44 protein-coding genes and 2 tRNA genes (2 of these 46 only partly in view) are annotated in these 57,671 nt (G+C 33.9%); 20 read left to right on the top strand and 26 right to left on the bottom strand.

What is annotated here, in order from left to right; all coding sequences use genetic code 11:
* Together Q9Q97_RS03210 and Q9Q97_RS03205 are read right to left on the bottom strand one after the other, a co-directional pair.
* A protein-coding gene (locus Q9Q97_RS03210) for a M1 family metallopeptidase (RefSeq protein WP_306154515.1) crosses the window boundary here: on the bottom strand, nt 1–1,534 show its 5' portion. The gene continues 347 nt to the left of window position 1, outside the view; 1,534 of the gene's 1,881 nt are visible here — the first part of the coding sequence; the start codon lies at nt 1,532–1,534; its stop codon lies beyond the left edge, outside the window.
* A gap of 64 nt (nt 1,535–1,598) precedes the next feature.
* Nucleotides 1,599–3,233, bottom strand: a complete 1,635-nt coding sequence (locus Q9Q97_RS03205) for a S8 family peptidase (protein WP_306154513.1) — start codon at nt 3,231–3,233, stop codon at nt 1,599–1,601.
* A 300-nt stretch (nt 3,234–3,533) separates the two neighbouring features.
* Between Q9Q97_RS03205 and Q9Q97_RS03200 the strand changes: the two genes are divergently transcribed.
* The 3 genes from Q9Q97_RS03200 to Q9Q97_RS03190 all read left to right on the top strand — a co-directional run bounded on the left by Q9Q97_RS03200 (nt 3,534) and on the right by Q9Q97_RS03190 (nt 15,103).
* The gene (locus tag Q9Q97_RS03200) at nt 3,534–8,066 is read left to right on the top strand and encodes a T9SS type A sorting domain-containing protein (protein WP_306154511.1); all 4,533 of its coding nucleotides are present in this window, start codon (nt 3,534–3,536) and stop codon (nt 8,064–8,066) included.
* 3 nt (nt 8,067–8,069) lie between these two features.
* The gene (locus tag Q9Q97_RS03195; RefSeq protein WP_306154509.1) at nt 8,070–8,771 is read left to right on the top strand and encodes a hypothetical protein; all 702 of its coding nucleotides are present in this window, start codon (nt 8,070–8,072) and stop codon (nt 8,769–8,771) included.
* Nucleotides 8,772–9,025: 254 nt separating this feature from the next.
* Nucleotides 9,026–15,103, top strand: coding sequence for a leucine-rich repeat domain-containing protein (locus Q9Q97_RS03190; RefSeq protein WP_306154507.1), 6,078 nt, complete (start codon nt 9,026–9,028; stop codon nt 15,101–15,103).
* 74 nt (nt 15,104–15,177) lie between these two features.
* On the opposite strand, the gene Q9Q97_RS03185 is transcribed toward Q9Q97_RS03190, so the two are convergent.
* Complete coding sequence (locus tag Q9Q97_RS03185) at nt 15,178–16,035, bottom strand: MBL fold metallo-hydrolase (RefSeq protein WP_306154505.1); 858 nt, start codon at nt 16,033–16,035, stop codon at nt 15,178–15,180.
* Nucleotides 16,036–16,113: 78 nt separating this feature from the next.
* On the bottom strand, nt 16,114–17,034 hold the full coding sequence (locus Q9Q97_RS03180) for a hypothetical protein (protein ID WP_306154503.1): 921 nt from the start codon (nt 17,032–17,034) through the stop codon (nt 16,114–16,116).
* A 340-nt stretch (nt 17,035–17,374) separates the two neighbouring features.
* Here Q9Q97_RS03180 and Q9Q97_RS03175 point away from each other — a divergent pair, with 340 nt between their 5' ends.
* The 6 genes from Q9Q97_RS03175 to sufD all read left to right on the top strand — a co-directional run bounded on the left by Q9Q97_RS03175 (nt 17,375) and on the right by sufD (nt 21,828).
* Complete coding sequence (locus tag Q9Q97_RS03175) at nt 17,375–17,704, top strand: iron-sulfur cluster assembly accessory protein (RefSeq protein ID WP_026727150.1); 330 nt, start codon at nt 17,375–17,377, stop codon at nt 17,702–17,704.
* 59 nt (nt 17,705–17,763) lie between these two features.
* Complete coding sequence (gene sufB, locus Q9Q97_RS03170) at nt 17,764–19,212, top strand: Fe-S cluster assembly protein SufB (protein WP_306154500.1); 1,449 nt, start codon at nt 17,764–17,766, stop codon at nt 19,210–19,212.
* 15 nt (nt 19,213–19,227) lie between these two features.
* A complete protein-coding gene (locus tag Q9Q97_RS03165; protein WP_306154498.1) occupies nt 19,228–19,425 on the top strand; it encodes a DUF2683 family protein in 198 nt (65 codons plus the stop codon).
* A complete protein-coding gene (locus tag Q9Q97_RS03160) occupies nt 19,416–19,688 on the top strand; it encodes a Txe/YoeB family addiction module toxin (RefSeq protein ID WP_306154496.1) in 273 nt (90 codons plus the stop codon). Before Q9Q97_RS03165 ends, Q9Q97_RS03160 begins: the two co-directional genes overlap by 10 nt.
* Nucleotides 19,689–19,699: 11 nt before the next feature.
* The gene (gene sufC, locus Q9Q97_RS03155) at nt 19,700–20,446 is read left to right on the top strand and encodes a Fe-S cluster assembly ATPase SufC (RefSeq protein WP_008466070.1); all 747 of its coding nucleotides are present in this window, start codon (nt 19,700–19,702) and stop codon (nt 20,444–20,446) included.
* Between the two features lie 65 nt (nt 20,447–20,511).
* Nucleotides 20,512–21,828 (top strand): Fe-S cluster assembly protein SufD, encoded by a 1,317-nt coding sequence (gene sufD / locus Q9Q97_RS03150; protein WP_306154493.1) that lies wholly within the window; start codon nt 20,512–20,514, stop codon nt 21,826–21,828.
* A gap of 43 nt (nt 21,829–21,871) precedes the next feature.
* Here sufD and Q9Q97_RS03145 read toward each other — a convergent pair whose 3' ends face one another.
* Together Q9Q97_RS03145 and Q9Q97_RS03140 are read right to left on the bottom strand one after the other, a co-directional pair.
* Nucleotides 21,872–22,615, bottom strand: a complete 744-nt coding sequence (locus Q9Q97_RS03145; RefSeq protein WP_306154491.1) for a hypothetical protein — start codon at nt 22,613–22,615, stop codon at nt 21,872–21,874.
* A 9-nt stretch (nt 22,616–22,624) separates the two neighbouring features.
* On the bottom strand, nt 22,625–23,974 hold the full coding sequence (locus Q9Q97_RS03140; RefSeq protein ID WP_306154489.1) for a serine hydrolase: 1,350 nt from the start codon (nt 23,972–23,974) through the stop codon (nt 22,625–22,627).
* A gap of 221 nt (nt 23,975–24,195) precedes the next feature.
* Between Q9Q97_RS03140 and Q9Q97_RS03135 the strand changes: the two genes are divergently transcribed.
* The 7 genes from Q9Q97_RS03135 to Q9Q97_RS03105 all read left to right on the top strand — a co-directional run bounded on the left by Q9Q97_RS03135 (nt 24,196) and on the right by Q9Q97_RS03105 (nt 28,871).
* On the top strand, nt 24,196–25,410 hold the full coding sequence (locus Q9Q97_RS03135) for an aminotransferase class V-fold PLP-dependent enzyme (protein WP_306154487.1): 1,215 nt from the start codon (nt 24,196–24,198) through the stop codon (nt 25,408–25,410).
* Nucleotides 25,411–25,421: 11 nt separating this feature from the next.
* Nucleotides 25,422–25,847 (top strand): hypothetical protein, encoded by a 426-nt coding sequence (locus tag Q9Q97_RS03130; protein ID WP_306154485.1) that lies wholly within the window; start codon nt 25,422–25,424, stop codon nt 25,845–25,847.
* A 2-nt stretch (nt 25,848–25,849) separates the two neighbouring features.
* Nucleotides 25,850–26,275, top strand: coding sequence for a SufE family protein (locus tag Q9Q97_RS03125; protein ID WP_306154483.1), 426 nt, complete (start codon nt 25,850–25,852; stop codon nt 26,273–26,275).
* A gap of 133 nt (nt 26,276–26,408) precedes the next feature.
* On the top strand, nt 26,409–26,819 hold the full coding sequence (locus Q9Q97_RS03120) for a GxxExxY protein (protein WP_306154481.1): 411 nt from the start codon (nt 26,409–26,411) through the stop codon (nt 26,817–26,819).
* Nucleotides 26,820–26,947: 128 nt separating this feature from the next.
* Nucleotides 26,948–27,271 carry an SUF system Fe-S cluster assembly protein gene (locus Q9Q97_RS03115; RefSeq protein ID WP_012023258.1) on the top strand — a complete coding sequence of 108 codons (324 nt, stop codon included), beginning with the start codon at nt 26,948–26,950 and terminating at the stop codon, nt 27,269–27,271.
* 80 nt (nt 27,272–27,351) lie between these two features.
* A complete protein-coding gene (locus Q9Q97_RS03110; RefSeq protein ID WP_306154477.1) occupies nt 27,352–27,861 on the top strand; it encodes a DUF2480 family protein in 510 nt (169 codons plus the stop codon).
* A 77-nt stretch (nt 27,862–27,938) separates the two neighbouring features.
* The gene (locus Q9Q97_RS03105; RefSeq protein ID WP_306154476.1) at nt 27,939–28,871 is read left to right on the top strand and encodes a DUF3078 domain-containing protein; all 933 of its coding nucleotides are present in this window, start codon (nt 27,939–27,941) and stop codon (nt 28,869–28,871) included.
* 280 nt (nt 28,872–29,151) lie between these two features.
* On the opposite strand, the gene hflX is transcribed toward Q9Q97_RS03105, so the two are convergent.
* The 7 genes from hflX to Q9Q97_RS03070 all read right to left on the bottom strand — a co-directional run bounded on the left by hflX (nt 29,152) and on the right by Q9Q97_RS03070 (nt 39,657).
* On the bottom strand, nt 29,152–30,381 hold the full coding sequence (gene hflX / locus Q9Q97_RS03100; RefSeq protein WP_306154475.1) for a GTPase HflX: 1,230 nt from the start codon (nt 30,379–30,381) through the stop codon (nt 29,152–29,154).
* A gap of 173 nt (nt 30,382–30,554) precedes the next feature.
* Nucleotides 30,555–31,412 (bottom strand): hypothetical protein, encoded by an 858-nt coding sequence (locus Q9Q97_RS03095; protein WP_306154473.1) that lies wholly within the window; start codon nt 31,410–31,412, stop codon nt 30,555–30,557.
* 138 nt (nt 31,413–31,550) lie between these two features.
* Nucleotides 31,551–32,888: a DUF5689 domain-containing protein gene (locus tag Q9Q97_RS03090; protein WP_306154471.1), complete on the bottom strand. Its 1,338-nt coding sequence runs from the start codon at nt 32,886–32,888 to the stop codon at nt 31,551–31,553.
* Between the two features lie 17 nt (nt 32,889–32,905).
* Nucleotides 32,906–35,725 (bottom strand): carboxypeptidase-like regulatory domain-containing protein, encoded by a 2,820-nt coding sequence (locus tag Q9Q97_RS03085; RefSeq protein ID WP_306154469.1) that lies wholly within the window; start codon nt 35,723–35,725, stop codon nt 32,906–32,908.
* A gap of 178 nt (nt 35,726–35,903) precedes the next feature.
* The gene (locus Q9Q97_RS03080) at nt 35,904–37,118 is read right to left on the bottom strand and encodes an MFS transporter (RefSeq protein ID WP_306154467.1); all 1,215 of its coding nucleotides are present in this window, start codon (nt 37,116–37,118) and stop codon (nt 35,904–35,906) included.
* A 348-nt stretch (nt 37,119–37,466) separates the two neighbouring features.
* The gene (locus Q9Q97_RS03075; protein ID WP_306154464.1) at nt 37,467–38,510 is read right to left on the bottom strand and encodes a Gfo/Idh/MocA family oxidoreductase; all 1,044 of its coding nucleotides are present in this window, start codon (nt 38,508–38,510) and stop codon (nt 37,467–37,469) included.
* Nucleotides 38,511–38,586: 76 nt separating this feature from the next.
* Entirely contained in the window at nt 38,587–39,657 is a 1,071-nt protein-coding gene (locus Q9Q97_RS03070; protein ID WP_306154462.1) for an NADH:flavin oxidoreductase/NADH oxidase, read from the bottom strand.
* Nucleotides 39,658–39,857: 200 nt separating this feature from the next.
* Between Q9Q97_RS03070 and rseP the strand changes: the two genes are divergently transcribed.
* From rseP to Q9Q97_RS03055, 3 genes are all read left to right on the top strand, one after another.
* Nucleotides 39,858–41,201: an RIP metalloprotease RseP gene (gene rseP, locus Q9Q97_RS03065; RefSeq protein ID WP_306154460.1), complete on the top strand. Its 1,344-nt coding sequence runs from the start codon at nt 39,858–39,860 to the stop codon at nt 41,199–41,201.
* 83 nt (nt 41,202–41,284) lie between these two features.
* Nucleotides 41,285–41,358, top strand: a tRNA-Asn gene (locus Q9Q97_RS03060).
* Between the two features lie 38 nt (nt 41,359–41,396).
* A tRNA-Asn gene (locus Q9Q97_RS03055) sits at nt 41,397–41,470 on the top strand.
* 707 nt (nt 41,471–42,177) lie between these two features.
* On the opposite strand, the gene Q9Q97_RS03050 is transcribed toward Q9Q97_RS03055, so the two are convergent.
* Nucleotides 42,178–42,861: a hypothetical protein gene (locus Q9Q97_RS03050; protein ID WP_306154458.1), complete on the bottom strand. Its 684-nt coding sequence runs from the start codon at nt 42,859–42,861 to the stop codon at nt 42,178–42,180.
* A gap of 117 nt (nt 42,862–42,978) precedes the next feature.
* A complete protein-coding gene (locus tag Q9Q97_RS03045) occupies nt 42,979–43,257 on the bottom strand; it encodes a hypothetical protein (protein ID WP_306154456.1) in 279 nt (92 codons plus the stop codon).
* A 176-nt stretch (nt 43,258–43,433) separates the two neighbouring features.
* On the opposite strand from Q9Q97_RS03045, the gene Q9Q97_RS03040 reads away from it, so the two are divergent.
* Nucleotides 43,434–43,829, top strand: a complete 396-nt coding sequence (locus Q9Q97_RS03040) for a helix-turn-helix domain-containing protein (protein WP_306154454.1) — start codon at nt 43,434–43,436, stop codon at nt 43,827–43,829.
* A 46-nt stretch (nt 43,830–43,875) separates the two neighbouring features.
* Here Q9Q97_RS03040 and Q9Q97_RS03035 read toward each other — a convergent pair whose 3' ends face one another.
* From Q9Q97_RS03035 to Q9Q97_RS02985, 11 genes are all read right to left on the bottom strand, one after another.
* Entirely contained in the window at nt 43,876–46,329 is a 2,454-nt protein-coding gene (locus tag Q9Q97_RS03035; RefSeq protein WP_306154452.1) for a S8 family peptidase, read from the bottom strand.
* 3 nt (nt 46,330–46,332) lie between these two features.
* Complete coding sequence (locus tag Q9Q97_RS03030) at nt 46,333–47,343, bottom strand: AAA family ATPase (RefSeq protein ID WP_306154450.1); 1,011 nt, start codon at nt 47,341–47,343, stop codon at nt 46,333–46,335.
* Between the two features lie 199 nt (nt 47,344–47,542).
* Nucleotides 47,543–48,739 carry an aminopeptidase C gene (locus Q9Q97_RS03025; RefSeq protein ID WP_306154448.1) on the bottom strand — a complete coding sequence of 399 codons (1,197 nt, stop codon included), beginning with the start codon at nt 48,737–48,739 and terminating at the stop codon, nt 47,543–47,545.
* 221 nt (nt 48,740–48,960) lie between these two features.
* The gene (locus Q9Q97_RS03020; protein WP_306154447.1) at nt 48,961–50,121 is read right to left on the bottom strand and encodes a BamA/TamA family outer membrane protein; all 1,161 of its coding nucleotides are present in this window, start codon (nt 50,119–50,121) and stop codon (nt 48,961–48,963) included.
* A gap of 66 nt (nt 50,122–50,187) precedes the next feature.
* Nucleotides 50,188–51,156 carry a transporter gene (locus Q9Q97_RS03015; RefSeq protein WP_306154445.1) on the bottom strand — a complete coding sequence of 323 codons (969 nt, stop codon included), beginning with the start codon at nt 51,154–51,156 and terminating at the stop codon, nt 50,188–50,190.
* Nucleotides 51,157–51,213: 57 nt separating this feature from the next.
* Entirely contained in the window at nt 51,214–52,389 is a 1,176-nt protein-coding gene (locus Q9Q97_RS03010) for an AraC family transcriptional regulator (protein WP_306154442.1), read from the bottom strand.
* A 114-nt stretch (nt 52,390–52,503) separates the two neighbouring features.
* A complete protein-coding gene (locus Q9Q97_RS03005; RefSeq protein WP_306154440.1) occupies nt 52,504–53,082 on the bottom strand; it encodes a DUF4136 domain-containing protein in 579 nt (192 codons plus the stop codon).
* A 290-nt stretch (nt 53,083–53,372) separates the two neighbouring features.
* The gene (locus tag Q9Q97_RS03000; RefSeq protein ID WP_306154438.1) at nt 53,373–54,773 is read right to left on the bottom strand and encodes a DUF2252 domain-containing protein; all 1,401 of its coding nucleotides are present in this window, start codon (nt 54,771–54,773) and stop codon (nt 53,373–53,375) included.
* Between the two features lie 17 nt (nt 54,774–54,790).
* The gene (locus Q9Q97_RS02995) at nt 54,791–56,263 is read right to left on the bottom strand and encodes a DUF1254 domain-containing protein (RefSeq protein WP_306154436.1); all 1,473 of its coding nucleotides are present in this window, start codon (nt 56,261–56,263) and stop codon (nt 54,791–54,793) included.
* 42 nt (nt 56,264–56,305) lie between these two features.
* The gene (locus Q9Q97_RS02990; protein WP_306154434.1) at nt 56,306–57,124 is read right to left on the bottom strand and encodes a hypothetical protein; all 819 of its coding nucleotides are present in this window, start codon (nt 57,122–57,124) and stop codon (nt 56,306–56,308) included.
* Nucleotides 57,125–57,232: 108 nt separating this feature from the next.
* Nucleotides 57,233–57,671 carry the 3' end of an HAD family phosphatase gene (locus tag Q9Q97_RS02985; protein ID WP_306154432.1) on the bottom strand. Its footprint extends 578 nt past the window's final position, so the window shows 439 of its 1,017 coding nt (coding positions 579–1,017); the start codon falls outside the window, past its right edge; it ends in the stop codon at nt 57,233–57,235.

Here is a 57,671-nt window from a genome sequence, read left to right as displayed (position 1 = left end):
TTTGCGTCCAATCAATTAAATACCAATCTAATTCAGCTCCAGAAACTCTTTCAGCACTTCTTTTAATATCGTTTGGAGTTGGATGCTTAAATTTAAAGTCGTTGAAATATCGGTGTAAAGTTGCATCAACGTTAGCTTTTCCGATTACATATTCTAACTGAGAAAGGAAAAGGCTTCCTTTTACATAAGAAGAAATACTGTACGGACGGTTTTCATCGTAACGATCTCCGTGCGTTGTTTGCGGCTGTTCTTTACCAGAATTTACTAAACTATAATACGCTTTGTAATTTCCAACAAAAGGATTCACTTCTTTTTTGTCTCCTTTTAATTCATTCAAAGCACTGTCTTCGATGTAAGTCGTGAAACCTTCGTCCATCCAAGGGTGTTTAGATTCGTTTGAAGCTAAAATGTGCTGGAACCAAGAGTGACCTAATTCGTGCGTTGCAGTTCCCAAGATTCCTTCCAAAGTTCCGTTTCCTAACATTAAAGTACACATTGCATACTCCATTCCGCCATCTCCACCTTGAATAAATGAATATTGTTTGTATGGATAGGCGCCAACTCTTTGGTTGTAATATTCCATTACTTTCACCATTAACGGCTCTAACTGTTTCCAGTTTGCAGTCGTTTTTTCGTTGTTTTTGTAGAAGAAATGCAAATCTACATCGTTTGGTCCTTTTACAATATCATGAGTATATTCTTTGTCTGCAGCCCAAGTAAAATCGTGAACGTTTGGCGCAATAAAATGCCATGTTAGCGTTTTTGCTTTTTTAGGATAAGTAACAGTTACACCCGCATCTTCGTAACCGTGTCCGATTGAATTTTTGTCTTGCAAATATCCTGAACCTCCAATTGTATAATCTTTATCGATTGTAATTTTTACATCGAAATTACCCCAAACACCGTGAAATTCTCTCGCGATATAAGGATCTGCGTGCCATCCTTCGAAATCAAATTCGGCTAATTTTGGATACCATTGTGACATAGAAAGCTCTACTCCTTCAGAATTGTTTCTTCCAGAACGACGAATCTGAACCGGAACTTGTCCGTCAAAATCTAATGTAAAAGTCGTTTTAGAATTTGGCAAGATTGGTTTAGCCAAAGTCACTTCTAAGATTGTCCCTGAAACTCTAGTTTGAGCCACAGCGCCATCTTGTTTGAAATTCGTAATTTTTAAATAACCAATTTCATTTGGTTTTAAAGTTTCAATACGGCTTTGTTTTACTTCTTTTCCGTCTGCTCCTTTTACTTTGTTAACCATTCTTCCATCTGGATCTTTAATAAAATGAAGGCGTGCATCCATTTCGCTTCCTGGCTGAAAGGCATTTGGAAACAAATGATAAAATACTTTTTTTAGAGTATCAGAAGAGTTGTTGGTATAAACCAGCTCTTGTTTTCCTTTGTACTGATAGTTTTTTACATCCATCGAAACTTCCATTTTATAGTCAGCGTGCTGCTGCCAATATGGGGCGCTTTGCGCGAAAGCCGAGTTAAAACCTAAGCTTAGGAAAGAAAGTAAAATAATTTTTCGCATGTTTATATGTAATAGAAAATGGAAGAGCGCGAACTCTTCCATTGGATTAATCGTTTAATGTTGTTTATTTTTTAGACATCTTTTCAGCCATTAATAAAGCATTGTAAGCATTTACCATCTTCGCTGTTTTTGATGATTCTACAGAAGAAACGGCAGCTGGTTTCTCTCCCGGATTTTCGCTTTTACCTAAAACAACTGTTGAAGGAAGTGCTACACCAGAATCCATCAAAATCTTTTTAACCTGTGCGGCTTTTAATTTTGGATAGTAAGAGCGAATCAAAGCCGCTACACCCGCAGCATTTGGAGATGCCATTGATGTTCCTTGTAAATATTTGTATTTGTTGTTTGGAACTGTTGCATAAATTTCTTCACCTGGAGCAAAAACGTCTACGTTTATTTTTCCGAAGTTTGAAAATGAAGCTACAACTGTTTCTCCATACGATTTATTAATCGCTCCAATGGTGATTAAATTATCTGCAAATTCTTTTACGTTGTCTTGAGAATCGTTTGGATAATTGATGTTTTTTGTTTCGTCAATATTGTAACCGTCGTTTCCAGCTGCGTGAACAATTAAAACGTCTTTTTTAGCTGCATATTTAATCGCATCATAAACCCAGTCTTTGTGTGGAGAAAAGCTTTTTCCAAAACTTCCGTTGATTACTTTTGCTCCATTGTCTACGGCATAACGAATTGCCAGAGCAATATCTTTATCATACTCGTCTCCATCTGGAACGGCTCTAACTGTCAAAATTTCAACATTTGTCGCTACTCCGTCTCCACCTAAATTATTCCCTCTAACTTGAGCAATAATTCCGGCAACGTGTGTTCCATGTAATGCTTTTTCTTTATCTGGACCAAATACTACGTTATTTCCATATTTAGTACCTTTAATATCGTCTGGATTATCTCCTACGATTTTTCTTCCGTCAAAATCTTTATTTAAGTTGTATTTTAACTGCTCTTCAACCTGATCGCTATACTCTTTTAATTCTTCTTCTGGATTAAAAGTTGGCCCAGCATTTGTAAAAATCTGAGTCATAACCGCCTTACTTCTTGCTACTTTTGGATCTGTAGAAGTAATTGTGCTTAAATCTTCGATTTTATAATCTGTCTTATTCAGCTCTTTTTTTATGGTGTTATGCACTTCCATTAAAAAATCTGCTTGCTGTTTATCTTGAAGCGCTTCTTCGTATTTCTCTGTAAATTGTGCTAGAGCAGCTTTGTATTCTGCAGAACCGTCATCGGCTTTTTTTACGATACGAGTCATTTCCAGATTTTCGTGAACAGCATCTCCAAGGAAATTCCATCCATGAACATCATCAACAAATCCGTTTTTGTCATCATCGATTCCGTTTCCTGGAATTTCTTTAGAATTTGTCCAAATCATTCCCTGAAGATCTTCGTGTTCGATATCTACACCAGAATCTACAATTCCTACGATTACTTTTACGCCTTTTTTACCTTGCAATAATTCAGCGTAAGCTTTATCAACACTCATTCCTGGAATTGAATCTTTTATTAGATCAAGATGACTCCATCTTTTTAATTCATTTTCGCTAAGGGGAGCTTTTTTTACAACTGCTGCAGGGGCTTTAATAAACTCTTTTGAAGTAGAAACCTGCGCCTGAACTGTAGCACTGCATCCTGCTAAAACAAGCAATGCAAAAGCAGATAATTTTAGGGGTTTTATATGACTCATGTATCTGTAATATTTAAGTAAAGTTAAAAGATGGGTCTAAATTATGCTTTTTTGTTACAAAAAACTAACTGTTAACACTGTGTTATGAAATTTTGACGCAAAATGCTTAAACTATAATATTTACAAACATTAAAATGCCAAATGAATGTTGTAAGATTAATAATCGCAAATATACTTTGAGTGAATTATTTCTTTTTAAACTGTAAAAAAATCAACAAATAATACAGTCGTTACGTCTTCCCGTAAGGTTTATCCATTTAATTGACTTACACTTGCGCGACCTAATTCTAAACTTTTTCTATGAAAGCAAAACTACTCTTATTGCTGTTACTGGCAAATTTTTCTATTTATGCCCAACAATACACTAAGATTCCCGATCCTAATTTCGAGAAATTCTTAATTAATGAAAAATACGATTCAGGAACTCCTGACGGACAGGTTTTAACCGCAAACATTTCTGCCATAAAAACATTAAATGTAAACGGATTAAACATTAGCGACTTAACTGGTATTCAAGACTTCAAAGCATTGACCCAGTTAATTTGTTCTTTTAACAATTTAACTTCTCTTGATGTTTCTCAAAATACATCACTTACAGTTCTAAATTGTTTTTCTAACAAAATAACAAGCTTAAATCTTTCGAAAAATACGTCTTTAGATAATTTAAATTGTGCTAGTAATTTACTAACTGCTTTAGATATATCGGCAATTACTTACATAAGAACTGTAAACTGCTATGATAACAAGCTTAAAGCTTTAAATCTTGCAAACAATATTAATCTAAATAGCCTTAACTGTTCTGCAAATGATTTTACAAATGGGCTAAATCTTTTTAAGAATCCTTATTTGACATTTTTAAACTGTAATTTCAGCAATTTAACTAGTTTAGATCTTTCAGAAAATAAATCTTTACAGTTATTAAATTGTCAAGGAAATAGTTTGAAGACATTGGATCTTTCAAACAATATTGCGCTTACATTTGTAGACTGCAGTTCGAATCAATTAAAAAGTTTAAATTTAAAAAATGGAAAAAACACCATTTTAACTACTACTTCTACTTTTAAAAACAATTCAAACTTAAGCTGTATTCAGGTTGATAATGAAGTTACTGCAACGGCAAACTGGGCAAATCTAAAAGATGCCGCGGCTGTTTATAACACCGATTGCAGTATAGAAGTTCCGAGCACATCTATTCCTGATATCAATTTTGAAAAGAAATTAATTGCTTTAGGTATAGATTCGGGTGTGCCAGATGGTAAAGTTCCTACTAGTAAAATTAATAAACTCACCAATTTAGATGTATCATCGAGTTCAATTACTGACTTAACTGGTCTTCAAGATTTTGTTTCGTTAACATATTTTGTAAATATGTACAACAATACGCCTACTGTAGATCTTTCTAAAAACGTTAATTTAACTTTTTTCCGTTGTGAAAGGAGCAATATTGAAAATTTAAATGTTTCTCAAAATACAAAATTAACTCAATTGCTTTTCGGAGATAATAAAATTAAAAGCGTAGATCTTTCTAAATTGACTGAGCTGAAAGAATTATATTGCTATTCTAATGCACTGACAAATATCGACTTGTCGAGTAATGTTAAATTACAAACATTATACATTTATGAGAATCAGTTAACCAAATTAGACCTTAGCAAAAATGCCGCTTTAACATATGTAAATGCTAGATCAAATAGATCATTAACAGAATTAAACTTAAAAAACGGGCAAAACACTCTAATCAAAAAAGGCAACCTTATTGCAACTGAAAACACTAGTCTATATTGCATTACGGTTGATGATGTCGATTATGCTAATACAAACTGGAGCACGGGAAAAGACAAATCTGTTGATTTTACTTTAACTTGTTCTGAACCAGAATATACTCTTATTCCTGATGTAGAATTTGAAAAAAAACTAATCTACAACGGATTAGACATGGTACAGGATGGTAAAGTGTTAACAAAAAAAATAGCTAACGCTGAGTATTTAAACATTGATGATGCTCCTATTACAGACCTCACAGGATTAGAAGTTTTTACTAACTTAAAAAGATTGTACTGCAGCAAAATAAATGTGAAAGATATCAATCTTAGTAAAAACACACAGTTAACCGAAGTAAACTGTTCTTCAAACAATTTGAGTTCAATAGATTTGTCTGCTCTTGTAAATTTAAAAATATTAACTCTTACTAATAATAATTTAACAGCACTTAATATCTCAAAAAATCAGGCTCTAGAGCGTATTTCTGTCGACAAAAATAAACTTACAACAATTGATTTTAGCGCCAATAAAGCTTTAAGCATAATTTCTTGTAACAGTAATTTAGCAACAAATATTAATGTTTCTGAAAACGATGCGTTAACTTATTTAGATTGTTCGGCAAATAAATTAAGCAGTATAAATGTATCTAAGAACCCTAAATTAATTAAGCTATATGTGAATACCAATAGCTTAACTGATATTGATTTAAGTCAAAATATTGCTTTAACAGATTTTGTGGGCTCTGCAAATCAACTTACTAGTCTTAATGTCACTAAAAACATTAATTTAACTAGTATTAATGTGTATTTAAATAAGATATCAAATCTGAATATCTCTAAAAATACGGCTTTAACATCTATAGATTGCGCTTATAATTCAATAAACACTCTTGATGTTTCTAATAACAAAGCTTTAACAAAATTACATGCTAATACCAATAAAATTACAGATTTAGATCTTTCTAAAAATACTGCTTTAGTTCATTTAAGCGCAGGAAGCAATAATTTAAAATCTGCTAATTTAAAAAACGGAAATAATACTCAAATGACATATTTAGATATAGATAATAATCCAAATCTAAGTTGTATTCAGGTTGATGATGTTGCTTATGCAAATGCAAACTGGAGTGCTAAAAAAAGTGCTGCTGCAAGTTTCAACACAGATTGCTCTTTTTATACTGCAATTCCCGACATTGCTTTTGAACAAAAATTAATAGACCTTGGCTTAGACACCGATGGAAAAAATGGAAAAGTACTTACTGCTAATATTTCTGGAGTAACATCTTTAGATCTTTCTGAGAGTCAAATTAACGACTTAACTGGAATACAAGGTTTTACTAGTTTGGAATCTCTTGATGCTGAAAAAAATAATTTAACTAAAATTGATCTTACAAAAAATCAAAATTTGGTTAGTCTAAATGTTGCTCAAAATCAATTAACAACTTTAAACTTAATTAGCAACGTTTTACTTCAAGCTATTTATTGCAACAACAACTTGCTCAAAACACTTGATTTTTCTAAAAATTCAAGTTTGACAGAAATTATTTGTTCTGACAACAAATTGATTTCATTAAATTTGAAAAATGGCAACAATGCATCTACAAGCGGACCAAATGTAAAAAACTTTACCAATAATCCGGATCTAACATGCATTCAGGTTGATAATGCAGATTATGCTAATACAAACTGGAAGAATTACAAGGATGCAACAGCAAACTACAGTTCAAATTGCGACTATTTTACTTCTATTCCTGATAGTAAATTTGAGGCTAAGCTGATTGCTTTAGGGATTGATAAGGACGGAGAAAATGGAAAAGTAGCAACTGCAAGTATTTTGTATGTAACTGAATTGGATGTGTCTTCGAGTTCAATTACAAATTTAACAGGTATTCAGGATTTCGTTTCTTTAAATACCTTGCTTGCACAATCAAATCAATTAACAACCTTAGACTTAAGCAAAAATACATCTCTTACTAGACTAAATGTAGATTTTAATGTTATAACATCTTTAAATGTGAGCAATAATCAATATTTAACTAATTTATCAGCTTACTACAATAAAATTTCTAGTATAGATATTTCTAAAAACACAGCTTTAACTACGCTAGATTTATCTTATAATGGAATAACAACATTAGATCTTTCAAATCATAAAGCTTTACGTAATCTTAAACTACTCAGCACTCAATTGACAAGTTTAAATCTTAAAAACGGCGTAAATTCTTTAATGAATGCTGCTAATTTATCATTTGCATCCAATCTAAAACTATATTGTATTCTTGTTGATGATGTAGATTATGCCAACGCAAACTGGTCAAATAAAAAAGATTCATTTGCAACTTATAATACCGAATGCACGGGAGAAATCAATTTACCAGCAAACAACTTTACTGTAGAAACCAAAGGAGAATCTTGTTTAGGAGAAAACAATGGTGAAATCAATATTGTTGGAAAAGCTTCATTTGCCTACAATGCGACGATTAACGACAAAGCTTACACTTTTACAAATAACAGCTTAAAAGTTGCCGCATTGACTCCAGGAGTTTATAAAATTAAGATTACAATTCCAGAAATGATTTTCGAACAAATTTTTAATGTAACTATTCAAAAAGGGGCAACTATTACAGGAAAATCTAATGTAAGCGCTAAAAATGTAGAAGTTGAAATTACGGAAGGAACTGCTCCATTTACAGTATTTGTTGATGGCACAGAACAATTCCAGACAACAGATGCTAATTTCACCGTTGCTTTGGATAAAGCTGGATTGGTTGAAGTAGCAACTGCAAAAGCTTGTGAAGGTGTGTATGCTAAAAAAGTTACTTCTTATGAATTAGGAACTACTCTTGCAGCTTACCCGAACCCCACTTCTGGTATTATCGAAATCGAAATTCCAAGCACTAAAACTGAAGTTGCAATTGAATTATACAATTTTGGAGGTCAATTAGTTTCTCAAGGAACTTATAACATTGAAAGCGGAAAAGCTATTTTAAATCTTGAAAAATTACCTTCAGGAATTTATGCTGCTAAAATCAATTTAGAAACTCCGGAATACATTAAAATCATAAAAAATTAAAAAATGAAGAATTCTATATACCTTTCAATAATCTGTTTAGTATTTGCGGCCTGTGGAAGCGGAGGCGGAGACGACCCAGTTACTCCTCCAGCAGCAAATACTGCGCCTACTGTACCTGTGTTAACAACTCCAGCAGACAATAAATTATGCTTGGATAACAATGTTTCTTTTCAGTGGAATGCTTCGACTGATGAACAAAAAGATGCTATTGTATATCAAATCCAAATCGCAAAAGATAACGGATTTGCTCAAATTATAAATACCCTTGACAATTCGTCTCTTTCTACAAGTGCTTTGGCATTAGAGAAAAACACTGCTTATTACTGGAGAGTAAAAGCAACAGACGCTAAAGGACTAGCTAGTGCTTATTCGTCTACTTTTAAGTTTTATACTGCCGGTACAGCTGTTGTGAATCATTTACCTTTTGCACCAGAGTTTATTGCTCCAACATCAAACGCAACAGTTGGCACTGCATCTGCAAATTTATCGTGGAATGCTTTTGATGTTGATACTGCTGACATTCTTACTTATGACGTTTATTTTGGAACGGCAAATCCGCCAACGGCAAAAGTAAGTGAGAATGCAAGTTCAAAATCATTTGAAGTTGCGCTTCAATCGACTACTCAATATTACTGGAGAATTGTTGTAAAAGACAATAAAGGTGGTGAAACCATAGGTCAGGTTTGGAAATTCAAGACCAACTAGACTTAAAAATTACAATTAGTTAAAACCCAAAAAATCCCATTTTCATTCAGTTGAAAATGGGATTTTTTTCTAGTAGATGGTTCTACAGTATGCATTACGTCTTTCCGTAAAGAAAAATCTTTTTAAAATTGTATAATTGCATTGACTAAATCCAAAACTGAACCTATGAAAATAAAATTACTTGTATCCTGTTTTTTGACACATTTTCAATTTAAATTCATCTCGCAATTAATTAACCCCAAATATTTAACTCTATGAGGAAAATTTTACTTTTAATTTTAATTCTTTCTTTTAATCAAATAGATGCCCAATGCTGGAAATCAGTAGCTTCTGGAACTGATTACAATGTTGCCATAACAACAGATGGTACTATTTGGTCTTGGGGAAGTAATGGAAGAGGACAATTAGGTATTGGCAGTTTTACAAGAACAAATGTACCTACCAAAATAGGAACAGACAACGATTGGAAAACAGCGTCGGCAGGACAATCTTTTACTGTTGCATTAAAAACAAATGGAACTTTATGGGGTTGGGGAGATAACTTTTACGGACAACTCTGTGACGGCACAAGAACAAACAGCAGTACACCTATTCAAATAGGAACTGCAACTGACTGGACAGCGATTTCTGTAGCAGATGGTTTTTGCATTGCTTTAAAAGCAGATGGTACTTTATGGGGTTGGGGAAACAATTATAAAGGACAGCTAGGTGATGGCACCACTACCGATAAAAATACTCCTACTCAAATAGGCACAGCTAATGACTGGCAAAAAATTGAAACAGGTTCTGGCTACAGTGTCGCTATTAAAAAAGACGGAACACTATGGGCATGGGGATCAAATTCATCTGGTAAATTAGGAGATAACACTACTACTGACGTCCTTCTTCCAAAGAAAATTGGAACATCAAACGATTGGAAAACCATTTCCGCTGGTGTAGCCCATACTATGGCTATAAAAACAGATGGAAGCTTATGGGGCTGGGGAGAAAGCGCGTATGGAAATTTAGGTAGTGGCTCCAGATCAGATTTCTATGTTCCAACAAGAATAGGAACTTCTACAGATTGGAAAACTATTAATTGTGGTGGAAATCATACTATTGCTATTAAAACCAATGGCTCTCTGTGGGGTTGGGGATTCAATTTAGACGGAGAATTAGGAAATGGTGCAAATACGAATATTATGGCTCCTGTGCAAATAGGATCGTCAAGCAATTATGAGTCTGTAACTGTTGGTTATTTCCATAGTGTCGTTCTAGATTCAAACAACTCTATTTGGACTACAGGTCAAAACGCTGAAGGACAATTAGGAGAAGGCACGTTTGCTAATAAAAATGTGTCAACACTTTTGGCTTGTCCAGGGACATTAGCAGTAACAACAAATTCAACCAATCTAACCTGTTTTGGGTATAATTCTGGGACTGCATCTATAATATCAGTTAACGGTGGAACAGCTCCATATACTTATTTATGGTCTAACGGAAAAACAACAGCGTCTATTACAGACTTAAAAGCTGGAATTTACACTTGCACAATAACAGATGCTACTTCATTATCAATCACAAAAAGTTTCGACATTTCGCAACCAATAGAGTCTCTTAATTTTACCGTTGTTGTTCAAAACGCCGACTGTAGCAATGTAAGCAATAATGGAAACATAACAATTAATGCTTCTGGAGGAACAAAACCTTATCAATATTCCATTTTAGAGCCTGGAATTTTTCAAGAATCAAATATTTTTAGCAATTTACCAGCAGGGAATTATAATATAATGGTAAGAGATGTCAATGGATGTACGGTTCAAATGATTGCAACCATTGACCCAAGCTATACGCCGCCACCAACGCCACTCCCAGCTGTTCAAACATTCAATAATACCGCAATTGTTGCCAATTTAAGAGTGGGCGGAAATAATCTTAAGTTTTTTAATGTTGATACGGGAGGAATTCCTTTAGATTTATCTGCTCCACTAAAAACAAGCAAATATTATGTTTCTCAAGCAGATTTTGGCTGTGAGAGTGCTAGAGCTGTAATTGATGTAACCGTTGAGACAACTATAGTTGGAGATCAAATACCAACAAATGGCTTAATTGCGTATTACCCTTTTAGCGGAAATGCAAATGACACCAGCGGAAATAGATTAAATGGATCTGTTACAGGTGCTGTTTTAACAACTGATAGATTTGGAAATAGCAATAGCGCCTATAGTTTTGATGGAGCCAGCAGTTATATTGATGCTACTATTGCCAATATTCCTCAAGATAATTCTGCAAGAACAATTTCTGGCTGGTTTAAAACAAATACTCCAAATCCAGGTGAAAATGGAGATGTATGTATTTTTAATTATGGCGCGTTATCAAGATTACAAAGATTTGGACTTACTGTTTACTCGAAAGGTTATCTTGAAACTTCAACCGGACCAAATGCCATCGGCGATGATTTTTATGTAAACAACTTTAATTATTTAAGTAATGACTGGTATTTTTTTACACTTACCTATAACGGAGCCAAATTATCATTATATGTAAATGGTGTATTTGTTTCAGAAAAAAATGCTGCCTTAAATACTACAAACAATCTTTTTAGAATAGGAAAACGAATTTCAGGAGATACAACTAATGAGTATTTTAAAGGAGAAATCGATGATATAGGCATCTGGAATCGTGTTTTGACTCCAGAAGAAATTTTAGCTTTGTATACCCCTGGTGAGCAACCTTCTTATACTTTAATTTCAGATCCGAATTTTGAGCAAAAATTGATTAACTTGAGATTGGATTCTGGTATAATTGATGGAAAAGTCCCGACGTCTAATATTAATACCGTAACATCCTTAGACGTTAGCAATAGTAATATTGCAGATTTAAGAGGAATACAAGACTTTGTATCTTTAACCAATTTAAATTGTAGCCAGAATAGTCTGAAAGCGTTAAACGTAAATAAAAATACCGCTTTGATTGTTTTAAATTGTAATAACAACCAGATAGCCGCTTTAGATGTAAGCAATAATACTGCTTTGACTGAATTAATTTGTTACTCAAATAAATTAACTTCTTTAGATGTTAAAATAAATACAGCTTTAACGAAATTAGATTCGGGTTCAAACCAATATACTACTTTAGATGTAAGCTCAAATACTGCTTTAACATTTTTAGGATGTAATACTAGTCAATTAACCAGTTTAGATGTAAGCAATAATACTGCTCTGACTCTTCTGGATTGCCGTGAAAACCAGATTAAAGCTTTAGATGTTTCTAACCTAACTGCTCTTAAAGAGCTATATTGTCAGTCTAATCAATTAAAAGATTTGGATGTAAGCAAAAACAAATCTTTAGAATTAATAAACTGTTCAAAAAATCAGTTAACAACTTTGGATATAAGTATGCATCCATCTGCAATTGGTTTGTATGCTAATTCCAATCAATTAACGAGTTTGAATTTGAAAAATGGAAACAATATTAACTTCCAATTACTATATCTAAATCTTAAAAACAATCCAAATCTAAGCTGTATTCAAGTTGATGATGCTACTTTTTCTAATGCAAACTGGTCTACTAAAAAAGATCCTATTGCAAACTTTAATACCGATTGTGTAACTTCAAATCTATACACTTACATTCCAGATGTGAATTTTGAAAACAAATTAATAGCATTAGGAATTGATTCTGGAGTAGCGGATGGAAAAGTGTTGACTTCTAAAATTTCATCACTTACTTCATTAGATGTTTCGGCAAGTTTAATTTCAGATTTAACAGGAATTCAAGATTTTACTTCGTTGAATAAATTGAATTGTGGAAACAACAAACTTTTGAGCCTTAATATTTCCAATAACAAACTTCTGAAAGAATTAAATTGCAGATATAATGATTTAACTACCTTAGATGTGTCAGCAAATACAGGTTTAACTTCATTAGATTGTATTTATAATCATATTACAACCCTGGATGTATCTAATATGGTGGAACTTCAATCATTGCTATGTACGGGTAATCAAATAACAAATTTAGATGTAACTAAGAATTTGCATTTATATTGGTTTGGATGTAATACTAATAAACTAGCAACTTTAGATGTTTCACAGAACAAAATTTTGCAATATTTAGATTGCGGATTCAATCAACTGACATCTCTTGATATTTCTAATAATACAGCTTTATTTTATTTAAATTGTTATCACAATAAGCTGACATCTATAGATGTTTCCATGCTTCCAGAACTAACGTCTTTAGCTTGTTCAGCGAATCAATTAAGTAACCTGAACATTTCTAAGAATGTTAAACTAAATTCTCTACTGTGTGAGGACACCAATATTTCAACTCTTGATATTTCTGCTAATACAGGGCTTAAGGAATTGTTTTGTGGAAATGGACAACTTACAACTTTAGATGTTTCCAAAAATAAGGCATTAACCCGTTTACACTGCCAGAATAACAAACTAACTTATTTAAATATTAAAAATGGGTCAAATACACTACTCACTGATGTGAGTTTTATACAAAATCCAAATTTAAATTGTATACAGGTCGATGATGTGGCTTATGCCAATGCAAACTGGTCTACTAAAAAAGATCCTATTGCAAACTTTAATATATACTGTGAAAAATATACTTTAATTCCCGATCTGAATTTTGAAAAATTTCTAATTACCAAAGGAATTGATTCAGGATCTCCCGATGGAAAAGTTCTTACCTCAAAAGTATCTTCTTTAACTGAATTGTTTATTACTCCACAATCTATTAGCAGTTTGTCTGGAATTCAAGATTTCATCTCTCTAGAAACCCTTCATTGCGATGATAATCAAGTTACTAGCATTGATGTTTCTAACAATATTAATTTAGAAAGTTTATCTCTGGGTAATAATAAGTTAACAGATTTAGATGTTTCTAAAAATACGGCTTTAAGAAGTCTCTATTTTTACGACAACCAAATAACCACTATAGATGTTTCTAAAAATACAGCTTTAGAATTTTTGTATTTTCCAGGAAGTAAGATAACCGATTTAAACATTTCAAAAAATACTGCTTTACGGAACTTAAACTGTAGTTCTAATTTATTAACTACCCTTGATCTTTCTCATAATACAGCTCTTGAAACTTTACTTTGTGATCATAATCAATTAACAGAATTAGATATCTCTAAGAATACTTTACTGAGTGGCTTACAGTGTAACAGTAATAAACTAACAGCTTTAAATACTTCGACAAATACTAATCTGGTCAGAATTGAATGTGATTCTAATAAAATTACACATTTAGATACTTCTAATAATCCTTTATTAAGTGGTTTGAATTGTAATTCTAATCTATTAACGACTCTTGATATTTCAAAAAACACTTCTTTAGATTATATAAAATGCGCTTACAATCAATTAATTAGTCTTAATTTAAAAAATGGAAACAATATCAATTTTGTCAATACAACTATGGTTGATAATCTAAAAAACAACCCGAATTTAACCTGTATTCAAGTTGATGATGTGGCTTATTCAAATAAAAACTGGATGAACGCTAAAGATTCCTGGGCAACTTACAATACTACCTGTACACCAGAATACGTAGCACTTCCAGACACTAATTTTGAGCAAAAGTTAATTGATCTAGGAATCGATACTGATGGTCTTAATGGAAAAATCACAATTGCAGATGCAAGTTCGATAACAAGCATAGACCTTTCAAATAGCAATATCAAAGATCTAACAGGAATTGAATACTTTACTTCATTGACAACCTTAAACATAAGTAATAACCAAATTACCTCTCTAGACGTAAGTAACAATTTACTTTTAGAAACACTTGATGCTTCTTCAAATCAGCTTACAACATTAGATTTATCTAAAAATACTAAGCTAACAATTGTATACGTAGTGAATAATCCTTTGGTTTATTTAAATCTTCGAAACGGCAATAATAGAAATTTTGTATTGTCTTCTCCAACAACAAGACAAGCTGCTGCAGGGGTTTACACTAGTTTCTTAGGGCTTACCTCTCTAAGCTGTATACAAGTTGATGATGAGAATTATTCAAATGCAAATTGGTCAAACATCAAAGAATCGACTACTTCTTATTCTAATACTTGTAAAAGTCTAGGTGTGGATGAATCTACTCTTAATCAAACTGTAGTTTATCCAAACCCAACGAAAGGAGTGGTAAACATCACTAATATTTCTTTAGACAAAGCAACAGTTTACAATTCGTTAGGACAATTAGTAAAATCTTTCATTTTAAATAATGCAAACACAGATAATACGATCGATTTGTCTGGCTTGCCTAAAGGAGTTTATTACGTTTATTTAATTAACGGAGATGCCGCTTCTGCTAAAAAAGTTATAGTAGAATAATCATCATTCAATAACCAAAAAATCCCATTTTCAACTGAATGAAAATGGGATTTTTTATATTTTGAGTATTATGATTAAAGAATCTCTTTGCAAGTAAAAACATCCTTCAATCGAACGCCTTTTTCGGTATGTTCGACCGTTATAATCTGATTGTGCGCATCGTGTTCTAGAAACAAATAATGATTCTGATCTGCTGCTACATTCAAAAATTTAGATTTCTCAGGCATAGTCAACAATGGCCTTGTATCGTAGCCCATAACATACGGAAGCGGAATATGTCCAGCTGTAGCCAGCAAATCGGCACAAAATACAATTGTTTTATCTTGATATTTGATGTACGGAATCATTTGTTTTTCCGTATGCCCGTCAACGTAATAAATATCAAAACCTAGTTCTTTTGAGAAACCAAAAACAGATTCAGGTCTTTCTATAAAATTTAGTTGTCCGCTTTCCTGCATTGGCAATATATTTTCTGCTAAGAAAGAAGCTTTTTCTCGTGCATTTGGTTTTGTTGCCCATTCCCAATGATTTTCATTTGTCCAGAATTTAGCATTTTTAAACGCGGGCTCGTAACCCGTTTTATCTGAATTCCACTGAACGCTTCCGCCGCAATGGTCAAAATGAAGATGCGTCATAAAAACATCTGTGATATCATCTCGGTTAAAACCATATTTCGCCAAAGATTTATCTAACGAATGCGAACCCCAAAGCGAATAATAGCCAAAGAATTTTTCTGATTGTTTATCGCCCATTCCCGTGTCAATCAAAATAAGACGATTTCCATCTTCAATTAATAAACAGCGTGCAGCAATATCGATTAAATTATTAGCATCGGCAGGATTGGTTTTGTTCCAAATCGTTTTCGGAACAACGCCAAACATAGCGCCTCCGTCTAACTTAAAATTTCCAGATTCTATTGGGTAAAGTTTCATGAGAATGATTTTCTAAAACAACAAAGCTAGAAAATTCAATCTCCTTTTGCTAAAAATTAAAGGTTAAAAACGTTCTGATTATTCTAATGTGACAGAAGTGCTGCCCATTATTTCCTGCTTATCAAAATAATTCACAAAGTAAGTTCCTTTCTTAAACTGATCTGCATTTAGAATTCCGTAAGCATTTAACGATTTTCCTTGAAAATCGGCGCTAACAATAAAACTATAAACCAGCGCTTTATCATTCCCAAATTCAATCAATCTATTGTCTCCTAAAACCGTGTTTTTCTGATCCAAAACCTGAACATAAAAAACTCGTCTTCCTGTTTTTGCAACCGCATTTCCGTTGACTGTAAAACTAATTTTAAGCTTTTTGGTATTCTTTGCCTTTGTAGTTTCAAATTCTGCTCCTGAGCTTTTTTCGCGAAGCGCAACAGCTTTAAAATTGCTCAAATAAAGCCTTGAAGCATCTTTTAAAGTCGATTCTAATTTCTTTTGTTTAGAAATCAAAGTATCATTTTCTGCCTTTTGCTGATACATGACCACGTTCTGACTTTCAATTTCTGTCAATAAATTTTTATTCTGCGATTTCAATTTTTTAATCTCCGTCACTTTACTTTCCAATGAAGATTTCAGACCAAAAAGCTGATTTCTATAAATTCGAATTTGATCTGCAGACGGATTTTGTGAAACTTTAATGATTTCCATTAAACTTTCTACATTTCTGCGCTCCAATTCTAATTCTTTAGACAAAGCTGTTTTTTCTAAAATAGCCTGATCATACGCTTCTTTCAATACATTCAAAGAATCTAAAATATCTTTTTGTTCGCTTGTTTCTCTACTTTCAGATGAAATTGTATTTACTATACTTTTATTTCCAGCTTCACTTTCAATCGCATCATTCTCATTACTAAAAACTAAAGCTACAGCACCTATTCCTAAAACAAAAATTAAAGCAAACAAGGGCTTAAACCACTTAATTTCATTTTGTTTATTCATAATTACTTATAATTTTTCTGCAAAAATATTGAATAAAAAACGACTATAATCAGTAGAAATACTTGTTTTTTAACATTTACGAACGATATTTGCAGCTTTAATTCTAAAAAAAGAAGTTTTTTTAATCGGAGCTGTTTCCAAGGTCTATTTAACAAAATAAGTAATATCTATTTTCTCATTTGTTATAATAATGTGAACCGCTATGGAAAAAGGTTTTTAAGTCGTATCTTTGCAGATAATTTCATTTCTGCATTGACATACAGCACTTTAAAATGTACTAATTTAATTACTTTTTAAAGATTAATTAAAGGAATGTTGAAAAGATAAATACTAAAAAACAATGATAAAAGTTTCTGATACAGCCAAAAAGAAAATCATCGACTTAATGACAGATGATGGTTTTGACGCTGCACACGACTATGTTAGAGTAGGTGTAAAAAGCGGCGGATGCTCTGGTTTGTCTTATGATTTAAAATTTGACAAAACTAAGGGTGATGATGACAAAATTTTCGTAGATAACGACATACAAATTGCAGTTGAAAAAAAATCATTTCTTTATTTAGCCGGAACAATTCTTGAATTTTCGGGCGGATTAAACGGAAAAGGGTTTGTTTTCAATAATCCAAATGCAAGCAGAACTTGTGGTTGCGGAGAGTCATTCTCACTATAATTAAAGCTAAAAAAATCGTAAAGTAGAAATTTAATTTTTACTTGATATTAAATAAAATAATGAGCAAATACACCGAAGACGATTTAAAAATCGAACTGGAAACTAAAGAATACGAATACGGATTTTATACCAATATAGAGTCTGAAACATTTCCTGTGGGCTTAAACGAAGATATCGTTAGAGCTATTTCTCTTAAAAAAGAAGAGCCAGAGTGGATGACCGACTGGCGTATTGAAGCTTTCCGCGCATGGAAGGAAATGATCGAACCAGAATGGGCAAATGTTCAATACGAAAAACCAGATTTTCAGGCTATTTCGTATTATTCTGCTCCAAAACAAGTAGATCCTAATAAAACTTTGGATGATGTTGATCCAGAATTATTAGAAATGTACAAAAAATTGGGAATCTCTGTAGACGAACAAAAAAAGATGAACAATATCGCAATGGATATTGTAGTCGACTCAGTTTCTGTAGCTACAACTTTCAAGAAAACTTTGGCAGAAAAAGGAATTATTTTCTGTCCGATTTCTGAGGCTATCAAAGAGCATCCAGAATTAGTTAAAAAATATTTAGGTACAGTTGTTCCTCAGAAAGATAACTTCTACGCTGCTTTAAACTCAGCTGTTTTCTCTGACGGAAGTTTCTGCTACATTCCAAAAGGCGTGAAATGCCCGATGGAGCTTTCAACATATTTCAGAATCAATCAAGCAGGAACTGGACAATTCGAAAGAACTTTGGTTATTGCTGATGAAGGAAGCTACGTTTCTTACCTTGAAGGATGTACAGCTCCAAGTCGTGACGAAAACCAATTACACGCTGCTGTAGTTGAATTAATCGCTTTGGATGATGCTGAAATTAAATATTCTACCGTTCAAAACTGGTTTCCAGGAAACAAAGAAGGAAAAGGTGGAGTTTTCAATTTTGTAACTAAAAGAGGTTTATGCGAAACAAACGCTAAAATTTCTTGGACACAAGTTGAAACAGGTTCTGCTGTAACTTGGAAATATCCTTCTTGCGTACTTAAAGGAGATAATTCAGTAGGAGAATTTTATTCAATTGCTGTTACTAATAACTTCCAACAAGCTGATACTGGAACAAAAATGATCCATTTAGGAAAAAACACTAAATCGACTATTATTTCTAAAGGTATTTCGGCTGGAAAATCACAAAACAGCTACCGTGGTTTAGTGCAAATTTCTCCAAGAGCAGAAAATGCAAGAAACTTTTCTCAATGTGATTCTCTTTTAATGGGTAATAACTGTGGAGCGCATACTTTCCCTTATATCGAAAGTAAAAATCCATCAGCTAAAATTGAGCACGAAGCAACAACAAGTAAAATTGGAGAAGATCAAGTTTTCTATTGCAACCAAAGAGGTATCCCGACTGAAAAAGCGATTGCCTTAATTGTAAACGGTTTCAGTAAAGATGTCTTGAACAAACTTCCAATGGAATTTGCAGTTGAAGCTCAGAAATTATTAGAGATTTCTCTTGAAGGTTCTGTAGGTTAATAAAAACAAAACATTATGGATATACTTTTAAAAAATGTAAATAAGAAAGATTTTCCGATTTTTAAATCACTCGCAAAATCTCTTGGTTTCGAAATTGTTGAAGAAGTAGAAAAACCATATAATCCCGAATTTGTAAAAGAAATTTTAGACGCTGAAAAGAGCATAAAAGACGGGAAAGGAATTAAAATAAAAACAGAAGATTTGTGGAAGTAATTTATTCTGAAAAAGCTCAAAAAGACAGAGAATATTGGAAAAAATCTGGAAATAAAGCGGTCATGAATAAGATTACAGCCTTGATTGAAGACATTTTACTTCATCCTTATGAAGGAATTGGAAAACCAGAACCTTTGAAATATCAGCTTTCAGGAAAATGGTCCAGAAGAATAAATCAAGAGCACAGATTAATTTACAGAGTTACCGAAGAAGAAACAATTGAAATATTAGATATCCTTTCGATGAAAGGACATTACGAATAAAATAAATACAAATGTTAAGTATAAAAAACCTTCACGCCGCGATTGGTGATAAAGAAATCCTTAAAGGAATCAATATTGAAGTTAAAGCGGGAGAAGTTCACGCTATCATGGGACCAAACGGTTCTGGAAAAAGTACACTTTCTGCTGTTATTGCAGGAAACGAAAACTACGAAGTTACAGACGGAGAGGTAATTCTTGACGGAGAAGATCTTGCTGATTTGGCTCCAGAAGAAAGAGCGCACAAAGGTGTTTTCCTTTCGTTTCAGTATCCAGTAGAAATTCCTGGAGTTAGCGTAACTAACTTTATGAAAACAGCGATTAACGAAACTCGTAAAGCAAACGGACAGGAAGAAATGCCAGCTAACGAAATGTTGAAAGTGATTCGTGAGAAATCTGAATTGTTAGAAATCGATCGTAAATTTTTATCTCGTTCTCTTAACGAAGGTTTTTCTGGAGGAGAGAAAAAGAGAAACGAGATTTTCCAAATGGCAATGTTAGAGCCAAAATTGGCTATTCTTGACGAAACCGATTCTGGTCTTGATATCGATGCTTTAAGAATTGTTGCAAATGGCGTAAACAAATTAAAAAGCGACAAAAACGCTATTATCGTTATTACGCACTACCAACGTTTGTTAGATTATATCGTTCCTGATTTCGTTCACGTATTATATAATGGAAGAATCGTAAAATCTGGTGGAAAAGAATTGGCTTACGAATTAGAAGAAAAAGGATACGACTGGATCAAAGCAGAGAACTAGTTTACAGTTATAGTTTACAGTTTGCAAAACTCATAACTTATAACTCATAACTCATAACTAAGAAAATGGATTTAAAAGAAAAATTAGTATCGTCTTTTATGGCTTTTGAAGAGCGTGTAGATGTGCATTCAGATTTGCATGACATACGTACAACGGCTATAAAAAACTTTGAAAATAAAGGTTTCCCAACCAAAAAAGAAGAAGCTTGGAAATATACATCGTTAAACGCCATCTTAAAAAATGACTTTACGGTTTTTCCTAAGCAGGAAAATGCAATCGAATTTAATCAGGTAAAAAAATACTTTTTACACGAAATTGACACTTATAAATTAGTTTTTATTGATGGTGTTTTCAGTTCGCATTTGTCTTCTACAACACATGACGGAATCGATGTTTGTTTAATGTCTTCAGCATTGACCAAACCAAAATATAAAATGGTTATTGATACCTACTTTAATCAAATTGCAAGCAAAGATGACAGTTTGACTTCATTGAATACTGCTTTTGCGATTGAAGGTGCTTTTATCAATATTCCAAAAAAGAAAGTCGCTGATAAACCAATTGAGATTATGTATTTTTCAACTGGAAATGAAGCTGCTTTAATGGTACAGCCTAGAAATTTGGTTATTGTGGGTGAAAATTCACATGTTCAAATTATTGAGCGCCACCAAAGTTTGAATGAAAATCCGGTTTTAACAAATTCTGTCACGGAAATTTTCGCTCAAAAACGTGCTATTGTTGATTATTACAAAATTCAAAACGATAACAGCGAAGCGAATTTAATCGACAATACTTACGTTTCTCAACAACAGGAAAGCCATGCTTCTGTTCATACTTTCTCATTTGGAGGAAATCTTACCCGTAACAACTTAAACTTCTACCATTTCGGAGAAAGATTAACAAGTACGCTTAACGGAATTTCGATCTTAAATGACAAACAACATGTTGACCATTATACATTGGTAAACCACGCACAGCCAAACTGTGAAAGTTTCCAAGATTACAAAGGAATATTCTCTGATCGTTCGACTGGAGTTTTCAACGGGAAAGTTTTGGTAGAAAAGGAAGCTCAAAAAACAAATGCTTTCCAAAAAAGCAACAACATTTTATTGAGCGACAAAGCAACGATCAACGCAAAACCACAGTTAGAGATTTTTGCCGACGACGTAAAATGTTCTCACGGATGTACTGTTGGACAGCTTGATGAAACAGCAATGTTCTATATGCAGTCTCGCGGAATCCCGAAAAAAGAAGCTAAAGCTTTATTGATGTACGCATTCTCAAATGCCGTTATCGAAAGCATCAAAATACCAGAATTAAAACAAAGAATTACTAAAATCATTGCCATGAAATTGGGCGTGAATTTAGGATTTGATTTGTAAAAAAGAAAAGCTTTCCTCAATTTGGAAAGCTTTTTTTTATCAATTAATTTACTACGTAATTTCTATTAAATATTTCTGCATATATATTTCTTGCTTTTTCCGTAATAACAAAATATTTAGAACCACTACTTCTAAAATAACCATTAACAATAAAGAATTCTCTTTTTTCTTCAGCAATATCTTCAGGAAATGGTGAAGCTCCATTGTAAAAAACCTTGTAGCACTTTACAAAATCTTCAATTAAATTTTTCTCAATCAACGCCTTATAATCGCCTGAAGCTGTTTCTTCTCCATTAAAATCAATAATATCTTGCTTTGTTTTTGAATTATTTAATTCATTCAATTGATTCTGTAATAACTGAATTTCTCCATTTTTTCTTTCCAACAGTTTTTCAAAATTCTCTTCTAATTCTCGTAAATCTGAACGAAGTTTTATCGACTGTTCCAAAGTCAAAAGTTTTTTTCCTTCGATATCATTTTTCTGATTAATTCTCCACGTCGTAAATTTCAAATCTAGCCAATATGCGCCATTTGTCAAAAATGGAATAACCGTCAATAAAATAACTGTTGAAATTAATGGAAAATAAATTAGATCCCATATATCATTATAGTTATTCATTATGAAATCTATCTTAGTACCTTTCAGCTTATCTTGATCAACAAAAAAAGTTAAATAGACTATTTTCCAATTCCAAATTAGCCAAGAAGTGATCAATGTTCCATAAAAAGGGCTAGAAACTCTTTCTTCAAAAATTGAATTAATTGACTTTTTAATTTCATCTATCATATCTTTTATTTATTTCTTCAAACTATCTATAACATCCTTCAAAAATCCATTAAAATCAAATCCTGGTTCTTCTTCTCTCACTCCCATTCTCACAATCACCATATCGAGAGACGGAATAATAGCCACCATTTGTCCTTGATAACCACTGCAATAAAACATGTCACGAGGAACATCTGGAAATTTTCCTCCAGCGTTTAACCAGAACTGAGCGCCATATTTTCCTTCAGAAGTATTGGTTGGAGTTGCAGTGTATTTTACCCAACTTTCGTCTAAGATTTGTTCGCCGTTCCAGTTTCCTTTATGAAGATATAATAATCCAAATTTTGACCAGTCACGCGGTGTTGCCCATCCGTAAGACGAACCAACAAAAGTTCCCGACATATCCTGCTCTACAATCATTGAGTTCATTCCGATTTTGTCGATTACGGCGCTGTACCAAAAATCAAGATATTCTTGCTGCGTTTTAAATTGTTGTCTTAAAATCAGCGATAATAAATTGGTAGTTCCAGAAGAATAATTCCAATGCGTGTTGGGTTTAAATTGTGCCGGTTTTTCTAATTGCACTTTCCCCATATCTTCCGCTTGAAAAAGCATTTTTGTAGCATCACAGATTGTGCTGTAATTTTCTTCCCATTCTAAACCAGAATTCATGTGAAGCAAATCATTCAACGTAATATTTTTACGTTCATCATTTTTCCATTCTTCGACTGGAGCTGGTTTATAAATATCAATTTTACCTTGTTTTGCCAAAACCCCAAAAGCAGAACTTGTGATACTTTTTGTCATAGACCAACCTAAAATTTTACTGTCTTTATTAAATCCAGTATCGTATTTTTCGGCAATCAGTTTGTCTTTATATAAAACTACAACGGCACGCGTTCTTTTAATTCTTCCTCCCGTTTTATCGAAAGCATTATCAACCGCTTTTTTTAATTTGGAATAATCAACATTCGAAAAAGCAGTATCTTTTGGTTCGTTATTTCCGTACGGAAAAGGAAGATTGTTTTCTAATTTGGTTCTTTTTGGAAGTAAATACGGTTTCGAAATATCAAAATTATCATTAATCAAAGTCGCTCCTAATCCTTCACGGTAAATTGCTTTTCGCTCTTTCAATCCATAAACAGACGAAATGGCAAATTTCCCTGCATCATCAATTGAGTTTTTTGCCAGATCAATCATATCGATATCATTGTCTGTTTTCTGAATCAGATCCAACGGACGATTATCTATAAAATGGCCAGAAGCAACACTTTTGGCCGAGAAACCAGAAATTAAATCCAGCTTCGGATAAGTTGTAAATCCGAAATACAAAAATGCAAGAACTACTGCAAGCAAAAGTACTTTGAGAAATTTTTTCATGATGATTAGTTTATTTTTAATGCAATATAAATAATTTATGTTCACGTTTTTAGAACTCAAATTATAATTCTGTTTCAGATAATTCAGAAAAGGGATTTGATTTTTACGGAATCTACATTTAGCTCTCCAATCGATGGCACCATAAAAGGAAATTATAGAATTCCTGTATAAACAAATTTAGTTTTAGTACTTTTGTAAATAGATTTTTTCTAAATAAGAATATGTTAGATATCCAAAAAATAAGAGCCGATTTTCCTATTCTTTCTCAAAAAGTTAATGGAAAACCTTTAGTATATTTCGACAACGGAGCTACTTCGCAAAAACCACAAGTTGTAATTGATGCGGAAGTAAAATATTATAACGAAATCAATGCCAACATTCACCGTGGCGTTCACACTTTGAGCCAGTTAGCGACTGACGCTTATGAGATTTCACGCGGAAAAGTGAAAGATCATATCAATGCAAAACATGCTCATGAAGTGCTTTTTACTTCGGGAACAACACACGGAATTAACTTAGTTGCAAACGGTTTTGCTTCTATTTTAAAACCAGGCGATGAAGTGGTGGTTTCTTCATTAGAACATCACAGTAACATTGTGCCTTGGCAAATGTTATGCGAAAAAACAGGTGCTGTTTTAAGAGTAATTCCAATTGATCAAAACGGAGAATTAATTATTTCAGAATTTGATGCTTTACTTTCTGAAAAAACAAAAATCGTAACCGTAAATCATATTTCAAATGCATTGGGTGTAATCAATCCAATAAAATATATTATTGATAAAGCGCACGCTGTTGGTTCTGCTGTTTTAATTGACGGTGCACAGGCTGTTCCGCATTTAAAACCAGACGTTCAGGAATTAGATTGTGATTTCTATGCTTTTTCGGGTCATAAAATGTGCGGTCCAACGGGAACTGGAATTTTATACGGAAAAGAAGATTGGTTAAACAAACTTCCTCCTTATCAGGGTGGTGGCGAAATGATCAAAGAAGTGACTTTCGAAAAAACAACTTATGCAGATCTTCCTCATAAGTTTGAAGCGGGAACGCCAAATATTGCTGGCGGAATTGTTTTAGGAACGGCAATTGATTATTTGAACGAAATTGGTTTTGATAAAATTCATGAATACGAAAATGAATTATTAGAACATGCTACAAAACGTCTTAACGAAATTGAAGGCATTAGAATTTACGGAAATACAAAAAATAAAGCTTCTGTAGTTTCGTTTAATATTGATGGAATTCACCCTTATGACGTTGGTTCTATTATAGATAAATTGGGAATTGCTGTTAGAACAGGGCATCATTGCGCTCAGCCAATCATGAACTTCTTCTGCATTCCGGGAACGATTCGTGCTTCGTTTTCTTTCTACAATACCAAAGAAGAAATTGATTTAATGGTTGATGCTGTGAAAAAAGCACAAACCATGTTATGCTAAAAAATAAACTTATGCGAATACTATCATTATTACTTTTAACTGTTTTTATCGCAGGCGGATGCTGCAGTCAAAAAAAAGCAGATATGGCATCAACTCAAATTGAATATTCTGCACTTTCAAGAGGTTATTACAAAGTGATAACCGTAGAAAACAAAACAGTTTCTGTTACAAAAGAGCGTAACGGTGAAGCTGTAAAAAGCAATATTGATGACGCAAAATGGAACGAAATTGTTTCTGCTTATTCAAAAGTTAATTTAGAAGGTCTTTCTTCTTTGAAAGCTCCAACTGACAAACGTACTTATGATGGTGCCGCAATTGGCAATTTAAAAATAATAAAAGACGGAAAAACATATGAAACTCAAGGTTTTGACAATGGTTTCCCTCCAAAAGAAATCGAAAAACTAGTAAATTTATTAGTTGATTTTTCTAAAGAATAATTATGACGATAAAAGAAATTCAAAACGAAATAATAGACGAATTTTCAATGTTCGACGATTGGATGCAGCGTTATGAATACATCATCGAACTGGGAAAAAGTCTTCCGTTAATTAAAGAAGAATACAAAACCGACGAGAATCTAATCAAAGGCTGTCAGTCTAAAGTTTGGTTGCAAGGTGAAGAAAAAGATGGAAACATAGTTTTTACTGCCGACAGTGATGCGATTTTGACAAAAGGAATTATTGCGATTTTAATTCGCGCTTTCTCCAACCAAAAAGCTAAGGATATTCTAGAAGCCGACACAGATTTTATTGACGAAATCGGTTTAAAAGAACATTTATCGGCAACAAGAGCAAACGGCTTGGTATCGATGATCAAAAACATCAAAATGTACGCTTTGGCTTTTGATGCAAAAAACAAAAATTGAAAAAATTAAACCATATAAGCCATATAAGTTCATTTAAAAGCATAACTTAAAAATTTCTTATATCACTTATATGTCCGCAACAAAAAAGTAAGTTTTATCTTTCTTTTTATTTGTAATATTGCTAAAAAAAGTAATGATTACAAAGAAATATTTGACTGATTTAATTTATCAAGTTAATGGAGCAGCAATTGAAGTTCATAAAAGAATTGGCGCAGGACTTTTAGAAAGTATTTATCATCAGTGCATGATAAAAGAATTAACTTTAAGAGGAATTAAATTTCAATCCGAACTGAAGATTCCTGTTGAATATAAAGGTTTGGAACTAGAATCAGATTTAAGAAGTGATTTGTTTATAGAAAACTGTTTGGTTGTAGAATTGAAAGCGGTGGACCAAATTATTCCAATACATATTGCAAAATTAATGTCTTATATGAAACTTTTAGAGTCTCCAATAGGATTAATGATAAATTTCAATATTACAAATATTTATCATGAAGGTCAAAAAACATATGTAAACGGACGATATCGCTTACTCGAAGATTAAAAAAATAAAAATTTAACCATATAAGTGCATATAAGAAAATTTAAGATTATCCTTAAATGATCTTTGGAAAACACAAAGTAATTTAAATGAACTTATATAACTTATATGGTAAAAAAACAAAAAATAAAATGGAACAAGAAATAGACACAAACGAATTAGGAGAATCAATCGTAAGAGTTTTAAAAGGTATTTACGATCCTGAGATTCCTGTAGATATTTACGAATTAGGATTAATTTACGATGTAATGGTAAACACCGATTACGAAGTAAAAATCTTAATGACATTAACTTCACCAAACTGCCCAGTTGCAGAAAGTCTTCCAAGAGAAGTTGAAGAAAAGGTAAAAACAATCGAAAACATCAAAGATGTAGATGTTGAAATTACTTTTGATCCGCCTTGGAGCAAAGATTTAATGAGCGAAGAAGCAAAATTAGAATTAGGAATGCTTTAATAAAAAGTGTTCAGTGTTCAGTTTTTTAGTATTCAGAAATACTGATTACTAAAAAACTGAACACTGCCTACTATAAAATCATGGAAGAAATCATCAACAAAGTTGCCAACAGCGCATTAGAAGTATTCGATTTGGAAGATTATTATCCAAAAGGATTTCGTGTGCAGATTGACATTTCGCAATGGCTTTTGGAAGGTTTTTTATTAAAAGAAAAAGACTTTAGAGAGCATCTTAAAAATCATGATTGGTCTCAATATCAGGATCAATATGTGGCCGTATATTGCAGTACAGATGCTATAATTCCGGCTTGGGCTTTAATCTTAGTAAGTGTTCATTTAGCGCCATTTGCTAAAAAAGTAGTAAACGGAAGTATTGAAGATCTTGACTCAAGCCTTTACGAAGAAATCTTAAGCAAAATCGATTATTCTGTTTACCAAAGCAAACCTGTTATTGTGAAAGGCTGTTCTAGAAAACCAGTTCCTATGAGAGCCTATATTTTAGCTACAACCTATTTGCAGCCTTTTGCTAGAAGTATTATGTACGGCGAAGCCTGTTCTGCCGTGCCTTTGTATAAAGAATCTAAGAAATAACCTGCAATAACTCATCGTATTCCTTAACTTTCCATTGGTTTTTAGTATATTTGGTTATACACTCTAAACTAAAAACCATGAGAAAGCTAACTTTATTACTTTTCATTTTAGTAAACTTCACATTTGTACAAGCCCAAAATTCAGAAAAAGAGTTAATTAAAAACACTGAAAAAGCAGTAAAAAAAATTAACGATACTATAGAAGGAGAAGGCTGGAAAACAAAAGGAATTGTCTCGCTTTTATTAAACCAGTCCAGCTTTAATAACTGGATTGCTGGAGGTGAAGACAGCTTTTCTGGAACATTGGGAATCAATTACGATTTCAATTACAAAAAAGATGACATCACTTGGGACAACAAACTTTTAGCCTCTTACGGTTTACTGCAAACCAAAAATGCTGATTTTGAAAAGAAGACAGATGACAGACTCGAATTCAATTCTATAGTTGGGAAAAGAGCTTTTGGAGAATGGTACTATTCTTATTTCCTAAATTTCAGAACCCAATTTACAACTGGTTATATTTACGGCCAAGATGAAAATGGTAAGGAAATTAGAACCGAAAACACCAAATTCATGTCGCCAGGTTACCTAACCACAGGTCCCGGTATTTATTGGACGAAAGATGACAATTTAAAACTCAACTTTGCTCCGTTAACCTCAAAATTCACTTTTGTAGATAATGCTTACACCTCTGGAATTGATTATGTAGATGGTGACTATTTTGGCGTAGATGCCAATAAAAGCATGCGTTATGAACTAGGTTTCTATGCTTCTGTATATTACAAACTTGCCATTATGACCAACGTTACTGCAGAAAATACACTAAACCTTTATTCAAACTATCTTGAAGATCCTCAAAATGTCGACATCGACTACTCTCTAAATATTGTCATGAAAGTAAATAAATTTCTATCGGCAAATTTATCGTTTCAAGCCATTTATGACGACAATGCCTTTCAAGGTTTCCAAACCAGAGAAGTATTTGGTTTAGGAATTAATTTCGGATTTTAATTTAAAAAAACTAAAAAATTTTAACGCAAAGGGCGCAAAGTTTTTTATAAAGGCTAGCTTAAAAATGCAAAGTTCACAAAGCTTTATCTAGATTTATCTTTGGAAGAAACAATAAAAATAAAAGGCTTTAGCCCAAACTTCAGTAGTTTGGCTAAAGCCTTTTCCTATTTAACTAAAAACCTCCAGATAAATCTAGAGGCAATTAATTATAATTACATAAATTCACAATATGTAAAATTGGAATTTGGAATTTTCTAATTTGGAAATTTGATCTAAAATCTTATTCTTCTTCCTTTTCCACAGCATCCTTATAATCTGGATACAAAAATTTATTGTAAGGAAAACGTGTTATATGAATCTGGCGAACCGCTTCATAAACTACTTCTCTAAACTCTTCAAAATTTTCTTTGTTTCTAGCCGAAATAAACAATGCATTATCTTCTCCAACATTACTCATCCAAGTTTGTTTCCATTCGTCAAGCGACCAATGTTTTCTGGTTCTTTCTGTAATTAAATCATCTTCATCAATGGTAAGATATTTATAAGCATCGATTTTATTAAAAACCATAATGGTGGGTTTATCGTTGCTCTTTATTTCCTGCAAAGTTTTGTTTACTGACTCAATATGATCTTCAAAATCGGGATGTGAAATATCTACCACATGCAAAAGCAAATCTGCTTCGCGAACCTCATCTAATGTACTTTTAAACGAATCAACCAATTGTGTCGGCAATTTTCTAATAAATCCAACCGTATCTGAAAGCAAAAAAGGAAGATTTTTAATTACTACTTTTCGAACTGTTGTATCTAAAGTTGCAAACAATTTGTTCTCTACAAAAACATCACTTTTTCCGATGGCATTCATCAAAGTCGATTTTCCAACATTCGTATATCCAACCAAAGCCACACGAACCATAGCGCCACGGTTGCTTCGTTGAATACTCATTTGCTTATCAATTATTTTGATTTTATCTTTCAGCAACGAAATTCTGTCACGTACAATACGTCTATCGGTCTCAATCTCTGTTTCTCCAGGTCCACGCATACCGATACCCCCTTTTTGACGCTCAAGGTGCGTCCATAAACCAGAAAGCCTTGGTAGTAAATATTGGCATTGTGCCAATTCTACCTGTGTTCTTGCATAAGAAGTTTCGGCTCTTTGTGCAAAAATGTCCAGAATCAAGTTGGTTCTATCTAGAATTTTGCAGTCAATAATTCTTGAAATGTTTTTTTGCTGTGATGGCGTTAATTCATCATCAAAAATTACAGTCGATATTTTGTTTTCTACTACAAACAGATTGATTTCGTCAATTTTCCCCGTTCCAACAAAAGTCTTCGGATTAGGGCGTTCCATTTTCTGCGAAAAGCGTTTAATAACTTCACCGCCAGCGGTAAAAGTTAGAAACTCCAATTCGTCTAAATATTCATTTAGCTTTTCTTCACTTTGATTCTGAGTAACAATACCAACGATTACTGTTCTCTCAAAATTTATAACTTCTTTTTCTAACATAGTCTTGAATAAGTTGCAAATTTAATCATTTGTCTGCTACAATCAATTATACAATTTTGTTTTTGCATTTATATCTAAATTCAATTGAAAATAAACTGCAAAAAAAATGGAACCTGTTGAGATATACCCAACAAAGCTCCACTTTTAAATTGAATGGTCTAAGTTTAAAACCTTTATTCGTAAATAAACGTTTTTTCCGTTTTTACAATTCCATTTTCTTCTATTTGAGAACAAGAAATTGGATAATTTAGTTTGTTGTATTTATACTTTCTGCTCACCGCAACCAATGCTGTTGATGATGGACTGAAATTCATTTCGTTATTATAAGAAATAGATTCAAACTCAAATTCCTCTTCGTGATAAGAAATCATAGGCACGATTACTTTGTAGTTATCACCAAAAAGGTTCTGAACGATTAATTGATCAACCGATTTTTTATCATCATAAGTATATGTTTTAGAGATTTTATCTCCAACCAAACCTTTATGTCTCGACACATTATCGTTAACATATACATATTCTAGTTTTCCAATAATGGCTTTGTTTCTATCACGTGAAGTACGTCTTACAATAATTCCGTTTTCAACAAGATATTCGATATCGTCTACTAGATTCTGATGATTAGTACTCTTTTTTGTAGTTACTTTTACCCTTGCACCTTCATATACAAACGAAACTGTTTTGGTAATATAATTTGGACCTTCCTGATATTTTTTTACAAATTTGGTAATATTGTTATCAGGATTGTAAGTATAGTTGATTACTTCTTTCCAGTCACTTCCAACTTTATCCTTTACGGTCATGTCTAGCAGCCCGTTTTTGTTGTAGTAGAAATGCTGTACAACGTCTGAAGTCGTTATTGTTTGGACTTTACCATCTTTAAAAACCATTGTTTTATTAACAATTTCACCATCTTTAGAATTTTGGTAATTTGTTTTTACAATGTTAATCTGCTTTAGTTTAACGATGTCTTGACTGTGCATCAAGAAAGGAGACACCATCAGTAAGATGGCAACAAAGTAGGTTCTCATATTTGTTTTTGTATTGATTTGGGATGACCAAAATACAAAAATCAATTAGATTTTAACAATTTGAAATACAAAAACTACAAACTTTTCAATAATACTTTAAAAATCAGCTCATTATTTTTCTTTTTAGAAATTAACATTTTACTTTTCTCCAAATATTTTAACATCATCCACCATAAAAGCGCCATTTAATGTTTTGTCTTTTCCAGATCCGATGTATTTAAATGCAATATGTATGTTTCCAGAATAAGCAGAAAGATCGATTCCGCCAGAACTGATAAACTCGCGAGAAGGCGTTGAAAGCGTTGGCACTTTTGCTTCCAATTTTGTCCATTTTGCCTTAGTGACACTTGCCCCGTCAAAATTGGTTGAAACATATACCTCCAAAGTATTTAAAGGCGAGTCTATTTTCAAATCATGCTGTGCACTTCTAAACGAAAGAACAGCATTTTTATATCCTGTGAGATTAATTTTAGGAGAAACAAGCCATGCAATATTCTCAGCTGCAGTTGTGCTTGTGGTGTTAAATTCTGCATATCCATTTCCAGAATACACCATGCTTTTCCACAATTTTGTCGCTTTCTCTACAATATTGCTCCAGCCCGGAAGCGAAAAATTCACATTGTTTTTAACCGATTGAAAATCTTCTGAAAAAAATGGCGTATTTCTTTTTCCGTTCATCACGATATCACTTTCATAGCGAACCATAAATTGATAATCTGAACCAAATTTGCTTAAAATCCCTCTCACTTTTCCGCTTCCTTCTGGCACAGAATGATCTGCAAATTTCGCATAAGAGCTAGTTCTAAAAATAACCTGATTTCCTGTTTTATCTCTCAAATACCAATTAGTCGAACCTCCAATATTATTCGATTCTTCAAAATAATGACGCCCCAATGCTGCTTCAGTAAACTCAACATCATTTAATTCAATCAAAGTATTGAGTTTAGAATCTGAAAGTGCTTCTTCTATAGAAAGTGATTTTACCAATTCATTTTCGTCGATATTTTTACACGAAGCGTTTAAAACATTTTTGTATTCGTTTTGAGAAATTCTTCCAATTGTTGGATCTCCGGCATTGCTCACATACAAACTCCCGATTCTCAAACCGCCATAGTATAAATCTGTAAATTGATTTTTAAGTTTTACAAACACTTTATTTCCTATACGATAATCGATATAAGTATTGGTTGCATCAATAGGAACACTAAAACCTATTGCAGGGTCTTTTTGGGTTGCTTTTGTCTGTAATGAGATTGTTTTAAAAAAATTCCCCCCTTCATCGCTAGAAACGACATAAGCTTCTATTACATCATCATACAAATACTGCTTCGCTGTCGTTCCCGAAAGTTCATAAACTTTTTCTACCGTTTTATTGACCTCTAGATTGGGCTGATTGCAAGCTAATTGCGGAACTTCCACTTCTTGACTGCAGCTGTATAATAATGATAATGCAAAAAATAAAATTAGTTTTTTCATAAGAATAAGTTTTCAGTTTATAAACCAACAGTAAGATTTAGAAAGTAGGTTCGGCCGTAACCATAATAATATCTTGACCCAAACGATGGTGTTCCGCTAGACATATCTTGATTTAGGGCTCTAAAATTGGCGTTTCTTGCTTGTTCAAAACCGCCCGTTTTATACATTAAATCCAAAGCATTATTGACACTGGCAAAAAGTCCGACGTATTTTTTATGAATGCGCCAAGATTTGCCTCCGCTAAAATTCAGCAATAGAATTGGCTTAAATTTTTCTTGTTTCAATAATTCATTTCCTCTTTCGGAAGTTGCTTCAGGAAAAGGAAAACCATTGGCAGGATTAATATAAAATTGAGAAGTTCTAGAAATCGGCGAAACATCAATATAGCTTTCGGCCAAATAATTGACATTAGCGCCAAGCCACCAAAACTTCGGGTCACGATATTCCAGTCCAAAAGAATAGGCTTGTTGCGGAGTGCCTGGCTGTTTATAATTCTTTAAAAAAGCTGGGCCGAAATCAAAGTTGGTTTGCGCGCCTTCTTTTGCTCTGTTGGCATCGTTTGTAATTGTCACATCAGGATTGCTGCTATAAATATAATTCCCAAATGCGGCAGATAAAGTAGTTTTTAATGTTGATGAAATCTGATATTCTAAACTCAATTCGGCTCCTGTATTTTTCTTATCCAATTTTGTCAAAGTCTGACTGACAAATGCGTTTGTTGGATCGTAACCAGAACCATTGTCAAAAATTCCTTCGGCATAGAAATAAGAAGTTTTTGAAGCATTTCTAATTGCCGAATAATAAGCTGTTAAACGTAATTTGAGTTTTGCCGAACGGTATACATAATTGGCCTCGGCACTAGTGATATTTTCGCTTTCGATTCCGTCAACTAGGTTATTATTTAAACGTGCATTCGAAAATGTATTTCTTAGTGAAGGCGCTCTAGTGAAATGTGCAGCATTAAAAAACAGCAATTGTTTTCCTGAAATTTTATAAGTGAAACCGCCTTTGAAACCAAAATTTTCAAAATTTACCTTTTCGCTTTTTCCTAATGAAGTAGTCGGATAAAGTCCGTTTTGATATAATCCTTCTCTTTGATAATCTGACATTGAATAAGATTGCGCCAAAAAGAATTCGGTTTTGTTGTAATTAAATTTAAACTGAGCAAAAACATCTAAAGTACTGGCCAATAAATTATAATTATATCCGTAAACATCTCCTTTCCCGACTTGTCGATTTGGATGCAGCAAATCGGACTGCGAAAGATTTCCTTTGTAAAATGGATCAATATCTTCGAAATATGCTCCGCCAAGAAGATCTAATAAATATTGAAAATTATGTGATTTTAATTTCTTAAAAGTAAATCCTCCATCAAAAGAAATATTAGGCGTAATCTGTGAATTTAGATTTGAATTTGCTGCAAAAGTACGATCATCTGTTCGATCTTCGTAAAGCACATAATGGCTTTGCGTAGGTATATAACCGTCTGTACCAAACTTCTGATTGGCAAAATACATTTCGCCCCAATTAATCTGCGGATTTGCTAAAAAAGCTATTTTGTTTTTTTCGGCATTTTCATAATCTGGAGTAAACGCGCCCGAAAATTCGCCTTGATCTTTCGCGTAAAGCGAACTAAAATAGCTTGGCATTTTTCTGTAATAAACAGGATCTGGACTGTCAGCATTTTGATAATCAATATTGCTGTTGCCTACTTTTCCAAACTGATACATTACAGCCGAATTCAGATTGTTTTTATCATCAATTTTATAATAATGATTGAGCATAAATAGTGGCTCTTCTACCTTTTTTACTCTAGCATTCCGTTTTTCTCCATTCTGAAATCCCCAATACGAATTGTATTTTTCGCCCATTAAATCAGTAACCTCAGTGGTATTGGCGGAATTTTTTCCGCGTGAATTTGGCGTATAAAATCCTGTAAAATTGATGGAATGTTTTTTGTTTAATTTCTTTTCTACACTAAGAAAAAAAGAATCGGCATCGAAATTTGTACCTTCAAAATAACCTTCATCTGTCCATCTCTTTCCAGCTGAAATGGCAAAAGCCCATCCATCAGCATTCATTCCAGAAGCATAAGTGCCAATTGCCCTCCATAAATAAGTGGTATTGCTTCCAGAAAAAGTTAGTGAAGCTCCTTTTCGATACAGAGAAGCACGGATATAAATCTGCTGCGTGCCCAGGATACCTCCAAAAGTATAATTGGAAGCCGCTGTTCCAACGGAAAATTCCTGATTTCGGAGCACATTATTTAAACCTCCCCAATTCCCCCATTGCGGTCTGCCGTCATAGATTTTATTCATTGGCATTCCGTTGAGCATTGTGACGGCGTTTTCACTATCTAAACCGCGAACACGAAATCGAGCCTGTCCCCAATTGAAAGCCGATGCCTGCATGAAAGCATCTTTGGAAGACTGTAAAAGTCCCGATGTCATTTCAGACGAACTGTTGTCATCTGAAAAATCATTATCTGACAGTGTAATCAATGCCGCTGGAACTTCATCTGAATAGGTATCTTCTAATTGTAAAATTCCGAGATTTATATCTTGTCCTGAATTGGAAAGCACTTTTAAAAGGAAATCTTTATATCCTTGATTTCTCAATAAAAGCAATTGTTCTTTTTTAGGAAATATATGAAGTTCAAATTTCCCTGTTTTTGACGTGAGCTGCATCACGGCGGTATTTTGTATCGTAACCACTACATTTTCTAGCGGATTTTGTGTTCGAGCATCGATAACAATTCCGGACACCGTTATTTCTTTTTGCGAAAAAGCAAAATTGAAAAACGATACAATAAAGAAGACTGCGTATTTTTTTACCATTAAAAATCCAATTTATTTTGAAATAATTCTTCAAAAGATAAAATTGGTTTTTGGAAAAAAAGAAAGCTTAGAATTCAGGCCTTTCTTGAATTCAAATGTAGCAAAAATATTTAAAACCTAAATAAATTCTTACAAATTTATTTAGGTTTTAGTAAATTCTAGTAAATTTTAATTAGGATTAGCTTCTAATTTTAGAAACCATAAAAGCAATCAAAACCCCAAAAATTCCGATAAAGGCAAAAGAAAACTGCAATCCGAAACTTTGTGCAATATGCCCAATTACTGGCGGTCCCATTAAGAAACCTAAGAAACTTACGCTCGAAACAATCGTTAAAGCTTCGCCCGCTGGCACGGTTGGATTTTTCCCTGCAATACTATAAACAGTAGGAACAATGGTTGCAACGCCCAAACCAACAAACATAAAGGCAATTGTGCACGGAATAATATAAGGAAGAAAAACTGCTGTAAAAAGTCCCGCCGAAATCATGACACCGCTAATCTGCATAACGCGTTCGCGCCCAAATTTATTGATTAAGCCGTCGCCCAAAAATCTGCCGCTGGCCATCATAATCATAAAAGAAGTGTAGCCTAAAACAACCAACGGCCCAGGCGCTTTTACAATGTCTTTAAAATAAACACCGCTCCAGTCAAACATAACACCTTCGCTTGCCATACTGCAAAATCCGATTACGCCAAGCCAAAGCAAAGCGGTATCTGGTTTTACAAATAGTTTTTTCCCTTCCTCTTTCGGTTTCTTTTTTTCTTTGGCTCTAACTAAAAATTTGAAATTAAAAGCCACCATTAATAAAACAATTCCGGCTACAATCATAAAATGATGCAGCGGACTTAATTTTAAAGCTAACATTCCTAAACCTACCAGCGCACCAGTAAATCCGGCAAAACTCCACATGCCATGAAAAGAGGACATGATTGTTTTTTTGAACAAAACTTCGGTATAAACGCCTTGTGTGTTTACTGCAATATTGGCCAGATTTCCGAAAACTCCAAACAGAAACAATCCTAATGATAATTGCAATGATGTTGTTGCCAAACCTAAATTGATTAAGCATAAAACATACATTATTAAAGAGAAAATTAGAATGCGATGGCTACCGAATTTGGTTACCATTTTTCCTGAAAATGGCATCACAATCAGCTGTCCGACAGGAAGCGCAAACAAAATGGATCCCAAGTCTCCTTCTGTTAAATGCAAAGTGGTTTTGATATCTGGAATACGGCTGGCCCATGTGGCAAAACTCAAACCCATTCCGAAATAAAACATTCCGACAGCAAAACGAATACGATTTAAATACGAAGCTTTAGCCTCTCTAAATACTTTCTTGATTTTTGCTTTGGTCTGAAAAAGCGCTAATGGGTTAAAATTTAACAGCATATTGAATTTGTATTGGAATGTGTTCAAAAATACTAAAAACGCTTGTTAAAGTGCATAAAGCCTAAGGTTATGCACAATATACAACGTTATTGTTTATAAATTCAAAGGTTTTCAGTTGAATTCGGTTTATTAAAATTACAATTTTTTAAGATGCTAAGCCTCTAAGCTACTAAGTTTCTAAGCAAATAAACAAATGAAAAAAGCTCCAGCGGAGCGACATATATTATAGATTATAAAAATATATCGCTCCGCTGGAGCTTTAATATGGTAATCTTATTCTCTGCTATAAATATTTCGCTTCTCCGAAGCTTACAAAATAAAAAAACTAACCTTTTTAGATGTGCATCTCTATGATATGCTTATTACTTTCTGTTGCGCATTACTTGCAATTGCGGCTTCTATAACCTGCATTACTTTTACGCCTTCATCTGCGGTAACGGGCTCTTTTTTATCGTTTACAATCGAATCATAAACGCCATCGAAGAAACTGAAATAATTGCCTTGAAGCGTTGGAATTTTTTCTCTCACAATTTTACCGTCAATTTCGGTATGCAAAAGTCCTTGAAGGTTTTCGTCTTCTGTTCCCCAAGATTCTCGGTTTGGCTTTTTACCCACTTTCAAATCGTCTTCCTGAACATCTCCACGCGGTTTTAAGAAAGAACCTTTTCTACCGTGAATCGTGTACGCTGGATGGGCTTCGCGCACAAAAAAACCAGCTTTTAGGCGTACTCTGAAATTAGAATAAAACAAAGATAAATCGATCCAATCGTCTACAACAGAATTTTCTCTGGTTACGCGAATGTCTCCAAAAACAGCTTTTGGACAGCCAAAAAGACTTATAGCCTGATCGATAATATGAGGACCTAAATCTTTTAAAACTCCTGCTCCATCATTTGCGGTTTCTTTATGCGCTTTCGGACTTAAAAGTGGATTATATCTGTCGAAATGAAATTCTGCTTCGACTAAATCTCCTAAAACGCCATCATCGATTACTTTTTTAATGGTTTTAAAATCGCTGTCCCATCTTCTATTTTGGAAAACGGCCAATTTCAAACCTTTTTCTTTTGCAATTATTGCCAATTCTTTTGCTTCTGCAGCCGTTGTTGTAAAAGCTTTTTCGACCACTGCATGTTTTCCTGCCAAAAGCACTTTTTTAGCATATTCGTAATGCGTTCCTACGGGCGTATTTACAATTATTAAATCGACATCATCGCTTAATAATTCATCTAGCGAAGCGTAACTTTTTACGTATGGATAATCTTCTTGGATTAATTTTTTGCTTCTTTCCCAAGAACCTAATAATTCAAATCCTTCGTGAAGATCTAAAAATGGAGCGTGGAAAACTTTTCCCGACATTCCGTATGATAATAATGCTGTTTTAATTTTCTGCATCTGAGTCTGTTTTTTCCGCCACGAATTCACGAATTATAATTTTAAAATAAATTCGTGAATCGTGGCTAATAAAATATTAAAGTTTAGCTCTTTCGTATTGTTTTGGCCATTGAATATCGTCTCCTAAATCTTTAGCAAAGTCCAAAGGCAAATTTGGGTTTCTCAGAGATTCTCTGGCGAATAAAATCAAATCGGCCTGATTCTTATTTAAGATTTCTTCTGCCTGACGCGCTTCTGTAATTAACCCGACTGCGCCTGTTGCAATGCTGGCTTCTTGCTTCACTTTTTCTGCAAAAGGAACCTGATAACCTGGTCCTAATGTGATTTTTTGATGAGAAACCAATCCGCCTGACGAAACATCGATTAAATCTACTCCTTTTTCTTTTAATATTTTAGAAAGCTGCACAGATTCTTCTGGATTCCAACCATTTTCTGCCCAATCGGTTGCCGAGATTCGAACCAATAACGGTAAATCTGATGGCCATTCTGATTGCACGGCTTCAACAATTTCTAAAGTAAAACGAATTCTATTTTCAAAACTTCCGCCATATTCATCCGTTCGTGCGTTTGTTAAAGGCGATAAAAATTGGTGCAGCAAATAACCATGAGCTGCATGAATTTCTAGCACTTGATAACCCGCTTCAACTACTCTTTTTGTAGCAGTTTTGAAATCTGAAATTACTTTCTGAATTCCGTTTTGATCTAAAGCTTCAGGCAAAAACGGTTCGTTATCATGATATGGAATCGCACTTGGCGCAACGGTTTGCCATCCGCCTTGAGCGAAATCTAACTTTTTGTTTCCCAACCAAGGAGCCGAAACACTCGCTTTTCGGCCAGCGTGTGCTAATTGAATTCCAGGAATGGAGTTTTGAGAAACAATAAATGCGTTGATTTGTTTAAGCTTCTCGATATGTTCGTCTTTCCAAATACCTAAATCGGAAGGCGAAATTCGAGCTTCTGGAGAAACTGCAGTAGCTTCCTGAATAATCAATCCAGCGCCTCCAGTGGCACGGCTGCCCAAATGAACCAGATGCCAATCGTTTGCAAATCCGTCTATTGCCGAATACTGGCACATTGGCGAAATAGCGATTCTATTTTTTAAAGTGATTTTTTTTATGGTGAGAGGAGAAAATAATTTCGTTGCCATATACTGTAACTTTTTATGAATTTTTACTACCAATTGAATAAGGCAGTGTTTGAAAAGTAAAGTTACGGCATCTTGCTAAAACGAGAAATCGAAATGTTTATTAATTAACAAACATTTAAAATCTTAAACACTATCTTGCGTACTTATATTAAATTAGAAAACGCTACTTTTGTGCGTTAAATACGAATTAAAAACAACAAATGGATATAGTTATCAAACTCTCTCAATTTCTATTGAGTTTATCTTTACTTATTATTCTTCATGAATTAGGGCATTTTATCCCTGCTAAATTGTTTAAAACTAGAGTCGAAAAATTTTATTTGTTTTTTGATGTTAAATATTCACTTTTCAAAAAGAAAATCGGAGAAACAGAATACGGTATCGGATGGTTGCCGCTTGGTGGTTATGTGAAAATTTCTGGAATGATTGACGAAAGTATGGACAAAGAGCAAATGGCTCTTCCACCTCAACCTTGGGAATTTCGTACTAAACCAGCTTGGCAGCGTTTAATTATTATGCTTGGCGGGGTTACCGTAAACTTTATCTTGGCTTTTATTATCTATATCGGAATGGCATTTGCATACGGAGATACCTACATCGCTAATTCTGACTTGAAAGATGGTGTTGCAATTGAAAATCCTGTAATGCTTAAAGCTGGTTTTAAAACGGGTGACAAAATCATTTCTATTGATGGTAAAGCTGTAGAGAATTTTGATAAAGACATGAATATAAATATCATCATGGCTAAAGACGTTTTGATTGAAAGAAATGGACAACAGCAAACACTAAAAATGCCGACTGATTTTATAGATCAGCTTTCTAAAACAGAAAAAGGAATGCTTGTCGATATCCGCCGACCTTTTGCTATTGGAAAAGTTACAGAAGAATCTGCTAACCAAAATTTAAAAGCAAAAGATTTAATCCTTTCTCTTAACGGGCAAAAAATTAAATATTTTGACGAAGCAAAAGCAATCTTAGCGGCTAATAAAGGAAAAGAGATTTCTGCAGTTGTTTTACGTGATTTAAAAGAAACACCTCTTAATGTAAAAGTTTCTCCAGAAGGTACTTTAGGCGTTTTTGCTGGAGGTTTAGATATGAAATCTTTAGAAAAACTAGGATATTATAAAATAAGTACAAAAGAATATGGTTTCTTCGAATCTATTCCGGTTGGTCTTCAAAAAGGAAAAGATCAATTAGTAGGTTACGGAAAACAATTGAAAATGATTTTTAATCCAGAAACAAAAGCGTACAAACAAGTAGGTGGTTTTGCTGCGATTTACAACATTTTTCCAAGTTCTTGGAGCTGGGAAGTATTCTGGTCAATCACGGCTTTATTGTCGATTATGCTTGGAGTTATGAATTTATTGCCAATTCCTGCTCTTGATGGCGGACATGTGATGTTTTTATTATACGAAATTGTAAGTGGCAAAAAACCGAGCGATAAATTCCTAGAGAATGCGCAAATGGTTGGTTTTGTTTTACTTATTTCACTACTACTGTTTGCTAACGGTAACGACATTTACAAAGCCATTGTAGGCAAGTAAAAAAAAGTCAAAAAAAGAGCGAAAATGTTTTTGAGAAACTAAAAATAGTTTTATATTTGCACTCGCTAAAAAGAGCAACAACTTCCTCCTTAGCTCAGTTGGTTAGAGCATCTGACTGTTAATCAGAGGGTCCTTGGTTCGAGCCCAAGAGGGGGAGCAACTTTTTTTAGCAAACATATTTACCTTTAAGGTGATTCCTCCTTAGCTCAGTTGGTTAGAGCATCTGACTGTTAATCAGAGGGTCCTTGGTTCGAGCCCAAGAGGGGGAGCTTAAAAAAAAGACGATCAAATTGATCGTCTTTTTTTGTTTAAATCCCAATTGCGAAAATTCCAAATTCCAATTTTTTTTAACGCAGAGGGCGCTGAGATTTACGCAAAGTTCGCTAAGAGTTTTTTATGCGAGACTTAATAGAAGCCGTTAGAGTTCGCAAAGCTTTTTGCAGACAAACTTAATGTTATATCTTTTTTTAACGCAAAGCACGCTAAGAGTTTTTATGCGAGACTTAATAGGAACCATTAAAGTTCGCAAAGCTTTGTCTAGATAAAGTTAAACTGTATCCCTTTTTAGACTCAAAATTTCCCAATTTTGTCATTTCGACGAAGGAGACCCGAGCGATAGCGAACAGGCGAAGCAAATCTTCGCAAGAAACTCGACAAAGATTGGCGATTCACTAAACGGAGCTACTCGCGAAGATTTCTCCTTCGTCGAAATGACAAACTATACCTATAAAATTCACAAAGCTTTATATAGACAAAGCTTTGCGAACTTAATCTTTAGATTTAACTCAAAAACAATCTCAGCGCTCTCTGCGTAAAATCTCAGCGTACTCTGCGTTAAAAAATCTTCTTGCAAACAAAAAAGCTCGCAAAGCTCTACACACAAAGCTTTGCGAACTTAATATTTAGATATCGCTTAAAAAATAACTTAGCGATCTTTGCGTAAAATCTCTGCGTACTCTGCGGTTAAAATAAAAACTTACTTCATACTCAAAGTCTCACTTTTGAACCTTTTCATTAAAGTATCGGCTTTTTCATTTTCATTTATTGATTTTAAGGACTGTGCGTATCTGTAATAGTAAATAACATCAAGATCTTTGGCTTCAGCAAATAACTTCTCGTAATAGCCAACTGCTGCGGTTAGATTCCCTTCAAAATAAAAGCGATCTGCCACTTTTTTCAGCATATCGACAGATTTGTATCCTTTATCAATTACTTTTTCGTAGGTATCTACCATATTAACCGTAACATATTTTGAAGTTGTAGGAGCCGGAGCCGTGATTTCGACCTTAACAGGGTCTACAGCAGCGTGCAAATTGGCTACGGTTGCTTTGGCTTCTATTGTATTTGGAGCTACTTTTGGTTTTCTTTTTACGTAATTCGGAATTACTGTTCTCGTATTATTAGGACCAAGATCGTAAGTATCGACCATGTCCAATTTGGTAACTTGGTAAGTAATTATTCTACCTCCAAAAAGCTTATTTATTCTCTCTTCTACATAATACGATTGTATAACATAATCGCTATTATTAGCAAGATTATCCGTCAATAGTGTCGTTTTTCCTATTGCTGGAGACGCAGAGGCATCATTTGTGCTCTGGGCAAAACAGCCGAGAGAAAATACGAACGCAAGTGTAACCATAACTGCTTCATACTTTTTCATGATTTTTGAATAAAATTAATGCTCCAATTAAAAAACTCACATTAAAGTTACTCATTTTCTACTAGTTAGCTTTATTCTCACTGCAACTTGCTTATAAAGACGATAAAGTACTTCTTTTTACGAATGCAGCATTTGACTGCAGGCTTTTTCGATTTCTTGGTCTGAAAATGGTTCTAAGGTTTTAGCCAGCATTTTACTAGTTCGAATACAGCTTAACATTTTAATTCGCAATGGGAGACTGTTTCCCGATTCTGTTTCGAGTAGGTATTCGAAAATTTCGGTTAAGTGTTCGGGATGGTTTCTAAATTCTCCGTCGAAACAAATGTCTGAGACGAATTTAGATAAAGATTCTAGGATTTTGTTTTGACTTTCGCTGTTTTCGTTTTCTTTTTTCATGGCGTTTATTTATGATTTTGGTTTCAAATAATTATTGTACGAAAAATTCTATTTTTGCTTTAGCGAAATAAACAATAGAATGCATTACAGCAAAATACATCGGATTGTATTGCACCAGCGAAAGATTGTATTTTACTATATTCCTAATTTTTACAGATTTTTAATATCTTTGAAGTATGAGCACAGCAACAAAACCAAAACATATAGGAAGAAACATAAGCCGTATTAGAGAGCTTAGAGGAATGAAACAAGAAGCACTTGCCATTGCCATTGGCGTGAGCCAGCAATCTGTTTCTAATATTGAAGGAAGCGAAACGGTAGATGAGGAAAGACTGGCGAAAATTGCTGAAGTTTTAGGAGTTTCTACTGAAGCGATTAAAAACTTTTCTGATGATGTTGTTTTAAATAATATTCAAAATAACTACGAAGGTGCTGTTATTAATGACGGACCAACTGTAAACCATAATTGTACTTTCAATCCTCTTGATAAAGTTGTAGAGCTTTATGAGCGTTTGGTTTTGGCTGAGAAAGAGAAAGTAGAGTATTTAGAGAGGTTGTTGAGGGGGAAGTGATTTCTGATTTTGAAATAAAAAAAGAAACTCAATCTCTTTTTTTATTTTAAATTTCCAATTCTATTTCATTTTCAACTCTCATTGCTTCATAAATTTCCAAATTAGAGTTTAGCACTTCTATCGAGACCACTAATGAATACGAAACTTCTTCATGTGATTTATCCCAACCCTTATGGCCTCTAACAGCAAAACTTATGTCATTTGGCAATTCATGTGATTTAATGATTGTCCAATCTTTTTGAACAGTACTATTATTTCTATTAATACCATCAACAACACCTCTGCTATCACTTTTTATTTTCCAATTCCATCCTGTCATACTATTTCTTAAATCCTTATCGTATACTGTTTCCGATTCCTCTATTTCTTTAAGCACATAATCTTTGAAATCCTCATAAAGTTCGCCAACTTTTGAACTTGCCCAATCAAGCCAAGTTGACAAATACGATTTCGTTTTTTGCCTTGTCCTTCTAACTTTTGCGGTATATGATAATGTAACTTCAATCAAAATATCGTACTCTTCTACATGTGATCTTAAAAATTCAGGAATAACTAATGAATAGATATGCCCTTCTTCTGCCCTTATCCTTTCCGAGTTATAAAAAGTTACTCTTTGATGAGTATTATTTGTAACTCTTTCAATAGAAGGTATCCCATAGCCAAAATGTTTAATACTTTGGGGAGTTGGGTTTTCAAAAAAAGAGTTTGGCAACCTCGCTCCTTGTACAATTAAAGCTCTTAATAAATTTACATCTTCATCAGGATACAATTTTAATAATTGAGCTGTAATGTACGCAACTTTTGGCGCGGCAAAAGAGGTTCCAACAACATCGCTCCCAATTGCCGACCCTCCACCCAAAGTGGAACGAATAAGTTCTGGTGAAAGAGATTCTTTATTAGAAACTAAATTTCCAGTTTTAGAGAGTACCAGTCCTCCACCATACTCAACAACATCTGGCTTAATCATTCCCCAAATACCGGTACCTACTCTTGAAAAAGCAGAAATCTCATCTTCTGCTCCCAAAGATTCAAAATCAGCATCTTCAAAGTGCATATGATTTACAGATCCTACAGTAATTGCAAAACTACTTTGAGCCGGATTTGCAATCCTACAATATGACTCATCTAAAAAGTTTGGATAATTCTTCCCTTGACTAATATAATGTCTAATATCGTCTTTTGTTAGATTTCCTGATGATATCAAAAAAATTACTTTTTTCTGATTTATTAGAGTATCTATGGTTGCTGCCCAAGAAGACATGTGTTTTAATCGAGAAGCCACACTTGAATTTATGGAAAGATTAAAAATTTTACAATCCTCATTATCTTCAACAATAATTTTCATAAGCTCTGCGGGTAGCTTATGAGTAAGCTTATTCTCACCATCTAAAACTCTTAAATTTCTAACAAAACAAGGTAGTTGATATGGTGACTCTATCGAAGTTATTCCATAGGGATATAAAATTGAACCTGCTACTCGTGTACCATGCCCACCATTTCTAACATGATCAGCCGTTGAATCATCGCCATCGATATAAGATTTTGAATTTCCATCAATTATAGCAGAGGAAATAAAACTATGTCCTTCCATTATACCACTGTCGATTACACCAACTTCTGGAGAAGTTGAATCTGGTGCAATAACTTCCAATTCAATTGTGCCTACTTCATCTATTTCACTATTTACACCAATTATTTCATCTGCCTCAGAAACTTCAAATACAAAAGGATAATTAAATACTAAATCTTTTAATCCTTTGCCTGTAATTTCAACTTCACAACAAAAACTGTCTTCAAGACTAATAATATCACTTGTTAATCTACCATAATGACCGATAAAAACTTCAAACTCATCTTGACGCTCAAAAAAGCGATTATCCCTTTCTACTAATTCTTCATTATATCTTTGAAGACTTCTTTCATAATACCTGCTATTTGGGTCTGGAGCTTTTCCAATTGGTTTATCAAAAGCAATACCAATCTCTACTTTGTATACCCTGTCCTCAATAATCTCACGCCATATAGATTTTAAATAGTCTGAAAGCACATGCTCTGGCTTCCATTGATTTCCATCAATTATTTCCCAAAAATCAGCAATCTTAGCACCGCCATGTTGCTCATTTAAGAATCTATTTATCTTCTCATTTAGCGAAGTAAAACTATCTAAAGAAGCACCAATAATGTATCCTTCCTCTTCTTGAGAAATTACCTCAATCCCGAATTGTCTTAATTCAAAGTCGTAAGTGACTAAATCAGGATTTATTTTTAAAAAAATTGGAATTATATCTGCATGTAAAGGAGCTAGATCAAGTTCTTCTCTTCTACCTATTTGGATTTCCCAATCAGATTTTATTTGAGATGTTCTACCAGATAAATAACCAGAATGATCTTGTCTATTATTCTTGTTTTGAATTGAAAGAGGATTGGGTTCACCTCCTCCATGTAAGCGAGGTTTTCCAATAACCTTATGAAGAAATTTTAGATGTGGGAATCTCTCCATATTTTATTTGTTAAAAGCCAAATTTTCTTCTAATGCCTTATCCAAATCATCGGCAGAAATTTCTTTGTGAGAATTTATAATTGATTTTTTTGCAGCGTCATTTGCGATTTTAACAACTAATGCGTAAGATAAACCATCCATTTTTTTTGCGTAATCCTTAAGCTTAATAATTTTACTTAAATTCAGAGCCGAAAATGTTATTTTCAATAGATCAATAATTTCATTTTCGTTTGGTTTAGGCAACTCAATAATCTCATCAAACCTTCTAAATAAGGCTTTGTCTAAACTACCTTCTAAATTTGTTGTTGCTATCAATATTCCTTGTCCATTATATTCTTCTAATAACCCTAAAACTATATTCACAATACGATGAATTTCACCCACATCATTAGATTTTGTATCTCTTTGTTTGCCTATAATATCAAATTCATCTAAAAGTAGTACACATGGATAATTTTCAAGACTTTCAAACAACTTATTTAAGTTAGAAGCTGATTCACCTAAGTAAGAAGATATTATTGTATCAAAACGAACTTTATAAAAAGGCAGTCCTAAATCCCATGCTATTCTTTCTGCGGTCATACTTTTACCACATCCAGAACTACCATAAAGAAGTATTTTTTGTCTGGGTTTTAAACCGTGATGCGCTAATCTTTCTTTCGCTACGTATTCTTTTTCAATTCTTAGTATTTTCTCTTCAACTACTGGAGCAAGCACCATGTTATGTCTTAAAAAGTCATTCTCTATATGTGTAGCCAAAGGCAATTTATACCTTCTATCACCTGGAATTGTAAAAACGCCCTCTCTATTTTTTGTTAGTTTTAAAGTTGGATTTTGTTGAGGCTCGCTAACTCGAGCTAAATTACCTTCTAATATTGTATCAAGCCTATCGGCTAATTTTGTATGTCCTTTTTTTCTTTCTTCATCAATAATGGTATAGGCTATTCTTACCAAAGGCTGTTCTTTACTTCCTTCGATAGACTTGAATAATCTTGTGAGCAACGTTTGATTCATTATTAATGTTTGTAAGTTTTATTAAAGATACAAAAATAGAAAATAGAGTGAATAATATTTACTTTAATCCAAATATTATTAAGACGTTAACAACTCTTCAATTAATTACTTGCAAGTCCATTTCCTACACAATTCAAAAAATAAAAAGCGCCACAATTCAACATTGCAGCGCTTTCCTATTTCAAAAAGTCTAATAATATTAAACCCCTAATTTCTTAGCAATTTCAGTAGGAATTCCTCCTTTGTTTACTAGAAGAGCAGTAGTTTTATATTTTACGAAATTCTTAGTTACAAACAAGAAACCTTTGTAGTCGTTTGTTTCTCCCCAAGAGTTTTTTACAATGTAATATTCTTTTCCAGTTTGATCTTTTGCAAGACCAATAATGTGCATTCCGTGGTCGTCTGTAGTTGTGTAGTTATCAAACGCTGCTTGACGCATTTCTGGAGTAATTTCTGGTTCTGCTTTTGGTCCGTTAAATAAGTCTGCTTTTTCTTCTGCAGTCATATCGTCGAATTTTTTAGTCGCTACATACGCCACACCGTTTTTCCAGCTGAAGGTTTTCTCACTCACGTCTGTTGCCCACGCTACTGTGTATCCTTTTTTCAACGCATTGTCGATAACATCTGTCATGTCATTAATTTTTACGTTGTAAACCTGATCTAGTGACCAGTTGTCTGGCACCATCATCGTTGTTTTTTGGTAGTAAGGCACATTGTTGTAAGAAGACATTTCTACATACTCGTCTGGGTTAATTCCAACCATTTCTTTTGCAAAAGATTGTGGTGTATAGTTTTTCCCTTTGTATGTAAAGTTTTCTGGTGCTTTTCCTAAATAAGAATCGATCATTGCTGCGTAAGCTTTTTTCCAAGTTGGAGTCAATTCTCCGTTCGGATTCTTCACAACAGCCGTCAAAAATCCTTCGATTAAAGCGCCCATTTCAGCAAATTTATTTTTGTCTGTTCCATAGTTCAAACCAGTATAAACTTCTCTCGGCACAGTTCCGTATTTTTTGTACATATTGATTACATCGTGCAAAGCCCCTCCGTCTCCAAGCGTAATCGCGCCGTGCATACGAACGTAGTTTTCTCCTTTGTCAACATACACATTTCTTGCAGAATAAATTTGAGATAGCTCTACCGGCTGTTTTCCTAAACGAATCATTTCTGACTCTAAGAATGAGTTTGAAGCATAACTCCAGCAAGTTCCAGATGAACCTTGGTTTTTTACCGATGTTGTTCCTAAGTTAATTACTTCTGTAAATTTGAAGTTCTCTTTACTTTTGTCGCTTGCGTTTAGTTTTAGTGAATTTACTAATACGTCTTGCGCAAAACAGCCTGCAGTTCCAGCTAAAAATACTGAAGCGGCAAACACTGATTTGAATGAAAATGTATTCATAATTTATGTTTAAGATTTAACAAAATTAGTCGCCAATGTTTCCAATTTGTTACAAAACAATTAAATATTATACAATTTGTGTTATGTTTAGTTGTTAATGTTTTCTTAACGGCTCTGATTATTAGGACATTTAATACAAAAAGCCTCCGTAATGCTTTACAGAGGCTTTTTGAGCATAATTTTTTATAAATTAACTTCTTACAAGTTTTTTGCTTTTTCTGTTATCGCAGCCAGTTGCTTCCAAAAACGATATAGTACGCCCAGTCTTCTGGTCCGCGGGCAACGTCTACACCCATTCGGAGTTTGAACTTTCGGGCAACAAGGTATCTAAAACCTGTTCCGTAGCTGTATACAACGGGTTTTGCAAAAGCTTTGTCCCAATCGTTAAACGCGCTTGCAAGTCCTCCAAATCCCATAATACTCCATCGACGGTAGAAATCCCAGCGCAATTCGGCTTCGGTCACAATACTGGTGTTTCCCATATATCTTGCTGCGGGAATTCCTCGTAAATTGATTCCTGGTTTTAAATAAAAAGGCGGACTCCCCAACGCCTGCTCTCCTTCTATCCTAAGTCCGCCAATTAATGTTTTCGCCAACGGATAATATCCAATTGCCGATAAGTTTATTCGCCAAGCATCGTAATCGCTTCCGAGTACATTATCTGACCAGAAAAAATCGGACTGAATCCTTATTCCTTTATCTGGCGTAAATATATTATCGCGTCCGTCAAACTGAATGGCGCCACCAAACTGACTTATGGTGCTTTTAATGTCTTTTGGATTTACAAAAGGCGGCGGAAGGCTTACATCGGGCAGATTTATTTTAGAATTTAAAAACAAATATTGCGGTCCTGCGCTCCATTTTGCATTTCTGAACTGTTTGAGCCATTGGGTATAAAAAATGGTCGATCTAAAATTGAGCTTAAATTCCTGATCGTTTGCTTTGGGAATATTGTTGGCATAAAACGATAAGTTTACATCGCCGTAACCTGCCATAACTCGGTATAAGATTCTAGGTTTTATAAGTGTTGAAGAACGAAAAACTCCAGTCATCCAGCTTTTGTTTCCGGTGTACATTCCCATTCCTCCTGTTATGTCGGGGTTTATAAAGCGTTTTTTACCGTTTTCGTCTACAACCGGCGCGTGTTTTTTTAAGAAAATCGGAACTACTGCTCCGCCAATTCCTCCTAAAGCGGGTTCTGTAATAATGGTTGGAACGACAATAAAACCATGTGCATAAATAATATAATCGCTTAAATCGAAAGCGCCATCTAGAGAGTCTTTTACACTTATATGATATTTTTGTGCGTTTGTAAAGTTAAACGACAACAGAGATAGAAGTAAAAAAAGAATGATTTTTTGTGATGGTTTTCTGTTTTTCATAAAGAATCTAAATCGTTTGTAATTCATTCTTAAAACTCTAAGCCTTCAAAAATGCAAGTCTGTAAATTATTTTTTCTTCAGACTGAAAACGTGTGCCAGCGTGATAAAAAAAGTATTTCCCTGAAATCTGTTTTTTGCATTTACTTCTCCAAGCCATCTAAAACCAACATTCGTCATACTGCCAATATGCAGATAGTTAACCTCTGCTCCTAGTGCATTGACATGATCTTTGTCTGGCTCAATTACAAAAATATTCCCTACCGGAATTTCATCATCTGACAGTTTGTATTGCAGATAATAAATTAAACCAGCATTTAATATTCCTTTCGGAGCTGTTTTTTCGGCATTCATGCAATAAAAGGTTTTTCCTAAACCGCCTTCAATGCTTAAGATATCTCCAGTTTTGATGTCGGTATCTTTTTTCTTTCCATTGATTTCATAAGAGGCCAATGCCGAGAAATGAAATGTTTTTTTGTCATTAAAAAACAATGTTGTTCCTCCTGAGAATTCGTTTACAAACATTCCTAAACCGCTATTATCACTCCCTCCTGCTTCATATTTTCCTGTTGGAAGAAACATTTGGTAGCTAAAGACAAAATCGGCTCTTTTGTTATGCCAGCCTAACTGGATTGGCTGTATGTACATGTCTGTAAAAGCAAAATCGCTTTTTGAGTCAATATAACTGCCTTGAATAGTGTTTGAAGCTCCTGCTATTAAAAGCGTAGCCCCATAATTGGCTCCCAAAATTTTGAAATCGCTGACAAAATTGGCACCAACACCAGTAAGAAACATGGTAAGATTTGGATCTCCTACTTTGTCTCCGTCGCTATTTCGCAAAGATGATGCGCTGTAAATATAGCCTGGAATATAGACGCTCAAAGTATTTTCTGGAGCTTGTGTTCCAGACTGAAGTCCCATAGAACCCAAAATGTGAGCTCCTTTTAATTGTGCATTACTATAAAAAGAAATCAATAGCAGCATTATGGTTAAAACCGATTGCGCTATTTTTTCCGAATCATTAATTTTTGCTTTCATGATGGAATATTTTGAATGAATTAGGCTCTGAACTATTGAATTTATGAGGAAAGAACTTTACTTAAAATAATAAGCTTCTGAACGATCAGGATTAATTCTAATCGTTTTAAAATATTCTGATGGAGATTTTCCGGTGTGTTTTATAAACGCTCTAAAACAAGTAGTTCTAGATTTAAAACCAGAACCCCACGCCATGCCTTCTAATGATAAATCTTTCCACTCGGGATCGTTTATTTTATCTTTAAAATATTCAATTCGTTTAAGATTTACATAATCTTGAAAATGAAGACCAAATTCAGAATTAATCAAATTAGACAAATGGTGCACTGATATTCCTGTTTCGTCAGACAAATCCCTGATTACGAAATCCTTTTTTAAGAATAGGTTTTTAGAATTTAAAACATAATCTAATTTCAAAAGGTATTCTTCTCTTTTTTCTAGAGGCAATTCGTTTACTATTGGAATCGTAGTCTTGATTTCTTTGGTTTTTACTACTAATGTATTATCAACCACAAAATCGAATGTTTCTTCTTCATCATGAAAAATCTGCGGTCTGAAATAAAGCCAGCCAACTGTAAAAAACAATACGGAAGAAATTAGCACATAACAGGAAAGATCTGATGCGTCTACTTTTTGAAGTAAAAAATGATGAACAAAAAGCGCCGAAAACAAGAACAAAATCATGAGATTGTACACTCTAATCCAATTGATTACTTTATTGTGATGAAATTGGTTTCCTTTAAATTTTTTCAGATCATAGTTTAAAATCAACATGGTTTGAAAAAAGACATAGAAAAGCCAAATCGTCAACGTTAAAACAGAAAATGGATTTTTGATTAGTCCTGCAATATAATCGACTGCTTTTATATCGGTGTAACTTCCAACATAAACAATCAGCGTTAAAAAGAAATAAATAATGAATGGCATAAAGTGAAGCCAATCGTATTTTCTGAAACTTTTATTTAATGATAAAATGTTTCTAACATACAAAAATGAGCATGGAGCGGTTAAAAATATAAACGCTTTTGTGATAGTAAAGAGATCTGGGAAATTTTTAAATAAATTGGCCGACAAATAAAAATTGTAGATACTTACTACCGCCAGGCTCAGTAAAAACATGCCTAAAAAGAAGCTTTTAGAATAGTTTTTTCTGGAAAATAAAACCATAATTGAGGTTGCGAGTCCAGCAATTGTGGCTACAAAAAAGAAAAGGGAGAGTAGTATATCGATCATTTTTTAAGTTTATTAGTGTGGTATTATTATCTTAAAAATAGAATGCGAAAAGGGGCTACAAGAGTAAAGCCTGTACTTGCCGAAAATGGCAAGTACAGAACTTTATTTGTTTCATTATTTTTTAACGGCTCCCGGAGGGAAACCAGCTAGTATTTTTTGGATAGAGCTATTAATAAATTCTTCTGGATTATCTGGTTTGCTGTCTATTTCAGCATTTCCGATTCCCTGCCAAACCAACTTATCTGTTTTTGTAGATACGATGTCTATTACCAGTGAGCCATCAACATAATCGTAGGTATTAAATGTTGTATTGGCACCACCCATCATAGCACCGCCTCCCCAATAACCGTAAGGGCGGTACATTCCTCCGTATCCGTAAAAATCGGTATTGGCACTAACAGAAGTTTTGTTTTTTAAGATAGAAACGGCATTAACCTTTAAATCTGGAGTGCTGGATTCTGTAAATCCTTTTGCCAGCATTTCGTTTCTAATTGCTTTGGTAACACGGTCAACATTCAGCTGATTAACCTGACCTTGCTGTGCTTTTAAATCGTAAACGGCAAATGTTTTGTATTCACTGAAATTAGCACCATGATCATAATCAGTTGTAACTTTTACAGTTGGAGAACAGCTGTAAAACAAGCCCAAGAATAGAATTGGGATTATGCGAAGATTTGTTCTTTTAATATTCATGTTGTGGTATTTATTAAATTAATAATTAAATCAGTTTAACTCGAATCTATTAAAATCGTAAAAATCTTGAACGGAGGGGGCTTAATCGTAATAATTGTTTTCAAACAGCACAAACCACTATTAAACAATTACTTAGATCACTCTCAAAGATAAATTATTTTATTTAATTAACACTATTAAATAAATAAAATCTTACGCCTTTGTTTTCGTGGCTTTTTGGCTTCAAGATTTTGTTTTTTATTCTATTTACCCTGTACGGCTACAATACTTTTTTCTATTAAGAAAAAAAATTAAATTTCTGGCGCTACAGGCAATTTTCCGTGTTTTATTGCTTCCAGCATTTTTTGGTAATCCAATTCGTTTTGATGGGCATACAGCATCGAAAACTCAGAAATTGCATCGGCAAATTCGTCTGTATCTCCAATATAACCCGAAATTAAAGAAGGATCTCCCGAACGCGCATGAGCTCTTGCCAGTGCCCATCCGCAAGCTTTGGCATAATCTGCCATGTTTTTGGGCTTCATAATTTCGAGAATTGGTTTTATTTTGGCATCTCTAAGCTGTCGAATGTAGAAGAACTTATCTGTGCTGTCATTTGTCCAGCCTAGAAACATATCAGATGCCGATTGCATCAGTTTTTGTCCCATAACAATACGTTCGCCCTGATGCTTATATTTTCCTTTAATTTTTACATTTTCTTCTAATACGCTTTTTCTGGCTTCTTTAAATTGTAAAAAAATAGGTTCTCCCGTAGCAGACATTAATAAGCTGATACCGCAAAGCGTTCCAACACTTCCTACACCCACTACTTTTATGGCTATATCATGAATTCTATATCGGCTTAACAAAATCTGTTTATCTTCTGATAGCGATTCGACATATCTTTTATGAATAATCTCGCCTTCTTTATTAATTTGCTTTTCAAGATCTCCGCTAGGATGAAATATCAAAGGCTGATCATCTTTTATGCGGGCTCTGGCTCCATCAAAATAAGTCATCTTTGCAAACTCTTTTTCATGAGCGGTATATTCTGAAGCCTTTTTTATTCTTTTATGATGAAATTCTTTGAGTTCTTTGTCTTTTCCTAACTCAATCATTTCTGCAAAATCAATATCGGCATACCAAATCTGAAGAGCAGATAATTTACTGTAATCCAACATGTGCCGTTTATAACTATCTGCAACATTCCAAGCAAATTGTTTACCGTTTTTGTTGGAGAATTTTCGCCATTGTCCTGCAATGACAAAACTGGCTGCCAATCTTTTTACATCCCATTCCCAAGGACCTGGAAATGTTTCGTCAAAATCATTAATATCAAAAACCAATTTACGTTCAGGAGTTGCAAATCCGCCGAAATTCATTAAATGGCAATCACCGCAAAGCTGAAGGTTTATTCCCGATACGGTCGTATGGGCCAAGTCTGCGGCCATAATCGCGGCAGCTCCTCTGTAAAATGAAAAAGGCGATTCCATCATTCTTCTGTATCGAATAGGCAATAGACTTTCAACTCTTCCTATACTCGTCTGAATCAAAATGTCTACAGGATCTTTTCGATTAGTAAAAGAATTCCATTCCTGATGTTTTGACAAAGGCACTTTTTTTCTGATCAAAGCGCCTTTTTCATAACGTTCTGCCTTTGATGCCAATGGATCAAATATGGTTTCTTCGATATCTTTAGATTTTTCAGGCATAACTTTTAATTAGCGTTTTATCCTTTTACCAAAGATGGCGGCGTATAGCCTTTTATCATGCTTTCTTCTGGCCAATAAGAACGTAATAAAAGCCCAAACTTATCTTTTGGAACTGGAAGCCAATTGCTGACTTTGTCTGCAGATGGTTTAGCGTTTTGGAAATATAGGGTTAGCGAGCCATCTGTATTATATTTCAAATCTTTATTTTTCGTTCCTAACGAATAAATTTTAGCATCATTTATAAAAAAGAAATGATTGTGATCGTAAACGGTAAGTGACCAGAAACCTTTTACTTTTGGAATTAAATCTTTCGTAAAAGTGATGGTGTAGTTTGATTTTCCATTCAATTCAACACCTTTATTATCTAAATCCTGATTGTAATAAATGGTTTCCTGCGGCTGATTTACAAATATATTTGCTCTCGCGGCACTTGTTCTACTGAGATAATCGGTTCCAAAGTTTGCTCCATTTTTTGTCGTATTCCAATAATTTCCTACCGGTACGCCTACGTTTTTGAATTGACGAAGCGGTTCTATTAATTCTCGTTCAGCATCTATAGCGGCTTTTGTTAAAATAGGCATTAGAGTACTGTCTTTTTTAGCTGCATCTAGTACTGAATTAAACTGTGCATAAAGGGCTTCTTCTCCTCTTAATGGCGGAACTTCTTTTAAAATACTTGGAAATTCCTGAAAAAATTTCTCTGGAATTACAAAAGCAACTTCTTTTCCGCCTTCACTTTTATTTGGGTCAGGAAATGATGGTATTTTTGCCCATTCTTTTGTTTTTACTTTTCCATCGTATTCACTTAAAGGATATGCCATCAATTGATTGATAACAGGCTGAATCGCTTTTCTGTCTTCTGCAGTATTATTTAAAAACGCTCTCGGAATTACAAACGCAAGATTGGTGTCGCTATGAAAAACTTCTGTAATGCCGTCAGGCACTTTTCCATTCCATCCTGGTCCTACGATTAAATAAAAACCTTTTTTACTGCCATACATGGCGCCCAATTTTGCAATTCCGTCTGTACGCTGGTTTCCTAATTGAACTACCCAGAAACGGTCTCCGAAATCTGGAACCTGAACCACAACAGGGCTTTCATTAAGCATCATAATTCCGAATCCATAAACGACATCCTGATTCGGACAGGCTACATATCTTTCGGCTGGCGTAATATAATCTGATGTCATGCACAAATTATTTACTGGTGCAACAGGAACTGCTCCACCATTAAGTCCGGCCATAGGCACTTTTCGCATTACCAATACGCGATTGTGCATATTTACCAATGGCCATCCCCAGAAATACATTTGTTTTCCAAGCTGATAAACATATTCTTTTGTCATTACAACATCGGGAACTGGTCCTGGAACAACAGATTTTACGGTGTCTTTTACCGTTTCAGTAATCGAAACTGTATTTTCTTTTTTATCTGATTTACATGAAATTATTAGTATTAAAAGTAATAACAGTGCTATAGCTTTTTTCATATATCTAATAGATTTTGATTTAAAAACAATATGAAGTTCGTTTTAAGAACCAGGAAATATGAAGGCTACCACCGCTCTAAGTCCCCAATCTGGTCTTATGCTTGAATGCCCTACAACTGGTATTAAAGGCATAACAGCAAATTGCATAGTCTGATTACCTAATTTGGTAATGGCTCCAACATTTGGACTAACGGTAATTAGCGTCGAATTGCCTTGCCAGTTTTGTGTAATCTCTGAAGTAATACCTAAACTCGCACCACTTTTATAACTATGTGTTAGAAATAATTGTGTATAAAACTGATTAAAATCGGCCCGATCATTAGCTCCTGCAACAGACCAAATTTGATTGGCTAAAAAACCTATAGAAAGTCCTTTGCCTTGGTGCATGACCAAAACACTAGGGCCAATTCCAAATTTTTCTGTTCCTAAAAATTTTTCTGTCGCGGTTGGCACTAAAAAAGCAGGACCAACTCCTAAAATAATTCCCTTTGTTTTAGGAGCAAAAAAAGCAGTTACTGTTGCGTCACTTAAACCAAACTCATGTGTATTTTCTCCCGTAACATCTTGCTGATCTACAACTGGAAGAATATAACGAGTGATTAAATTTAGATTCTCACTTAATTTAAAAGGAACAACTGGCTGTATATTGATCTGATATTTTATTCCATTATACGGACCAATTCCATAAGTAAGATTGTTTTGCAGCGGCACACTAATTAAGCTCGCTACAGGATTTGCCATTTTATCGGCAAGTTCTTGTGCACTTGTTCCAGCTTTAGGCTCTTCTTGTGCCGATACGACTAAACTTGAAAGTAAAAAAGTTATGCTTAGAAATAACTTTAGGGCGTTTTGTGATCTCATAATTTTCATAATCGTATACTTAAAGATTATCAATCATCTTTTTAGTCAAAAAAGAAACAGCCTCAACTTTGTAAAAACTGTTTCTTTTTGATTTTTACTAATTCGGAATTATTTGTCTGGAAATATCGTTTTCCAATCGTCTTTCATACTGATTACATGATATTTGTATTTAGCAGCAGTACTTAATGAAAGATTATCTTTTTCTTGGTAACTGTATTCTCTGATAGAATCATTGTGGTTTACAATCATTTGAAATGAAGGATATTTGCTTCCTTGAGAATATCGCAGCATGGCAAGGTCTCCTGCTCCGCCTTCATTTCCGCATGCAAAAACAGGTCTTTGGCCAATATGCAATTGTATTCCAACTGGTTTGCCTACTTTATCGTCCAAAAGGTCTAAGGCAGGTTCTCTTACAATATTATTGGTAGCATCATCAAATTTATATTTGAAAGAGGTTCCCACAACCTGATATTTTGGAATTCCGTAGAAATCTTCAGAAATAGTACGTACCAATTCTACAGTTCCACCTGTTACAATAAAGGTTTTA

Source organism: Flavobacterium sp. DG2-3 (assembly GCF_030730925.1).
Classification (GTDB): Bacteria; Bacteroidota; Bacteroidia; order Flavobacteriales; family Flavobacteriaceae; genus Flavobacterium.
The sequence above is the reverse complement of the archived record's forward strand: the minus strand, read 5'-3'. Positions and strand labels throughout refer to the sequence as shown.

Bases quoted from the DNA above. Each gene is read 5' to 3' on its own strand.
- Q9Q97_RS03205 (WP_306154513.1), bottom strand. From the start codon at position 3,233: ATGAGTCATATAAAACCCCTAAAATTATCTGCTTTTGCATTGCTTGTT.
- Q9Q97_RS03200 (WP_306154511.1), top strand. From the start codon at position 3,534: ATGAAAGCAAAACTACTCTTATTGCTGTTACTGGCAAATTTTTCTATT.
- Q9Q97_RS03195 (WP_306154509.1), top strand. From the start codon at position 8,070: ATGAAGAATTCTATATACCTTTCAATAATCTGTTTAGTATTTGCGGCC.
- Q9Q97_RS03190 (WP_306154507.1), top strand. From the start codon at position 9,026: ATGAGGAAAATTTTACTTTTAATTTTAATTCTTTCTTTTAATCAAATA.
- Q9Q97_RS03185 (WP_306154505.1), bottom strand. From the start codon at position 16,035: ATGAAACTTTACCCAATAGAATCTGGAAATTTTAAGTTAGACGGAGGC.
- Q9Q97_RS03180 (WP_306154503.1), bottom strand. From the start codon at position 17,034: ATGAATAAACAAAATGAAATTAAGTGGTTTAAGCCCTTGTTTGCTTTA.
- Q9Q97_RS03175 (WP_026727150.1), top strand. From the start codon at position 17,375: ATGATAAAAGTTTCTGATACAGCCAAAAAGAAAATCATCGACTTAATG.
- sufB (WP_306154500.1), top strand. From the start codon at position 17,764: ATGAGCAAATACACCGAAGACGATTTAAAAATCGAACTGGAAACTAAA.
- Q9Q97_RS03165 (WP_306154498.1), top strand. From the start codon at position 19,228: ATGGATATACTTTTAAAAAATGTAAATAAGAAAGATTTTCCGATTTTT.
- sufC (WP_008466070.1), top strand. From the start codon at position 19,700: ATGTTAAGTATAAAAAACCTTCACGCCGCGATTGGTGATAAAGAAATC.
- sufD (WP_306154493.1), top strand. From the start codon at position 20,512: ATGGATTTAAAAGAAAAATTAGTATCGTCTTTTATGGCTTTTGAAGAG.
- Q9Q97_RS03145 (WP_306154491.1), bottom strand. From the start codon at position 22,615: ATGATAGATGAAATTAAAAAGTCAATTAATTCAATTTTTGAAGAAAGA.
- Q9Q97_RS03140 (WP_306154489.1), bottom strand. From the start codon at position 23,974: ATGAAAAAATTTCTCAAAGTACTTTTGCTTGCAGTAGTTCTTGCATTT.
- Q9Q97_RS03135 (WP_306154487.1), top strand. From the start codon at position 24,196: ATGTTAGATATCCAAAAAATAAGAGCCGATTTTCCTATTCTTTCTCAA.
- Q9Q97_RS03130 (WP_306154485.1), top strand. From the start codon at position 25,422: ATGCGAATACTATCATTATTACTTTTAACTGTTTTTATCGCAGGCGGA.
- Q9Q97_RS03125 (WP_306154483.1), top strand. From the start codon at position 25,850: ATGACGATAAAAGAAATTCAAAACGAAATAATAGACGAATTTTCAATG.
- Q9Q97_RS03120 (WP_306154481.1), top strand. From the start codon at position 26,409: ATGATTACAAAGAAATATTTGACTGATTTAATTTATCAAGTTAATGGA.
- Q9Q97_RS03115 (WP_012023258.1), top strand. From the start codon at position 26,948: ATGGAACAAGAAATAGACACAAACGAATTAGGAGAATCAATCGTAAGA.
- Q9Q97_RS03110 (WP_306154477.1), top strand. From the start codon at position 27,352: ATGGAAGAAATCATCAACAAAGTTGCCAACAGCGCATTAGAAGTATTC.
- Q9Q97_RS03105 (WP_306154476.1), top strand. From the start codon at position 27,939: ATGAGAAAGCTAACTTTATTACTTTTCATTTTAGTAAACTTCACATTT.
- hflX (WP_306154475.1), bottom strand. From the start codon at position 30,381: ATGTTAGAAAAAGAAGTTATAAATTTTGAGAGAACAGTAATCGTTGGT.
- Q9Q97_RS03095 (WP_306154473.1), bottom strand. From the start codon at position 31,412: ATGAGAACCTACTTTGTTGCCATCTTACTGATGGTGTCTCCTTTCTTG.
- Q9Q97_RS03090 (WP_306154471.1), bottom strand. From the start codon at position 32,888: ATGAAAAAACTAATTTTATTTTTTGCATTATCATTATTATACAGCTGC.
- Q9Q97_RS03085 (WP_306154469.1), bottom strand. From the start codon at position 35,725: ATGGTAAAAAAATACGCAGTCTTCTTTATTGTATCGTTTTTCAATTTT.
- Q9Q97_RS03080 (WP_306154467.1), bottom strand. From the start codon at position 37,118: ATGCTGTTAAATTTTAACCCATTAGCGCTTTTTCAGACCAAAGCAAAA.
- Q9Q97_RS03075 (WP_306154464.1), bottom strand. From the start codon at position 38,510: ATGCAGAAAATTAAAACAGCATTATTATCATACGGAATGTCGGGAAAA.
- Q9Q97_RS03070 (WP_306154462.1), bottom strand. From the start codon at position 39,657: ATGGCAACGAAATTATTTTCTCCTCTCACCATAAAAAAAATCACTTTA.
- rseP (WP_306154460.1), top strand. From the start codon at position 39,858: ATGGATATAGTTATCAAACTCTCTCAATTTCTATTGAGTTTATCTTTA.
- Q9Q97_RS03050 (WP_306154458.1), bottom strand. From the start codon at position 42,861: ATGAAAAAGTATGAAGCAGTTATGGTTACACTTGCGTTCGTATTTTCT.
- Q9Q97_RS03045 (WP_306154456.1), bottom strand. From the start codon at position 43,257: ATGAAAAAAGAAAACGAAAACAGCGAAAGTCAAAACAAAATCCTAGAA.
- Q9Q97_RS03040 (WP_306154454.1), top strand. From the start codon at position 43,434: ATGAGCACAGCAACAAAACCAAAACATATAGGAAGAAACATAAGCCGT.
- Q9Q97_RS03035 (WP_306154452.1), bottom strand. From the start codon at position 46,329: ATGGAGAGATTCCCACATCTAAAATTTCTTCATAAGGTTATTGGAAAA.
- Q9Q97_RS03030 (WP_306154450.1), bottom strand. From the start codon at position 47,343: ATGAATCAAACGTTGCTCACAAGATTATTCAAGTCTATCGAAGGAAGT.
- Q9Q97_RS03025 (WP_306154448.1), bottom strand. From the start codon at position 48,739: ATGAATACATTTTCATTCAAATCAGTGTTTGCCGCTTCAGTATTTTTA.
- Q9Q97_RS03020 (WP_306154447.1), bottom strand. From the start codon at position 50,121: ATGAAAAACAGAAAACCATCACAAAAAATCATTCTTTTTTTACTTCTA.
- Q9Q97_RS03015 (WP_306154445.1), bottom strand. From the start codon at position 51,156: ATGAAAGCAAAAATTAATGATTCGGAAAAAATAGCGCAATCGGTTTTA.
- Q9Q97_RS03010 (WP_306154442.1), bottom strand. From the start codon at position 52,389: ATGATCGATATACTACTCTCCCTTTTCTTTTTTGTAGCCACAATTGCT.
- Q9Q97_RS03005 (WP_306154440.1), bottom strand. From the start codon at position 53,082: ATGAATATTAAAAGAACAAATCTTCGCATAATCCCAATTCTATTCTTG.
- Q9Q97_RS03000 (WP_306154438.1), bottom strand. From the start codon at position 54,773: ATGCCTGAAAAATCTAAAGATATCGAAGAAACCATATTTGATCCATTG.
- Q9Q97_RS02995 (WP_306154436.1), bottom strand. From the start codon at position 56,263: ATGAAAAAAGCTATAGCACTGTTATTACTTTTAATACTAATAATTTCA.
- Q9Q97_RS02990 (WP_306154434.1), bottom strand. From the start codon at position 57,124: ATGAGATCACAAAACGCCCTAAAGTTATTTCTAAGCATAACTTTTTTA.